This is a genomic window from Paracoccus maritimus, assembly GCF_025195095.1.
Classification (GTDB): domain Bacteria; phylum Pseudomonadota; class Alphaproteobacteria; order Rhodobacterales; family Rhodobacteraceae; genus Paracoccus; species Paracoccus maritimus.
In genome coordinates this window covers 1-54,063 of record NZ_JANAVZ010000007.1, presented here as the reverse complement: position 1 = coordinate 54,063, position 54,063 = coordinate 1, and the positions used below count along the sequence as shown (strand labels likewise).

Annotated in this window: 65 protein-coding genes, 1 tRNA gene and 2 pseudogenes (1 of these 68 only partly in view); 49 read left to right on the top strand and 19 right to left on the bottom strand. The window is 63.7% G+C overall.

Translation table 11 applies throughout. The features are described from left to right. The 9 genes from MU516_RS13055 to MU516_RS13015 form a co-directional block, all read left to right on the top strand. On the top strand, positions 1–114 hold the 3' portion of the coding sequence (locus MU516_RS13055) for a hypothetical protein (protein ID WP_260277662.1). The gene continues 81 nt to the left of window position 1, outside the view; only the last 114 of its 195 coding nucleotides appear in the window; its start codon lies off the left edge, out of view; it ends in the stop codon at positions 112–114. Further along, a complete protein-coding gene (locus MU516_RS13050; protein WP_260277661.1) occupies positions 111–1,478 on the top strand; it encodes an AAA family ATPase in 1,368 nt (455 codons plus the stop codon). The genes MU516_RS13055 and MU516_RS13050 overlap by 4 nt, the downstream gene beginning before the upstream one ends. A 53-nt stretch (positions 1,479–1,531) precedes the next feature. After that, positions 1,532–2,083 carry a head-tail connector protein gene (locus MU516_RS13045; protein ID WP_260277660.1) on the top strand — a complete coding sequence of 184 codons (552 nt, stop codon included), beginning with the start codon at positions 1,532–1,534 and terminating at the stop codon, positions 2,081–2,083. Between the two features lie 122 nt (positions 2,084–2,205). Beyond that, on the top strand, positions 2,206–3,717 hold the full coding sequence (locus MU516_RS13040; protein ID WP_260277659.1) for a terminase large subunit domain-containing protein: 1,512 nt from the start codon (positions 2,206–2,208) through the stop codon (positions 3,715–3,717). Further along, positions 3,708–4,043: an HNH endonuclease gene (locus tag MU516_RS13035; RefSeq protein ID WP_260277658.1), complete on the top strand. Its 336-nt coding sequence runs from the start codon at positions 3,708–3,710 to the stop codon at positions 4,041–4,043. Before MU516_RS13040 ends, MU516_RS13035 begins: the two co-directional genes overlap by 10 nt. A gap of 8 nt (positions 4,044–4,051) precedes the next feature. Further along, positions 4,052–5,281: a phage major capsid protein gene (locus tag MU516_RS13030; protein WP_260277657.1), complete on the top strand. Its 1,230-nt coding sequence runs from the start codon at positions 4,052–4,054 to the stop codon at positions 5,279–5,281. Continuing rightward, positions 5,281–5,835 (top strand): HK97 family phage prohead protease, encoded by a 555-nt coding sequence (locus MU516_RS13025; protein ID WP_260277655.1) that lies wholly within the window; start codon positions 5,281–5,283, stop codon positions 5,833–5,835. The genes MU516_RS13030 and MU516_RS13025 overlap by 1 nt, the downstream gene beginning before the upstream one ends. Next, positions 5,835–6,920 (top strand): phage portal protein, encoded by a 1,086-nt coding sequence (locus MU516_RS13020; RefSeq protein WP_260277654.1) that lies wholly within the window; start codon positions 5,835–5,837, stop codon positions 6,918–6,920. Before MU516_RS13025 ends, MU516_RS13020 begins: the two co-directional genes overlap by 1 nt. A gap of 23 nt (positions 6,921–6,943) precedes the next feature. Beyond that, positions 6,944–7,249: a phage head closure protein gene (locus MU516_RS13015; protein ID WP_260277653.1), complete on the top strand. Its 306-nt coding sequence runs from the start codon at positions 6,944–6,946 to the stop codon at positions 7,247–7,249. A 242-nt stretch (positions 7,250–7,491) separates the two neighbouring features. Here MU516_RS13015 and MU516_RS13010 read toward each other — a convergent pair whose 3' ends face one another. After that, positions 7,492–7,815 (bottom strand): Arc family DNA-binding protein, encoded by a 324-nt coding sequence (locus tag MU516_RS13010; RefSeq protein WP_260277652.1) that lies wholly within the window; start codon positions 7,813–7,815, stop codon positions 7,492–7,494. Positions 7,816–7,900: 85 nt separating this feature from the next. Here MU516_RS13010 and MU516_RS13005 point away from each other — a divergent pair, with 85 nt between their 5' ends. The 6 genes from MU516_RS13005 to MU516_RS12980 all read left to right on the top strand — a co-directional run bounded on the left by MU516_RS13005 (position 7,901) and on the right by MU516_RS12980 (position 10,574). Further along, a complete protein-coding gene (locus MU516_RS13005; protein WP_260277651.1) occupies positions 7,901–8,056 on the top strand; it encodes an Arc family DNA-binding protein in 156 nt (51 codons plus the stop codon). Between the two features lie 15 nt (positions 8,057–8,071). Beyond that, entirely contained in the window at positions 8,072–8,320 is a 249-nt protein-coding gene (locus MU516_RS13000; protein WP_260277650.1) for a hypothetical protein, read from the top strand. Further along, complete coding sequence (locus MU516_RS12995; protein WP_260277649.1) at positions 8,317–8,535, top strand: hypothetical protein; 219 nt, start codon at positions 8,317–8,319, stop codon at positions 8,533–8,535. Before MU516_RS13000 ends, MU516_RS12995 begins: the two co-directional genes overlap by 4 nt. Positions 8,536–8,646: 111 nt before the next feature. Next, positions 8,647–9,291 carry a hypothetical protein gene (locus MU516_RS12990; RefSeq protein WP_260277648.1) on the top strand — a complete coding sequence of 215 codons (645 nt, stop codon included), beginning with the start codon at positions 8,647–8,649 and terminating at the stop codon, positions 9,289–9,291. A gap of 3 nt (positions 9,292–9,294) precedes the next feature. Further along, on the top strand, positions 9,295–9,483 hold the full coding sequence (locus tag MU516_RS12985; protein ID WP_260277647.1) for a hypothetical protein: 189 nt from the start codon (positions 9,295–9,297) through the stop codon (positions 9,481–9,483). Continuing rightward, positions 9,480–10,574 (top strand): tyrosine-type recombinase/integrase, encoded by a 1,095-nt coding sequence (locus MU516_RS12980; RefSeq protein ID WP_260277646.1) that lies wholly within the window; start codon positions 9,480–9,482, stop codon positions 10,572–10,574. The genes MU516_RS12985 and MU516_RS12980 overlap by 4 nt, the downstream gene beginning before the upstream one ends. A 5-nt stretch (positions 10,575–10,579) precedes the next feature. Here MU516_RS12980 and MU516_RS12975 read toward each other — a convergent pair. Further along, positions 10,580–10,656 (bottom strand) — tRNA-Arg (locus MU516_RS12975). A 102-nt stretch (positions 10,657–10,758) separates the two neighbouring features. Here MU516_RS12975 and MU516_RS12970 point away from each other — a divergent pair. The 9 genes from MU516_RS12970 to MU516_RS12930 all read left to right on the top strand — a co-directional run bounded on the left by MU516_RS12970 (position 10,759) and on the right by MU516_RS12930 (position 18,693). Beyond that, positions 10,759–11,784, top strand: a complete 1,026-nt coding sequence (locus MU516_RS12970) for a LacI family DNA-binding transcriptional regulator (protein WP_209056261.1) — start codon at positions 10,759–10,761, stop codon at positions 11,782–11,784. Positions 11,785–11,842: 58 nt separating this feature from the next. After that, positions 11,843–12,652 carry a S49 family peptidase gene (locus MU516_RS12965; protein WP_260277645.1) on the top strand — a complete coding sequence of 270 codons (810 nt, stop codon included), beginning with the start codon at positions 11,843–11,845 and terminating at the stop codon, positions 12,650–12,652. Positions 12,653–12,757: 105 nt separating this feature from the next. After that, on the top strand, positions 12,758–13,690 hold the full coding sequence (locus tag MU516_RS12960; protein ID WP_260277644.1) for a calcium/sodium antiporter: 933 nt from the start codon (positions 12,758–12,760) through the stop codon (positions 13,688–13,690). Positions 13,691–14,026: 336 nt separating this feature from the next. Then, positions 14,027–15,877: an excinuclease ABC subunit UvrC gene (uvrC, locus tag MU516_RS12955; protein WP_260277643.1), complete on the top strand. Its 1,851-nt coding sequence runs from the start codon at positions 14,027–14,029 to the stop codon at positions 15,875–15,877. A 126-nt stretch (positions 15,878–16,003) separates the two neighbouring features. Beyond that, entirely contained in the window at positions 16,004–16,381 is a 378-nt protein-coding gene (locus MU516_RS12950; protein ID WP_260277642.1) for a hypothetical protein, read from the top strand. Between the two features lie 180 nt (positions 16,382–16,561). Beyond that, positions 16,562–17,194 (top strand): CDP-diacylglycerol--glycerol-3-phosphate 3-phosphatidyltransferase, encoded by a 633-nt coding sequence (pgsA, locus tag MU516_RS12945; protein WP_260277641.1) that lies wholly within the window; start codon positions 16,562–16,564, stop codon positions 17,192–17,194. Beyond that, positions 17,184–17,435, top strand: coding sequence for a molybdopterin converting factor subunit 1 (moaD, locus tag MU516_RS12940; protein ID WP_260277640.1), 252 nt, complete (start codon positions 17,184–17,186; stop codon positions 17,433–17,435). The genes pgsA and moaD overlap by 11 nt, the downstream gene beginning before the upstream one ends. A gap of 1 nt (position 17,436) precedes the next feature. Beyond that, positions 17,437–17,886: a molybdenum cofactor biosynthesis protein MoaE gene (locus MU516_RS12935; protein ID WP_260277639.1), complete on the top strand. Its 450-nt coding sequence runs from the start codon at positions 17,437–17,439 to the stop codon at positions 17,884–17,886. A 75-nt stretch (positions 17,887–17,961) separates the two neighbouring features. After that, positions 17,962–18,693, top strand: a complete 732-nt coding sequence (locus MU516_RS12930) for a MauE/DoxX family redox-associated membrane protein (protein ID WP_260277638.1) — start codon at positions 17,962–17,964, stop codon at positions 18,691–18,693. A gap of 9 nt (positions 18,694–18,702) precedes the next feature. Here MU516_RS12930 and ilvD read toward each other — a convergent pair whose 3' ends face one another. The 5 genes from ilvD to MU516_RS12905 form a co-directional block, all read right to left on the bottom strand. Next, complete coding sequence (ilvD, locus tag MU516_RS12925; RefSeq protein ID WP_260277637.1) at positions 18,703–20,541, bottom strand: dihydroxy-acid dehydratase; 1,839 nt, start codon at positions 20,539–20,541, stop codon at positions 18,703–18,705. A gap of 102 nt (positions 20,542–20,643) precedes the next feature. Further along, positions 20,644–20,958 (bottom strand): DMT family transporter, encoded by a 315-nt coding sequence (locus tag MU516_RS12920; RefSeq protein WP_260277636.1) that lies wholly within the window; start codon positions 20,956–20,958, stop codon positions 20,644–20,646. Between the two features lie 226 nt (positions 20,959–21,184). Continuing rightward, complete coding sequence (locus MU516_RS12915) at positions 21,185–22,381, bottom strand: UbiH/UbiF family hydroxylase (RefSeq protein ID WP_260277635.1); 1,197 nt, start codon at positions 22,379–22,381, stop codon at positions 21,185–21,187. A gap of 72 nt (positions 22,382–22,453) precedes the next feature. Then, positions 22,454–22,639: a hypothetical protein gene (locus MU516_RS12910; RefSeq protein WP_260277634.1), complete on the bottom strand. Its 186-nt coding sequence runs from the start codon at positions 22,637–22,639 to the stop codon at positions 22,454–22,456. 50 nt (positions 22,640–22,689) lie between these two features. Beyond that, positions 22,690–23,352, bottom strand: coding sequence for a pyrimidine 5'-nucleotidase (locus MU516_RS12905; RefSeq protein WP_260277633.1), 663 nt, complete (start codon positions 23,350–23,352; stop codon positions 22,690–22,692). A 66-nt stretch (positions 23,353–23,418) separates the two neighbouring features. Between MU516_RS12905 and MU516_RS12900 the strand changes: the two genes are divergently transcribed. From MU516_RS12900 to MU516_RS12890, 3 genes are read left to right on the top strand one after another with little or no spacing between them, the layout of a single operon-like run. Next, positions 23,419–24,048 (top strand): GntR family transcriptional regulator, encoded by a 630-nt coding sequence (locus MU516_RS12900; protein ID WP_209056075.1) that lies wholly within the window; start codon positions 23,419–23,421, stop codon positions 24,046–24,048. A gap of 41 nt (positions 24,049–24,089) precedes the next feature. After that, positions 24,090–24,713 (top strand): DNA-3-methyladenine glycosylase family protein, encoded by a 624-nt coding sequence (locus tag MU516_RS12895; protein ID WP_260277632.1) that lies wholly within the window; start codon positions 24,090–24,092, stop codon positions 24,711–24,713. Next, positions 24,710–25,363 carry an alpha/beta hydrolase gene (locus tag MU516_RS12890; protein WP_260277631.1) on the top strand — a complete coding sequence of 218 codons (654 nt, stop codon included), beginning with the start codon at positions 24,710–24,712 and terminating at the stop codon, positions 25,361–25,363. The genes MU516_RS12895 and MU516_RS12890 overlap by 4 nt, the downstream gene beginning before the upstream one ends. 98 nt (positions 25,364–25,461) lie before the next feature. On the opposite strand, the gene MU516_RS12885 is transcribed toward MU516_RS12890, so the two are convergent. Further along, complete coding sequence (locus tag MU516_RS12885; protein ID WP_260277630.1) at positions 25,462–25,896, bottom strand: VOC family protein; 435 nt, start codon at positions 25,894–25,896, stop codon at positions 25,462–25,464. 187 nt (positions 25,897–26,083) lie between these two features. Between MU516_RS12885 and MU516_RS12880 the strand changes: the two genes are divergently transcribed. Beyond that, on the top strand, positions 26,084–26,683 hold the full coding sequence (locus MU516_RS12880; RefSeq protein ID WP_260277629.1) for an HNH endonuclease: 600 nt from the start codon (positions 26,084–26,086) through the stop codon (positions 26,681–26,683). A 44-nt stretch (positions 26,684–26,727) separates the two neighbouring features. On the opposite strand, the gene MU516_RS12875 is transcribed toward MU516_RS12880, so the two are convergent. The 3 genes from MU516_RS12875 to MU516_RS12865 form a co-directional block, all read right to left on the bottom strand. Beyond that, on the bottom strand, positions 26,728–26,901 hold the full coding sequence (locus tag MU516_RS12875; RefSeq protein ID WP_260277627.1) for a hypothetical protein: 174 nt from the start codon (positions 26,899–26,901) through the stop codon (positions 26,728–26,730). A 188-nt stretch (positions 26,902–27,089) separates the two neighbouring features. After that, positions 27,090–27,725, bottom strand: coding sequence for a DUF1109 domain-containing protein (locus tag MU516_RS12870; RefSeq protein WP_260277626.1), 636 nt, complete (start codon positions 27,723–27,725; stop codon positions 27,090–27,092). Continuing rightward, the gene (locus tag MU516_RS12865) at positions 27,725–28,279 is read right to left on the bottom strand and encodes a sigma-70 family RNA polymerase sigma factor (RefSeq protein WP_260277624.1); all 555 of its coding nucleotides are present in this window, start codon (positions 28,277–28,279) and stop codon (positions 27,725–27,727) included. Before MU516_RS12865 ends, MU516_RS12870 begins: the two co-directional genes overlap by 1 nt. 160 nt (positions 28,280–28,439) lie before the next feature. On the opposite strand from MU516_RS12865, the gene MU516_RS12860 reads away from it, so the two are divergent. The 4 genes from MU516_RS12860 to MU516_RS12845 all read left to right on the top strand — a co-directional run bounded on the left by MU516_RS12860 (position 28,440) and on the right by MU516_RS12845 (position 30,829). Then, positions 28,440–28,718 (top strand): BufA1 family periplasmic bufferin-type metallophore, encoded by a 279-nt coding sequence (locus MU516_RS12860; protein ID WP_209056067.1) that lies wholly within the window; start codon positions 28,440–28,442, stop codon positions 28,716–28,718. A gap of 89 nt (positions 28,719–28,807) precedes the next feature. Beyond that, positions 28,808–29,650: an MNIO family bufferin maturase gene (bufB, locus tag MU516_RS12855; RefSeq protein ID WP_260277623.1), complete on the top strand. Its 843-nt coding sequence runs from the start codon at positions 28,808–28,810 to the stop codon at positions 29,648–29,650. Next, positions 29,634–30,368, top strand: a complete 735-nt coding sequence (locus tag MU516_RS12850) for an HvfC/BufC N-terminal domain-containing protein (RefSeq protein ID WP_260277622.1) — start codon at positions 29,634–29,636, stop codon at positions 30,366–30,368. The genes bufB and MU516_RS12850 overlap by 17 nt, the downstream gene beginning before the upstream one ends. Continuing rightward, positions 30,365–30,829 carry a DoxX family protein gene (locus MU516_RS12845; protein WP_260277621.1) on the top strand — a complete coding sequence of 155 codons (465 nt, stop codon included), beginning with the start codon at positions 30,365–30,367 and terminating at the stop codon, positions 30,827–30,829. Before MU516_RS12850 ends, MU516_RS12845 begins: the two co-directional genes overlap by 4 nt. A gap of 25 nt (positions 30,830–30,854) precedes the next feature. Here the strand turns inward: MU516_RS12845 and dapA are convergent, their stop codons facing one another. Then, entirely contained in the window at positions 30,855–31,730 is an 876-nt protein-coding gene (dapA, locus tag MU516_RS12840) for a 4-hydroxy-tetrahydrodipicolinate synthase (RefSeq protein WP_260277619.1), read from the bottom strand. Between the two features lie 109 nt (positions 31,731–31,839). Between dapA and MU516_RS12835 the strand changes: the two genes are divergently transcribed. Beyond that, positions 31,840–33,957: a lytic transglycosylase domain-containing protein gene (locus tag MU516_RS12835; RefSeq protein WP_260277618.1), complete on the top strand. Its 2,118-nt coding sequence runs from the start codon at positions 31,840–31,842 to the stop codon at positions 33,955–33,957. A gap of 30 nt (positions 33,958–33,987) precedes the next feature. Here the strand turns inward: MU516_RS12835 and MU516_RS12830 are convergent, their stop codons facing one another. After that, positions 33,988–34,950, bottom strand: a complete 963-nt coding sequence (locus MU516_RS12830; protein WP_260277617.1) for a DMT family transporter — start codon at positions 34,948–34,950, stop codon at positions 33,988–33,990. 361 nt (positions 34,951–35,311) lie between these two features. On the opposite strand from MU516_RS12830, the pseudogene MU516_RS12825 reads away from it, so the two are divergent. Then, positions 35,312–35,527: pseudogene (locus MU516_RS12825) on the top strand (IS110 family transposase); the annotation flags it as partial. Between the two features lie 124 nt (positions 35,528–35,651). Here MU516_RS12825 and MU516_RS12820 read toward each other — a convergent pair. Together MU516_RS12820 and MU516_RS12815 are read right to left on the bottom strand one after the other, a co-directional pair. After that, a pseudogene (locus MU516_RS12820) lies at positions 35,652–36,758 on the bottom strand (IS3 family transposase). Further along, entirely contained in the window at positions 36,719–37,081 is a 363-nt protein-coding gene (locus MU516_RS12815; protein ID WP_260277848.1) for a hypothetical protein, read from the bottom strand. The pseudogene MU516_RS12820 and the gene MU516_RS12815 overlap by 40 nt, the downstream one beginning before the upstream one ends. Between MU516_RS12815 and MU516_RS12810 the strand changes: the two genes are divergently transcribed. Together MU516_RS12810 and MU516_RS12805 are read left to right on the top strand one after the other, a co-directional pair. Further along, a complete protein-coding gene (locus MU516_RS12810; protein ID WP_260277616.1) occupies positions 37,080–37,343 on the top strand; it encodes a PepSY domain-containing protein in 264 nt (87 codons plus the stop codon). The genes MU516_RS12815 and MU516_RS12810 overlap by 2 nt on opposite strands. 128 nt (positions 37,344–37,471) lie before the next feature. Continuing rightward, on the top strand, positions 37,472–37,846 hold the full coding sequence (locus tag MU516_RS12805; protein ID WP_260277615.1) for a cytochrome b/b6 domain-containing protein: 375 nt from the start codon (positions 37,472–37,474) through the stop codon (positions 37,844–37,846). Positions 37,847–37,923: 77 nt separating this feature from the next. On the opposite strand, the gene MU516_RS12800 is transcribed toward MU516_RS12805, so the two are convergent. Both MU516_RS12800 and MU516_RS12795 read right to left on the bottom strand, forming a co-directional pair. Continuing rightward, on the bottom strand, positions 37,924–39,156 hold the full coding sequence (locus tag MU516_RS12800; protein WP_260277614.1) for a histidine kinase dimerization/phospho-acceptor domain-containing protein: 1,233 nt from the start codon (positions 39,154–39,156) through the stop codon (positions 37,924–37,926). Beyond that, the gene (locus MU516_RS12795; protein WP_260277613.1) at positions 39,153–39,806 is read right to left on the bottom strand and encodes a response regulator transcription factor; all 654 of its coding nucleotides are present in this window, start codon (positions 39,804–39,806) and stop codon (positions 39,153–39,155) included. Before MU516_RS12795 ends, MU516_RS12800 begins: the two co-directional genes overlap by 4 nt. Before the next feature lie 199 nt (positions 39,807–40,005). Here MU516_RS12795 and MU516_RS12790 point away from each other — a divergent pair, with 199 nt between their 5' ends. Genes MU516_RS12790 through MU516_RS12770 form a run of 5 tightly spaced genes read left to right on the top strand, consistent with a single transcriptional unit; the run spans position 40,006 to position 44,229 of the window. Next, complete coding sequence (locus MU516_RS12790; protein WP_260277612.1) at positions 40,006–40,590, top strand: thermostable hemolysin; 585 nt, start codon at positions 40,006–40,008, stop codon at positions 40,588–40,590. Continuing rightward, a complete protein-coding gene (locus MU516_RS12785) occupies positions 40,587–41,957 on the top strand; it encodes an AMP-binding protein (RefSeq protein WP_260277611.1) in 1,371 nt (456 codons plus the stop codon). The genes MU516_RS12790 and MU516_RS12785 overlap by 4 nt, the downstream gene beginning before the upstream one ends. Continuing rightward, positions 41,954–42,742 (top strand): SDR family NAD(P)-dependent oxidoreductase, encoded by a 789-nt coding sequence (locus MU516_RS12780; protein WP_260277610.1) that lies wholly within the window; start codon positions 41,954–41,956, stop codon positions 42,740–42,742. The genes MU516_RS12785 and MU516_RS12780 overlap by 4 nt, the downstream gene beginning before the upstream one ends. A 7-nt stretch (positions 42,743–42,749) precedes the next feature. Next, on the top strand, positions 42,750–43,613 hold the full coding sequence (locus MU516_RS12775; RefSeq protein WP_260277608.1) for a TauD/TfdA family dioxygenase: 864 nt from the start codon (positions 42,750–42,752) through the stop codon (positions 43,611–43,613). A gap of 13 nt (positions 43,614–43,626) precedes the next feature. Next, entirely contained in the window at positions 43,627–44,229 is a 603-nt protein-coding gene (locus tag MU516_RS12770) for a DUF6134 family protein (protein ID WP_260277607.1), read from the top strand. Positions 44,230–44,494: 265 nt separating this feature from the next. On the opposite strand, the gene MU516_RS12765 is transcribed toward MU516_RS12770, so the two are convergent. Further along, positions 44,495–44,854: a hypothetical protein gene (locus MU516_RS12765; protein ID WP_260277606.1), complete on the bottom strand. Its 360-nt coding sequence runs from the start codon at positions 44,852–44,854 to the stop codon at positions 44,495–44,497. A 226-nt stretch (positions 44,855–45,080) separates the two neighbouring features. On the opposite strand from MU516_RS12765, the gene MU516_RS12760 reads away from it, so the two are divergent. From MU516_RS12760 to MU516_RS12735, 6 genes are all read left to right on the top strand, one after another. Next, positions 45,081–46,520, top strand: a complete 1,440-nt coding sequence (locus MU516_RS12760) for a sensor histidine kinase (RefSeq protein WP_260277605.1) — start codon at positions 45,081–45,083, stop codon at positions 46,518–46,520. Further along, positions 46,517–47,161 carry a response regulator gene (locus MU516_RS12755; RefSeq protein WP_260277604.1) on the top strand — a complete coding sequence of 215 codons (645 nt, stop codon included), beginning with the start codon at positions 46,517–46,519 and terminating at the stop codon, positions 47,159–47,161. Before MU516_RS12760 ends, MU516_RS12755 begins: the two co-directional genes overlap by 4 nt. A gap of 322 nt (positions 47,162–47,483) precedes the next feature. Further along, positions 47,484–48,407, top strand: a complete 924-nt coding sequence (locus MU516_RS12750) for a hypothetical protein (protein WP_260277603.1) — start codon at positions 47,484–47,486, stop codon at positions 48,405–48,407. 612 nt (positions 48,408–49,019) lie between these two features. Next, positions 49,020–49,223, top strand: coding sequence for a hypothetical protein (locus MU516_RS12745; protein ID WP_260277602.1), 204 nt, complete (start codon positions 49,020–49,022; stop codon positions 49,221–49,223). Between the two features lie 15 nt (positions 49,224–49,238). Next, a complete protein-coding gene (locus MU516_RS12740) occupies positions 49,239–49,853 on the top strand; it encodes a hypothetical protein (RefSeq protein WP_260277601.1) in 615 nt (204 codons plus the stop codon). 19 nt (positions 49,854–49,872) lie between these two features. Then, positions 49,873–50,484 (top strand): hypothetical protein, encoded by a 612-nt coding sequence (locus MU516_RS12735; RefSeq protein WP_260277600.1) that lies wholly within the window; start codon positions 49,873–49,875, stop codon positions 50,482–50,484. Here MU516_RS12735 and MU516_RS12730 read toward each other — a convergent pair. After that, positions 50,481–51,422 carry a hypothetical protein gene (locus tag MU516_RS12730; RefSeq protein ID WP_260277599.1) on the bottom strand — a complete coding sequence of 314 codons (942 nt, stop codon included), beginning with the start codon at positions 51,420–51,422 and terminating at the stop codon, positions 50,481–50,483. The genes MU516_RS12735 and MU516_RS12730 overlap by 4 nt on opposite strands. Before the next feature lie 161 nt (positions 51,423–51,583). Between MU516_RS12730 and MU516_RS12725 the strand changes: the two genes are divergently transcribed. Next, the gene (locus MU516_RS12725) at positions 51,584–52,279 is read left to right on the top strand and encodes a hypothetical protein (RefSeq protein ID WP_260277598.1); all 696 of its coding nucleotides are present in this window, start codon (positions 51,584–51,586) and stop codon (positions 52,277–52,279) included. After that, positions 52,266–53,207: a hypothetical protein gene (locus MU516_RS12720; protein WP_260277597.1), complete on the top strand. Its 942-nt coding sequence runs from the start codon at positions 52,266–52,268 to the stop codon at positions 53,205–53,207. The genes MU516_RS12725 and MU516_RS12720 overlap by 14 nt, the downstream gene beginning before the upstream one ends. Positions 53,208–54,063 lie beyond the last annotated feature (856 nt).

Sequence of the window (54,063 nt, the reverse complement as noted above, 5' to 3'; positions counted from 1 at the left end):
CCGGAAGGCAACTTCGAGGATGCCAATGGTGCGTTCGCGAAGGCGCTTTCATTGACCGTCCGTGACCCGATGAACCCGATCAACGTCATTCGCAAGGTTGAGGTGCAGCCGTGAACGATTTTTCGCACCTAGGCGAACTAGACGCGCGCCACCGCGCCAGCATGGGCTATTCCAGCGCGACGAAGATCGTCGGACGCGTTGCCGACCTTTCGGCTGCCATTCGCCCTCTCAGCCGCATCAAGCCCGCCCTGCGTTCCCGCTATCTGGTGAAGGGATGGCTGGATCGCGGGGCGTCCAGCGTGGTCTATGGCGAATCCAATGTCGGCAAAACCTTCCTGGCGTTGGACTTGGCCTTGCATGTCGCGGCAGGGGAGGACTGGCGGGGCCATCGCGTCCCCGATGGCGAGAAATGGGCTGGGCCGGTCCTGTATGTCGCATCCGAGGGCGGCGCGGGGATCAATAACCGCATTGAAGCGATGCGCCGCGAGGCCCCGGACCTGATGGCGAAGATCGAGGCCAAGGACAACGGGGCTTTCGGCCTGCTGTCGGAACCGCTGGATCTCTGCACGTCGAACGATGCCGACTATTTGCTGCAAGCCATTCGCGACGGTTGGGACAACGTCGCCTTGATCGTCGTGGACACGCTGGCCCGCACGATGGGCGGCGGCGACGAAAATACTGCGAAGGATATGGGCGTCTTCATTCGCAACATCGACCTGCTGCGGAAGGAAACGGGCGCGCACGTCATGGTTATTCACCACAGCGGCAAGGACGCCAGCAAGGGCGCGCGCGGATCTGGCAGCTTGCGTGCTGCCGTGGACACGGAAATAGAACTGACCCGCAATGACGGCGTGGTGATGGCAGAGGCGCGCAAGCAGCGGGATATGCCCTGCGATGGCGTGTTCGCCTACCGCCTGAAATCCGTGTTCCTGGGCTTCGACGAAGACGGCGATAAGGTGACGTCCGCCGTGGTCGAGGCGACCGAACCTGTCAAGCGCAAGGTCAGGCTGACCGGCACCGACAAGATCGCATTGCAGGCGCTGGACGACTGCATCCGCGACCACGGCCAGAAGATGGCGAGCGACAATTACCCCCAAAACCGACAATGCGTGTCGTTGGAGCGCTGGCGAGAATACTGCGACCGCCACAGCCTATCGAGCGGGGAGAGCGATAGCGCCAAGCGCAAAGCGTTCTTCACCGTCAAGAACAGGCTGCAAGAGAAAGAGGTTGTCCGCATCGTTGACGGCTACCTGTGGCGCGTCGGACACGACGAGCAGGCGTTACCGACGTTACCGACCGTTACCAGTAACGGGGTTGGCGAAGGTCATGCCACCGTTACCGCCGTTACCGCGCTCTATAAGAGCGGTAACGCTGGTAACGCAGACCCGGCCCCTGCCGATCTTCATCAGCAAGACCTTTCCCAAGCACCCCAAGCCATGCCCGACGCAGACGAGGCAGACCCGGACATGTGGCGGTAGTTGCGAATGATTCGCAAGTAATATACGTTATACAGTAACAAACAGAGCAGACCATGACACACACCCGGACCCCAATCAGCACCGCCGCAGCGTGGCACCTGTCTGACGTAAAAGAGCGTGGCCGCATCGACGGCGACGACGAAGACGCGGGCATTGCGATGATGGCCGACACGGCGGCTGCCGAGATCGAGCGGCATTGCGAACTGGCGCTGCTGGCCCAGACGATTACCGTCACCGTTGACGAATGGTGCAATCGTATCCCGCTGCCCGTTGGCCCGTTCTGGGCTGCTGGCGCATCTGAGCATCCCGTGGAAGTCGAGGCCGTGGCCGAAGATGGCAGCACGTCCAACGTCACAGGTTTCTACGTCCTGCCCGGTCGGTATCCGATCCTCAAGCTGACCGAGACAGTCGCAGCGCACGGCCTGCGCATCACCTATCCTGCGGGCTATGGCGAGGAAGTGGGCAGCATCCCGGCTGACCTGCAACTGGCGATCAGCGACCACGCGGCGCGGCTGTATGACATGCGAGGCGCTGACGATGCACCGCAAGGGTTGAGCATCGCCGCTGCGCGCATCGCGGCTCGGCATCGGCGGGTTGCGATATGACGGCGGCTGCGACCAGGGCGAAGGGGCGCAAGGGCCGGGCTGGATCTGGTCCCAATGCCCCGAAATCGTCTCAGGCAGGGGACCGGGCGCAGAGTGTTCCGCTCTCTTTCCCGGCACCTGAAATGGCCGATCAAGCGATTGCGTTTCTGGAAACCCTGAAAATTCCGGAAGGAAAAAAGGCAGGCGAACCGCTGCGGCTGGCCGAGTTTCAGCGCGAGTTCGTTCGCGGCGCACTGGGCGATGGCGTCATGGTGGCCTGTCTCAGCATCGGACGCGGCAACGCGAAAACCGCCTTGTCTGCCGGGATGGCTCTGGGCGCGCTCAAGGGCGTGTGGGACGATCAACCGAAGCGGGAAATCCTCTTTGCCGCCCGGAACCGCGATCAGGCCAAAACCGCCTTTCAATTTCTGGTGGGCTTCATCGAGGGGCTGCCCGAGGATGAGCAGGAGCAATTCCTGATCCGGCGCGGTTCCAAGCTGGAAGTCGAATATTCCGGCAACGGCGGCGGGCTGGCCCGCTGTATCGCGGCTGATGGCAAGTCGATCCTTGGCGGCGCTCCGACGCTGGCCCTGATGGACGAACGTGCCGCTTGGGAACGGGAGAAAGGCGACAATCTCGAAAACGCCATCCTGTCGGGCCTAGGCAAGCGTGACGGACGTGCGCTTATCATCAGCACAAGCGCACCTGACGACGCGAACACCTTTTCCCGCTGGCTGGATGAACCGCCGCCCGGAACTTTCGTGCAGGAACATCGGCCCGCTTTTGGCCTGCCTGCGGACGATCTGGAAAGTCTTCTGCAAGCCAACCCAGGCGCAGTCGAGGGCATCGGATCAAGCCCCGAATGGCTGGTCGCCCAGGCCAAGCGTGCGATTGCACGGGGCGGCTCTGCACTTTCCAGCTTCCGCAACCTGAATAGAAATGAAAGAGTATCGACGGAAGATCGCTCGGTGCTTGTTACCGTCGATGAATGGCTGAGTGCCGAGTGTGCCCCGGACGATCTTCCACCGCGTGAAGGGCCGTGCATTCTGGGCGTGGATCTGGGCGGCAGCCGGTCTATGTCCGCAGCGGCGTTCTACTGGCCCGACACTGGCCGTCTAGAGGCTCTGGGCACCTTCCCTAGCAACCCCGGCCTTTCGGATCGTGGCGCGGCTGATGGCGTCTCAGGGCGCTACGTCGAGATGCAGGAACGCGGCGAACTGATCACGATGGGCGATGCGACGGTTCCGCCCGGCCCGTGGCTGGCCGAGATCGTGCGCAAGCTGGACGGTTGCGAGATCGCCTGCGTCGTAGGCGACCGCTTCCGTCATGCCGAGTTTGTCGAGGCGATGGAAAAAGCCGGTCTGGCCCGTGTTCCCTTCATCTGGCGGGGCTTCGGCTGGAAGGACGGTTCCGAGGACGTGGAACGCTTCCGTCGAGCGCTATTCGACGGCGAAGTGAAAGTGGCCCCTTCACTGCTGCTGCGCTCTGCCTTTTCAGACGCCATCGTTCTGCATGATCCGGCGAACAACGCCAAGCTGGCCAAGGCCCGTTCTCTCGGACGCATCGACGCGGCTGCGGCGTCCCTGCTGGCCGTGGCCCAAGGGCAGCGCATGAAGGCAGCGCCGACGCGAAAGGCGAGGCTGCAATGGGCATGATCCGCGAACATCGTCGTTTTTCCCGGCCCGTCCTGAAAACGAAACGCTGGCAGGTGCTGCGGCATGTCGTGCTGGAACGGGACGGATGGGCTTGCGTGGACTGCGGCCAGACGCGCGGCAGGTTGGAAATCGACCATATAAAGCCGGTTCGGACCAACCCGGAACTGGCGTTCGACCCGTCCAACTGCGCGACCCGCTGCCCGTCCTGCCACACGAAAAAGACCCGGATCGAGTGCGGTCATCCCGCGCCGATCATCACCCCTGAGCGTCAAGCCTGGGGGCAAGCCGTTGCCGATCTGGCGACAAACCCCAACCCGGCAACATGAGGTATCAAATGCTGGACTCTGTGAAAATCGCCCGTCGCCAGTCGGAAATCCGGCAGGCCCTGGCGGAACTGGTGGGCAAGGAAAAGCCGACCGAAGACGAAACCCGCTCCATGGAAAGCATGGATCAGGAATACCGCACCAATGAAACCCGCTATCGCGCGGCACTGACCGCCGAAGATCAGGAACGGCGGGAGGCCGGGGCGGATCTGGAAACCCGCAGCGACACCGAATGGGCCGAGATGATGGGCCGGTTCGAGTTGCGGCAGGTGGCGCTGGCGCTGGACGAAGGCAAGGGCCTGACGGGCGCAACCGCCGAGATCGTGGAGGAAATGCGGGCTGCTGGCGGCTACCGTGGCGTTCCGATCCCCTACGCGGCCTTGGAAACCCGCAACACCGTTGCCGCCGATCAGGTGAACCCGAAGACAATTCGCCCGATCATCGACCGGATTTTTCCCGGCAGCGTGGCCGAGCGTCTGGGCGTTCAGCGCATTAACATCACGAACGGCGAACTGGCGTTCCCGGTCGCGACCGCTGGCGCAGTTTTCGGATGGCAGACGACCGAATTGGGCGACGTTGGTGCCGCATCGCCCTATGAGACTGCCGAACGCAGCCTGAACCCCGACCATACCGGCGGGGCGCAGATGATCATCAGCCGCAAGGCGCTGAAACAGGCGGGCGAGGGTCTGGAAGCCGCGATCCGGCGCGATCTGAACGCGGTGATCGGCACCGAACTGGACCGCGTTGTCGTCAACGGTTCGGGCGCTGCCGGGCAGCCTCTGGGCATCATCCCTGGCGCGGCGACCTATGGGATCACTTCGACCGCCGTTGGCGCGACTGCGACCTGGGCGGCGTTCCGGGCCGAGGTTGTCGCATTTATGCAGGCCAACGCGATCACGTCGGCGGGGCAGGTCAATCTGGGCTTCGATCCGGCGATCTGGTCCGATCTTGACGAAGCGTTGATCACCGGCACCGCCGTTTCGGAATGGGACCGTCTGACGAAGCATGTCGGGCAACCCGCGATCAGCAACGTGATCCCCGCCGAAACCGCGATCATGACGGCAAACGTCCAGGGCATCGCGCCGGGCTATCTGGGCCTTTATGGCGGCGTCGATCTGATCCGCGATCCTTACACGAAGGCAGGCAGCGGCGCGCTGGTCCTGACGGGGCTTGTGACGGCCGATTTCACCGTCCCGCGCGGGCTGCAAACGCGCATCCTGACCGGCATCGGCGAACCCTGATGCTGTGGGGCGGTAATCTCGGCGCGCTTGAGATCCGGGCCGAGGGCGGTTCAACCCGCCTTCGTGCGCGGTTTCCCTATGGTGCAGAAACCGAACTGGCACCTGGGCGGCGCGAGGTTATCGCCGCACGGGCCTTCGCTGATCGGATCGAGGCGGGCGAAGACATTCATCTGCTGTCCGGTCACGACTACAACAAGCCCCTCGCCTCGCGGGCGGCGGGCAACCTGACGCTGACGGACGGCGACGACGCGCTGACCATCGAGGCGACGATTGCAGACGGCACGACCTGGGCGCGCGATTTTCTGGCGGCACATGCGGGCGGATTGATCCGTGGGCTGTCGCCTGGGTTCCGCGTCACCCCCGAGGGTGAACGGATCGAACGGCGTGGCGCGGGCGTCCTGCGCACCATCACCCGCGCGGCGCTCTTTGAATTATCGGCCGTCACCCGGCCTGCCTATCCTTCGGCGCAGATCGAGGCGCGGGCATGGGAAACCCACTGGGACCGGCTGCCCTATCGCGGCCCGGCCTATCACCTGAACCGTTGGAGGGTCTGATGGGCTTCATGGATCTGTTCAGATCGTCCCGGCGCAGGGACACTGAAAACGTTATCAGTGAAACCCGTGCCATCCAGCCGGGCTATACCGCAAGCCTGATGGCCGCGCGTGAAGCATGGATTAGCGGGGCGTCGGGCTTGGCCGAACTGACGGCGGCGGTGCAGACCTGCGTCAGCCTCTGGGAAAGTGGCCTGGCGCTTGCGGACGTGACCGGCACCGACATGATGGACCGGCGCACGATGGCGATGACGGCGCGCGCCTTGGCCTTGCGTGGTGAGGCGGTCTTTCTGATCCGTGACCGGCTGATCCCCGCGACCGACTGGGACGTGACCACCCGCAACGGCATCCCCCGCGCATATCGTCTCGGCATCCCTGAAATCGGCGGCGGACGGCGGGAAACGGCGCTGGCGCAGGAGGTGCTGCATTTCCGGATCGGCTGTGACGGATCGACCCCGTGGGCCGGATCTGCACCGCTGCGGCGGGCGCAACTCTCGGCGCAATTACTGCACGAACTTGAAACCGCGTTACGCGATGTGTTCCGTGATGCGCCGCTAGGGTCGCAGATTGTGCCGGTTCCGGAAGGCAGCGCCGACGACATGGACGCACTGCGGCAGGGCTTTCGCGGCAGGCGTGGCGCATCTCTAGTGATCGAGGGTGCCGCGCAGGCAACGGCGGCGGGAATGAATCCGAACATCGGAAAATCACCGGATCAGCTTTCGCCTCAACTAGACAAGACCTTGGCCGACAAGCTGCTGACCGACGCCAAGGGCGCGATATACGGCGTGTTCGGCGTCCTGCCCGGCCTGCTGAATGAGGCGACAACCGGCCCGCTTGTGCGCGAGGCGCAGCGGCACCTGGCGCAGCTGGTCCTGCAACCGATCGCTGCACAAATGGCCGAGGAACTGGCGGAAAAGCTGGGCGGGCGCGTGACGATTGATTGCGTGCGACCCATGCAGGCGATGGATCACGGCGGCAAGGCGCGGGCCTTCGCGACGATGCTGCAAGCGATGGCGCAAGCGAAAGAGGCCGGGCTGGACGGGGCGACCGTGCAGGACGCGCTCAAATTCATTGATTGGGCGGAATGATGGACAGGGTGACGGCATCCGACATGAACCGCATCGCTGCGTTCTATGAGCCTGTCGAGGACGTGGACGCTGACGGGCAGGTTGTTCAGTCATGGCTGTTGCGCTTCACCGTCGCGGCGCATGTCCAATATCTGCGCGGCTCCGAGGCCGTCATGCAGGCGCGGCTGCAATCGAAAAGCCCCGCCATCATCACCGTGCGACATTCGGCGCAGGCGCAGGGCATTACGTCCGAATGGCGGGCGAAGGTGGACGGGCGGACCTTTGAAATTCGCGAAGATCCGCGACCGGATCAAAAGCGGCGGCTGCTGGAAATGCTGGCCGAAGCATAGGGCCTGGATGCGCCCTGCGGTTATTTGTTCCCGCGAAGCATCCGGGATTAGACGGCGAGTGCCCGGCTTGGGAAAGCCAAACCCCGTCATGGCGCGGCCCGACCCTCCGTTCGGGCGCGGCGCAGGCTGTCACGGCGGAAAACCGGGGGCAGCCCGACCGGCTAGGCCGGGGATGGCCCGCGTCTGGGCTAGGGGCCGGGCTGGCACGGGGGAACCGTGTGCCCGGCTCTGTCTTTAATGAATCAAGTGCCCAGAAGATCGTCGTCGTCGTCAAATGTCAGATCGTGGCCCGATTTCGCCATAGCTTCGACAAGGTGCTGAAAATAGAGCCGAGCTTTAGGGTCTGTGGTTCGCTCATACGCATCCAAAACCTTCCGAATGTTATCCAAGTGTATGTGCATCACGTCCGTCGGGGCAGGATACTCCCTTTCAAGCAACTGGACGATTTCAGCATTCATACTGCGACCGTTGTCATCGGCTTTTGCTTTGATACGCTCACGCAGCCCGTCTGGCAGGCGAAGCATGAACTTATCTTGCTGGTCACTCGGATACGGATTTTTGGCCATAGTAGCGACTAGACACTAAACTGCGCTTGACGCAATGATGTCGAGTCGCTATCTATATAGTGTCAACTCGACACATGAGGCGCAAATGACCGACCGGAAACCCTTGCAGCTTCGGCTGCCCACTGACTTGAAAGCGTGGATTGCGGCACAGGCCGACAAGAACGCTTCCAGCCAAAACAGTGAGATCGTCCGCGCCGTCCGTGAGCGGATGGAACGGACCGAAGAGGCCGTGACGGCCTGAACAATGGAGGATGATATGGAACTGACGAAACGCCCCAGGGCGCACGATGGCGGCTTGCCCGAAGGATGCGCCGACCGCCTGGCGCAATTCGCAATCGAACGGCAGGTGCGGGCCTTCCCGCCTGAGCAAGTGCTGGAGGATCAGGGCGATGGCTTGACGTTTAGCACTCCGTTCCTGCGCTGGTGCCAGGAAACGGACATGTCGTTGGACTGGTTCTACTTCGGCACGGGTCAGCCCGTTGCTATGCGGGAGTATCGGGCATGAGTCAGACACCCGCGACAGAAAGCTTAGAGGATCGGTTTATCAAAGCGTTCAACGTGCTGGACGAAATCGAGCGCCTGATCTTCTTCTGCGCCATGAAGGCAATGGCCGATAAGCGCATCACAGCGGAGGAATTTGCAGCGCGTGTGGACGACCAGATCGGGCGGCATCGGGCAGGCAAGTCGATCAGGCTGAATGAACTTGAAATCGGCGTATGATCAGCACCGCCCGCGATCATCCCGGTTGCGGGCGAGGACATTGCGCGTATTGCACATAATACTTGACGAGCCGACCATTGCGCGCAATACTCCTAATCAAAGGAGATCAACATGGCCACGCTTCCGCGGATTATTCATACACTTCAGCCATATGACGGGCGCGACGAATCCTCGCTTTCGCAGCATGGACGGTTGCTGCGCGAAGCAGGGTTCATTCCCGGCGGAAAGCGCGGCGTCGGTGCCCCGCACATGACCCATAGACACGCGGCGCTGCTGCTCTTGGGTATCTTTGCCAGTCCGACCCCGAAAGATTCTGTTGCCACCATTGGTGCCCTTGGCAGCCTTCGCCACCATTTCACTGATGGGCCTTTGACTGAACACTTCAACTGGTTGGACGGTCCTGATTTTATCGAGGCCCTCAGCCTACTGATTGAGCGCGCACCGGAAATAACCGGCCTTCTGGGTGATCTGATTGTGGCTGACCGCGAACGGACGATTGAGCAAATCGAAGTGATCCGAGAACAAGCCGCAAATGGAGCCGGTCTGATCGACTTCAAGATTGAGATTAGCGCGGCCAGTGCGACTATCTTAGCCTCCTGGGGGCCGCATGAACTGCTCAAGGTGATCTACATGATGGATTCGGATCGTTTCATGGCGGGCGAGTATAACAGCCGCTTGAACTCTGACCGGAAGGTAACGACCACCTTTTCATTGCGCACCATCGTTGCGCTCCACAACGCGATCAACGGCGACTAATACATGGCCAACCGTCCCTCCGCCATCACACCTAACGAACTGGCTGGCTACGCGAAAGTTATGCGCGAAGCTGGCCAGAGCGATTGGTCCGTCTCGGTTGAAAAGCCGGATGGGACAAAGATCGTGATCGCGGTGGGTCAGACTGGGTCTAATGGCGGCAGCGACATGGATAAATTGTTGGGGCTGTCATGACCAAGAGAAACGCGTTTCCGGGCGCTACTATCGTCGAGGACGCGCGGGGCGGCAAACGCATCCGTTTGCGCAAGACTATTAAGGGGCGCAAGATCGACACCTACCTTCCGGGACCGTGGGGTTCCCAGGCCATGGTCGAAGCCTACAAGGCGGCTATCACCGGCCAGCCCGATCTGCCGAAGGCGACCGGCCCACGCGGAACATTCGATTACACGATCACGCATTATCTTTCGTCGCGGCGCTTCCTCGATCTGGCCGAACAAACCCGATACGCGAAGCGACTTCGGTTGGACTGGATACGCCAGAAAATCGGCGCTGGCCGATTGGTTGACCTCGAACCTCGCCATGTCGAGCACCTGATGGATCTGAAAGGCGGCAAAGAGGCGGCAAACCGTCTGCACAAAGAACTAGGCCAGCTTTACGGCCACGCAAAGCGCTACCTCGACTTCAACGCCACGCCTCCGACCGAGCGCGTCGAGCGCCGAAAGATCAGGAGCAACGGGTTTCACACCTGGTCGGATCAGGAAGTTCAGAAATATCGCGAATTTCACCCCTCCGGCACCCTGCCCCGTCTCGCGTTGGAACTGATCATCGGAACCGGGGCGGCGCGGCAGGATGCTTGTCGGATGGGACGGCAAAACATCAAGGGCACCGACATCTGGTATATGCGCGGTAAGACCGGGCAGGACGTCACCTTGCCTCTGTCAAAACTGCCAGAGTTGCAGACAGAACTCCGGCAGGTTCCTACCTCACAGGCCCTATTCTTCACTCACAGCGGCGGCAAGCCCTACACCGTCGAAAGCTTCGGCAATTGGTTTGCGGATCAGGCCAAAGAGGCGGGACTGCCTCATTGTCGTGCCCACGGACTACGGAAATTCGGGGCCACGCGACTCGCAGAACGCGGCGCAACCGAATTTCAGATCATGGCCTTTCTGGCTCACAAGGATCCTCGCGAGGCTAGGCGTTACGTTCAAGCCGCCAGCCGCGTGAAGCTCGCTTCGGATGCTTTGTCGCATCTGGAAAATGTCCAACACCCTGAATCGTTGGACAAAACCAACCCTCAAGTTGTTGAAATGAAAGGCAAAAAATGAGCAGTTGGCGACCCCGGCAGGATTCGAACCTGCAACCTGCCCCTTAGGAGGGGGCTGCTCTATCCAGTTGAGCCACGGGGCCTTTATGCCTGCCGTTTAGACCGTTCGCGACGCGTTTGGCAAGGTTGTCGCCGTCGTTGGCGTCCGCTAACATTCGCCATCGCATTCTCATTCCCGGATGGCCATGACAGTCCCACGTCCCCGACGCCCCCTGACCCTGCGTGATGTGTCCGAGGCGTCGGGCGTGTCCGAAATGACCGTCAGCCGCGTGCTGCGAAATCGCGGTGACGTGTCCGCGGCAACCCGCGAAAAGGTGCTGACCGCCGCCAAGTCGCTGGGTTACGTGCCCAACAAGATCGCGGGCGGACTGGCCAGCCAGCGCGTCAACCTGGTCGCCGTCGTCATTCCATCGCTGTCGAACCTGGTCTTTCCGGACGTGCTGGGCGGTATTTCGGCGGAACTTGACGATACCGGACTGCAGCCCGTGATCGGCGTCACCAACTATTCCCCTGCGCGCGAAGAGATGGTGCTGTATGACATGCTGTCCTGGCGCCCCTCGGGGGTGATCCTGGCCGGCCTCGAACATAGCAACGCCTCGCGCGCGATGCTTGCGAATGCGGGCATACCGGTGGTCGAGATCATGGACACCGATGGCGACGGCATCGATACGCTGGTCGGCATCTCGCATATTCGCGCGGGGCGCGAGATGGCCGCACGGATCGTGGCCGCAGGCTATCGCCGGATCGGCTTCGTCGGCACCCACATGCCCGAAGATCATCGCGCCCGCAAACGGCTGGTGGGGTTCGAGCAGGGTCTGGCCGAAGCCGGGGTTCAGCTTGAGGCGCGCGAATATTATCAGGGCGGATCGTCGCTGCTGAAGGGACGCGAACTGACCGAACGCATCCTGGCCCGCGCGCCGGATCTAGATTTTCTATATTATTCCAATGACATGATCGGGGCCGGAGGATTGCTGCACTGTCTGGATATCGGCAAGGACATACCGGGGCAGCTTGGTCTGGCGGGCTTCAACGGCGTCGATTTGCTGGACGGGTTGCCGGTGCGGCTGACCACCACCGATGCGCGTCGCGTCGAAATCGGGCGGCGGGCCGCGCGGCTTGTGGCGGGCAAGGATGCGCCACCGCCCGATCGGCTGATCGCGCTGACGCCGACCTTCATACCCGGCGACACGATCCGTGCCCCGAAGACCTGAGCCGGAACATGATCAGGCGGCCTTGCCGGGCGCAGGCCGCGGCACTATCTGAGGTGCCATGCAGATCCCTTTCCTGAATCGCCTTCTCAAACGCGGCCCACGCGTCTCGGTCATCCGCCTGCACGGGGCGATCGGCATGGCGGGGCGAAGCGGTGCCCTGTCTGACGCCGCACTGGCATCGGTGATCGAACGGGCCTTCCGCAAGGGCAAGCCCGCGGCCGTCGCGCTGTCCATCAACTCGCCCGGCGGATCGCCGGTGCAATCATCGCTGATCGCGGCGCGCATCAGGCGGCTGGCAATTGAGACGGATGTCCCGGTCCATGCCTTCGTCGAGGATGTCGCGGCGTCCGGCGGTTACTGGCTGGCCTGCGCCGGCGACCAGATCTGGGCCGATGACAGTTCGATCTTGGGATCCATCGGGGTCATCTCGGCCGGGTTCGGCTTTCAGGATCTGATCGGCCGCTGGGGGATTGAACGGCGTGTTCATACCGCCGGTCGGTCGAAATCGACTCTGGATCCGTTCCGCCCGGAAAACCCCGAGGATGTCGCCCGCCTTCACAATGTGCTGGAGCCGATCCACACCGCCTTCAAGGATCATGTCACCACCCGGCGCGGCGACAGGCTGAGCCGGGATCGCGACCTGTTTACCGGTGAATTCTGGGCCGGACGCGAGGCCGTCGCGCTGGGTCTGGCCGACGGGATCGGCCATCTGGTCCCGAAGATGAAACAGATCCATGGCGACAAGACCCGCTTTACCGTCCACAGCCCGCGCCAGTCGCTGTTCCGCCGACTGGGCCTGTCAGCCGGAACACTGATCGACAGTGCCGCCGAACGCGCCGCATTCCAGCGCTTCGGGGCCGGAGGATGAGCGTTCGTGTCGTCGTCCTGTTTCTTCTGGTGATCGTCGCGCTGGCCTTGTTCAGCGGTCCGGGCTTTCGCAAGTTCCTTCTCAAACTTCTGGGGATCAATCGCCGTGATCGTTGACGTTCTTCTGGTGGCGGCGGGACTGGGCCTCTTGGTCTTCGGTGGCGATCTGCTGGTCAAGGGCGCCGTCAACCTTTCCCTGCGCCTGGGCATCACGCCACTGGTCGTCGGCCTGACGGTGGTCGCATTCGGCACCTCGGCGCCCGAATTGCTGGTATCCATGTCAGCCGCGCTGAAGGGATCGACAGACATCGCCATGGGCAATGTCGTCGGATCCAACATCGCCAATGTCCTGATGATTCTGGGCGCGACCGCCTTGGTTTCGGGGATCGTGACGCGCGGCCATGATCTGCGGGAAAGCTGGGCGATGATGATCGCCGCGACGGTGCTGCTGATCGCACTGGCGTTTCTGGGTCCGCTTGGTGTGCCGCAGGGTGCCATCCTGCTGGTCGCGCTTGGATTGGTGCTGTGGCGGCAATTGTCCACCGCGCGGACCGAGAACCAGGATGCCTCGGAACTGGAAGGTGCTGCGCTTGGCGCGCGCTGGCGGCAGATTTCGCTGTGGCTGATCGGCGGTCTGGTCGCCCTGCCCGTCGGTGCCAACATGCTGGTCAGCGGCGCAAGCGAGATCGCGCTGGCGTTCGGCATCAGCGAGGCCGTGATCGGCCTGACGCTGGTTGCCGTCGGCACGTCCCTGCCTGAAATGGCCGCCTCGGTCGCGTCTGCGCTGCGCGGGCGCGCGGACATGGCCTTGGGCAACGTCGTCGGATCGAACATCTTCAACCTGTTATCGATCCTTGGCCTGACGGCGCTGGTGGCCCCGCTGCCCATCCCGCCCGAGATGCTGCGCCTCGACCTTTGGGTGATGCTGGCCAGTTCGCTTCTGCTGGCGCCCTTCCTGTTCCGTGGCATACCGATCAACCGACCGGTCGGTGCCGCCTTCGTGCTGGCTTATTGTGCCTATGTCTGGGTCCTTCTCTAGCCGTCGCTGGCGCACGGCGGATGCCGGCCAAGGGATGTCGGCGATCCCGCTTCGGCCAAGTTTGTCCACCAACATGCGGAATCCGCGCAAACCTGCGGGATTCCTTGAATTTTTTGGTCCGGACGAGACGATGAAGAAAAATATCCTTTGTTTTCAATCACATTCGCAGCTGCCCATTTTACAGGCAGGTTCACGAAACTGTAACGATTGCTGGGCGGAAGCGCTGCCCCTCACAGCCCGCCCACAGAGTTATCCACAAGAGTCGTGGACAGCTTCACCCTTGCAATCAGTGATCGGAACTTGCAGCGAGTGCAGAGAATCACTTCATAACCACCCATGACGCAAAAGACCGGCCATGCGCTGATCCACGACTATCTGCGAACCCTTGACGGCAGCCCCGGCGTCTATCGGATGCTGGATGCCCAGGGCGCGGTTCTGTATGTCGGCAAGGCCCGCGATCTGAAGGCGCGGGTGTCAAACTATGCCCGCCCCTCGGGTCATTCGGCGCGGATCGCACGAATGATCCGCGACACCCACTCGATGATGTTCCTGACCACGCGCACCGAGACCGAAGCGCTGTTGCTGGAACAGAACCTCATCAAGCAGTTGAAGCCGCGCTACAACGTGCTGCTGCGCGATGACAAATCCTTTCCCAATATCCTGGTGGCGAAAAGCCATGACTTCGCGCAGATCAAGAAACATCGTGGCGCGAAGTCGGAAAAGGGCGACTATTACGGCCCATTCGCCAGCGCCGGCGCGGTCAACCGGACTCTGACCCAGTTGCAGCGCGTGTTCCTGCTGCGCAACTGCACGGATTCGACCTTTGAATCCCGCACCCGTCCCTGCCTTCTGTACCAGATCAAGCGGTGCAGCGCGCCCTGCGTCGGGCGGATCAGCCAGGAAGACTATGGCGCGCTGGTGGCCGATGCCGAACGCTTCCTGCAAGGCAAGACGACCGATATCCAGGCCGGACTGGCGCGCGAGATGGCCAAGGCCGCCGAGGCGATGGAATATGAGCGCGCCGCCGCGCTGCGCGACCGGATCAAGGCGCTGACCGCCGTGCAATCCGTGCAGGCGGTCAATCCGAGGGGCGTCGCCGAGGCTGACATCGTCGCGCTGCACATGGAAAGCGGCCAGGCTTGCGTGCAAGTCTTCTTCATCCGTGGCAATCAAAGCTGGGGCAATCGGGATTTCTATCCACGGCTCGGCGGCGCGGAAAGCCCGGACGAGGTGATGCAGGCCTTTCTGCTGCAGTTCTACGACGACAAGCCTCCACCGCGGCAGATCCTGCTGTCGCACGGCCCGGAAGATCCGGAGCTGACCGGCGAGGTGCTGTCGGAACGTGCCGGCCGCAAGGTCGAGGTGCTGATCCCCCAGCGGGGCGAGAAATTCGATCTGGTGACCAACGCCTTGCGCAATGCGCGTGAAAGCCTTGGCCGACGGATGTCGGAAAGCGCCGCACAGGCAAGGCTGCTGGAAGGCCTGGGCGAAGCGTTCGCCCTGCCCGCCACGCCGCGCCGGATCGAGATATATGACAACAGCCACATCATGGGCACGAATGCCGTCGGCGGGATGGTCGTCGCGGGCCCGGAAGGTTTCATAAAAAGCCAGTACCGCAAGTTCAACATCAAAGGCACCGAGATCGCGCCGGGCGACGACTTCGGGATGATGAAAGAGGTTCTGACGCGCCGCTTCTCGCGCCTGCTGAAAGAAGATCCGGACCGCCAGACCGCGGCATGGCCCGACCTGCTGTTGATCGACGGCGGCGCCGGGCAGGTTTCGGCCGTGGACGGCATTCTAGCCGATCTGGGGGTCGAGGATATCCCGATCGTGGGTGTTGCGAAGGGCGTGGACCGTGACCACGGGAAAGAGGAATTCCACCGCCCCGGCCAGCGGCCATTTGCGCTGCGGATGAATGATCCGGTGCTGTATTTCGTTCAGCGCCTGCGCGACGAGGCGCATCGTTGGGCGATCGGAACCCATCGTGCCAAGCGCGCGAAATCGGTGATGGCCAATCCGCTGGACGAGATCGCCGGCATCGGCGCGGCGCGCAAGCGGGCGCTGCTGGCCCATTTCGGCAGCGCCAAGGCGGTCAGCCGCGCCGGGCTTCCCGATCTGCAGGCGGTGGACGGGATCTCGGCGGCGATGGCGCAGAAAGTCTACGATCACTTTCACCCCAAGGCCTGACCGCGACGGGCCACCGGCGCAATCAGGCCGATCCTCAAAATACGGTAGCGTTCTACCGCATCGATTCCCGGTCTTCACGTTATGGTTGCGATCTGCTCACCCGCACCATTGATGAAGGAGGCTGCCATGCCCCACTTCCCGCTTTTCGGCCCCGCCGTGGTCCGCAAGCCCGTGCTTGCCCCGGACGACGCGCTGGTTCAGGACAGATGGACGGATTTCGACGATGAAATGATCCGTCTGGATGCCATTGTCATCGACAACAATATTGGCGGCAGCGATCCGACGCTGCAGGTTCGCGCCTGTGACGGCATGAACTGGACCATCGAACTTGCCACCCGTAGCCGCAACCTGAAGGCCGGGCTGACTGAATCGCAGGCCCTGCCGGGCGACCCCGTTTCGGTCGTCGGCCGCCGAACGGCGCATTTCGGCGAAAACCGGATCAAGGCCACTCATGTCACCATCGGCGAGAAGACATTCGATCTTTCGCCCGATCGCGCGGCCTGACACTTGCACCATCCGGCGGGGCGTCACGGTTCGTTCCCAAGGGCGCCAACCGTCTGCCCCGCCGCACGATCGTTCAGCGCATTGCCATCCCGCGCCTCGGCGCAGTCTGGCGGTCGATCTGCCGCCGAAGTGACCCCGCGGCCTCTTCCCAATCCGCCCGGCAGACACTAGCTTGCGCTCATGCGCTGGACCGTTCCCAATATCCTGACCCTGCTTCGGCTGATCGCGGCACCCGCCGTGCCGCTGATGTTCCTGTATTTCCAACGCCCCTGGGCGGATTGGGCGGCGCTGACGATCTTTCTGATCGCTGCGATCACCGACTGGCTTGACGGCTATCTGGCACGCGCCTGGCAGCAGGAAAGCCGGTTCGGCGCCGCCATGGACCCGATCGCCGACAAGGCGATGGTGGTCATCGCGATCGTCGTCATCACCGGATATTCGGGCATGAATCCGTGGCTGATCCTGCCCGCCACCGTGATCCTGTTCCGCGAGGTGTTTGTGTCCGGGCTTCGGGAATTCCTTGGCCCCAACGCCAAGCTGCTGAAGGTCACGAAACTGGCCAAGTGGAAGACGACCTTCCAGATGGTGGCGATCTCAGTCCTGTTTCTTGGCACCGGGCTTGCCTATGTCGAACATGGCCACCCGCCGCTTGTCGGCGAAGGACGGCTGCCCTGGTCGGATAGCTGGTCGGACCTAGCCAACCAGATCGGACTTTTGCTGATCTGGCTTGCCGCGATCCTGACCGGCTGGACGGGATGGGATTACTTCGTCAAGGCGATGCCCTATCTGAAAGAGCCCGCCCATGACGGTTGATGTGCTGTATTTCGCGTGGTTGCGCGAACGTGTCGGCATACCGCGCGAGCGGGTCGAGACGCAGGCGGCCACGGTGCGCGATCTGGTCACGGAACTTGCTGCGCGTGACGACTGGCACGCCGCCGCATTTGCCGACATGACGGCGGTCCGCTGCGCCGTGGATCAGGAACTGGTGGGTCTTGACGCGCCGCTTGGCAAAGCGCGCGAGGTGGCGTTCTTTCCGCCGATGACCGGAGGCTGAGTTGCGCGCAAGGGTTCAGACCCAGCCGTTCGATCCGGCGGCCGAGCTGGAAGGCTTTGGCGCGGGTGCGGGCGCGATCGTCACCTTCACTGGCGTGGTGCGCGACGACACCGGCAGCATGGCAGCGCTGGAGCTGGAACATTATCCCGGCATGACCGAACGCGCGATGGAGGGCCACGGCGATACTGCGGCCCGGCGCTTTGACCTGATCGACTGGCGGATCGTGCACCGCCACGGACGGCTGCGGGTCGGAGAGCCGATCATGATGGTCGCCACGGCCGCGCGTCATCGGCAGGCAGCGTTTCAGGCCGCCGATTTTCTGATGGACTGGCTGAAATCCCGCGCGCCGTTCTGGAAACGCGAGATCGGACAGGACGGCTCCGCGCGCTGGGTCGCGGCGAAGGACAGCGACGAAGCGGCACTGGATCGCTGGCAGGCGATGCCACGCTGACCGGAACCACGGCGGGTGACGCCCGTTGGTCCTGCACGCACGCATTTGCATGCGCCCGACACAGGCAGGTTCCTGATGACCAGATCCGCAACGCTCTACCGGATGGTGATGCCCGATCACCTCTGTCCCTTTGGCCGCAAGTCAAAATGGCTGCTGCGGCGAAAAGGATATGGGGTCGAAGATCACAGGCTGCGCACCCGCAAGGAAACCGATGCCTTCATGGAAAGGCACAAGGTCGGCACCACACCGCAGACATGGATCGACGGCAAGCGGATAGGTGGTTATGACGACCTGCGCGCCCATTTCGGTCGTCCCCTGCCGAAACCGGGCGACACCAGCTATACCCCCGTGATCGCGATCTTTGCTGTCTCGGCGCTGCTTGCGCTGGCGGTTTTCCGGATGTCAGATGGCCCGCCCTGGATGGTGCTGCCGTATTTCGCGGCCATGGCCATGGTGCTGCTGGGCTTGCAGAAGCTGCAGGATGTAGAAAATTTTTCCACGATGTTCCTGAACTATGATCTGCTAGCCCAGACATGGGTTCCCTACGCCTATGCCTACCCGTTTTTGGAAACCGGCGCGGGGTTCTTGATGCTGGCCGGTTTGCTGCCTTGGCTATCCGGCCCGGTCGCGCTGGCGATCGGCGCGATCGGTGCATGGTCGGTCTTTCGCGCCGTCTTCATCCGCAAGCGACAGTTGAAATGCGCCTGTGTCGGTGGCAACAGCAATGTGCCGCTGGGATTCGTCTCGCTGACCGAGAATCTGGTGATGATGGCGATGGGCCTGTTCACACTGGCCCACGCGATCTGACACCCGCGATCAGTCGGGGATCACCCGCACCGCGCCCTTGGCCGCGCTGGTTGTCATCGCGGCATAGGCCCGCAGCGCTGTCGTGACCTTGCGTTGCCGCGGCTTCGCCGGTTTCCAGCCTTCGGCCTCGCGTGCCCTGCGCCGCGCGGCCAGCGTGGCATCGTCAACCTCAAGCGAGATCACGCGATGGGGAATGTCGATGCGGATCATGTCGCCCTGCTCGACCAGCCCGATCGTGCCGCCCTCTGCAGCCTCGGGCGACACATGGCCGATCGAAAGCCCCGACGACCCGCCCGAGAAGCGCCCATCCGTCACCAGCGCGCAGGCCTTGCCCAGGCCCTTCGATTTCAGATAGCTGGTCGGATACAGCATTTCCTGCATGCCCGGTCCGCCGCGCGGCCCTTCGTAGCGGATCAGCACCACCTCGCCTTCCTTCACCTTGCCGGTCAGGATGCCGCTGACCGCATCATCCTGGCTTTCGAAGATATGCGCCGGGCCGGTGAAGGTCAGGATCGACTCGTCCACCCCCGCAGTCTTCACGATGCAGCCGTCCTCGGCAAGGTTGCCATACAGCACCGCCAGACCGCCATCCTTGCTGAACGCGTGTTCGGCATCCCGGATCACCCCGCCCTTCCGGTCCAGATCGACGCTGTCATAGCGGCGGTCCTGCGAGAACGCCGTCTGCGTCGGCACCCCGCCGGGGGCCGCGCGATAGAAATCATGGACGCTGATTGCATCGGTCCGCGCCACGTCCCAGCGGTCCAGCGCCTGCGCCAGCGTGCCCGAATGAACACTGCCGACCGATGTATCCAGCAACCCGGCGCGGTCCAGTTCGCCCAGGATCGCCATGATGCCGCCTGCGCGGTGGACATCCTCCATATGCACGTCCGATTTGGCGGGCGCGACCTTGCACAGGACCGGCACCTGACGCGACAGCCTGTCGATATCGGCCATGGTGAAATCCACCTCGCCTTCATGGGCGGCGGCCAGCAGGTGCAGCACCGTGTTCGTGGACCCGCCCATCGCGATATCCAGCGTCATCGCGTTCTTGAAGGCGTTGAAGCTGGCGATGTTGCGCGGCAGGACCGACGCATCGTCGCCCTCGTAATGGCGCCGTGCCAGATCGACGATCAGATGGCCCGCCTCGACGAACAGCCGCTTGCGGTCGGCATGGGTGGCCAGGGTCGAGCCATTGCCAGGCAGCGACAGACCCAGCGCCTCGGTCAGGCAGTTCATCGAGTTCGCCGTGAACATGCCCGAACACGACCCGCAGGTCGGGCAGGCCGACCGTTCGATCGCCTGCACATCGGCATCCGACACGCTGTCATCGGCGGCGGCGACCATCGCATCGACCAGATCCAGCGCCTTGACGCGACCGTCTTCCAGCACGACCTTGCCGGCCTCCATCGGGCCACCCGACACGAAGACGGTGGGGATGTTCAGCCGCAGCGAGGCCATCAGCATGCCCGGGGTGATCTTGTCGCAGTTGCTGATGCAGACCATCGCATCGGCGCAATGGGCGTTGACCATATACTCGACGCTGTCGGCGATGATCTCGCGCGAGGGCAGCGAATACAGCATGCCGTCATGGCCCATCGCGATGCCGTCATCGACGGCGATGGTGTTGAATTCCTTTGCGATCCCGCCTGCCGCCTCGACCTCGCGTGCGACCAGCTGGCCCAGGTCCTTCAGGTGGACATGACCCGGCACGAACTGGGTGAAGCTGTTGACGATGGCGATGATCGGCTTGCCGAAATCGCTGTCCTTGACACCGGTCGCGCGCCACAATCCGCGCGCGCCCGCCATGTTGCGGCCATGTGTGGTGGTGCGGGAACGATAGGCGGGCATGGCTGATCTCCTTTGGCTGGCGATGTCCTTAGCACCGCCCGCGACGGAAGGAAATTGCCGAAAACCGCCCCGATCCTTGGCGTTCTGACCCGGAAGACCGGGTCAGGATGCCAGTTTCATCACCAGGATGCCGGCCACGATCAGGCCAGCGGCGAACAAGCGCGTCACCGTCACCGCCTCGCCGAACAGGGCGATCCCAAGCACGAAGCTGCCCACCGCACCAATTCCGGTCCAGACCATGTATGCGGTGCCAAGGGGCAACTGCCGCATCGCGACCGCCAGCAGCCAGAACGACCCGAACATGCCGACCAGCATGATTGCCGTGGGCACAAGACGCGTGAATCCATGGGACTGCTTCATGGCAGTGGCCCAGACGATTTCCAGAAGACCGGCGACCAAAAGGGTGATCCAAGGCATGAAAGACCTCCAGAATGAACCGGGTCGTCCCGGCGAGACTGCCCGATTCGGGGAGGTCGTCCTCACACCAGAAAATAGGCATCTGGATCGTGACCTGCAAGCCTGTCACCATGGACAGCAGATTTGTGCGGATCCTGCGCCGCCGGGGGTCCGGGGGGCGTCCCCCGGCCATCGCGGGACGCAAGACCACCGGTCGCCGTTCAGCCCGCCGGCGAGGGGGGCAGCGTCAGCGCATCCCCAGCCCGGCGCGCATCATCAGGCGTCGCACGGGCGCAATTCCGTACAGCCCGCCCAACGCTGCGGCACGCAGATCGCGCAGCGGCCGGGCGCCGGCCTGGCTGGCCCGGTTCAGCGCGTCTATTCCCAACAGCCGCGCATAGGCCTCGGGCCGTCGGGCGCGATCATAGGCCCGCAACGCGGCGGCATTGCCCGGATCCGCGCGCGACAGGTCGATCAGCGTCGACAGGTCGGCAAGGCTCATGTTCAGCCCCTGCGCCCCAATCGGCGGCACGACATGCGCCGCCTCGGCGATCAGCGCCGTGCGCGGACCGGTGAACCGGTCCGCGATCTGGCTGATGATCGACCATTGTGTCAGCCGGGTCGCCTGGGTCAGATGGCCCAGCACGCCCGCGGAACGAAGGTTCAGCGCGACCTCGAATTCCGCGCGGGACAGCGCCGCAAGGCGCGCGATCTCGCGCCCGTTTTCCATCCAGACGACGGCGGAACTGGGCACGCCGTCGCGATCGGGCAGCGGGACCAGCGTGAACGGCCCGCCCGCACGGTGGATCTCGGTCGAGATATTGTCGTGCGGCGGCTGATGCGTGACCGCGAAGGCCAGCGCCTTCTGGCCGTATCGAAACCTGCGTACATCGATCCCCAGCGCCTGACGAACCGGCGAATCCCGCCCATCCGCGCCGATCAGCAGACGCGCGCGCAGACGCTGTCCGTCCGACAGCGTGACCAATGCGCCCTCGTCCCGTGCCACCACCTCGGCCGTGGCGGTGCCGGGGCGAAAGCGCACCGTCTGCAGCTGTTGAAGGCGCGCCGCGATCTCGCGGCGCAGCAGCCAGTTGGGCAGGTTCCAGCCAAAGGGCTGATCGCCGATCTCGGATGCGTCGAAATCGCGCGTCAGGCGCGGTTCGGGCTGCGCGCCGCCCGCATCCACGATGCGCATGACCTGCAACGGCGTCGCAAAGGGCGACAGCCGGTCCCACACCCCGATCCGGTCCAGCAGGGCAACCGATGGGGCCAGAAAGGCGGTTGATCGCAGATCGGCGCCGGTTGCGGTCTCGTCGGTGACTGGCGGGGCCGGATCAACGCATAGGACCGAAAACCCTTCGGCCCCGAACGCCGCGGCGGCGATCAACCCGGCGATTCCGCCGCCCGACACCAGAATGTCGATGTCCTCGATCTCGCCTGCCATCCTTACCCTCGCGTTGACGCCCCGATCCTGCACCCGCGACCGGGCCGGGACAAGAAGACGCCCTGTCGCAGCCTAGTTCCCTGCCGTGAAGGCCAGCATGATCACGAACACGGCCAGGGTCAGCACGATGCCGATGATGCCCAGCATCGGCAGGCCGAAGGCCAGCACCAGCAACACGGCAAGGACCAGAACGACGGCGACGGCAAGATAGATGCGAACGGCAAGACGAGTGCTTGCGGGATCGTCAGCATGGGACATGAAAGGTCTCCTTCAGGGATCGGCGCGTTCCCGGCCCCATCTAGCCCGGATCACGGCCGCGCGGCAATCGCTTGAAGGAACCCGGTCAGGTCGTCGGTCCGGTGCGCGACATGTTCGCTCCGGCCCGGCGCGGCATCCGGACCGCGCCGCCCCTTCCCGACAAGGACCGTCCGCATGCCCAGTTCGTGCGGCACCTCAAGGTTGCGCGGATCATCCTCGAAGAACGCCGCCCGCGCGGGGTCAAATCCCGCCTGCGCGATCAACGCCTCGAACGAGGCGCGCTGCGGCTTGGGATGAAAGCCGGTTTCCTCGACACCGTAGATCGCCTCGAACAGATCCAGTCCGCGCGCCGCCAGAACCTTGGCCGCATAGCGCGAATCGGCATTCGTGTGGACGATCTTGCGACCCGGCAGTGCGGTGATCGCAGCCGCAAGATCGGGCGCGACGGCAAGTCCGGCGAAGTCGATGTCGTGAACCTCGGCCAGATAGGCCAGCGGATCGATCGAATGTTCGGCCATCAACCCTGCCAGCGTCGTGCCGTGCCGGCGCCAATAGTCGCGGCGCAACCGGTCGGCATGGCCATGTTCGACGCGAAGCAGCCGCATGACATAAGCGGTCATGCGTTGCTCGATCTGCGGGAACAGCGCCATCTCGGGCGGGTAAAGCGTATTGTCCAGATCGAAGATCCAGACATCAACATGCGCGAAATCCATTCCTGCCGGATAGCCCGGCAACGCCGCGCTTGCAATTGGACCCGACGGGCCCCAATCCTGTCTGCCATGAAAGACGATGCCTATTCCCTGATCCTGGCCGCCATCGAGGCGGGCTCCTATCGCCCCGGCGACCGGCTGGTGGAATCCGAACTGGCCGACCGTTTCGGGGTCTCGCGCACGCCGGTCCGCGAGGCGCTGCAACGGCTGGAAACCCAGGCGATGCTGGTGCGCGATGGCCGCAGCCTGATCGTCGCCTCGCTGGATCACAACCAGCTGGCCGAACTGTATGTCGTGCGCGCCGAGCTGGAGGCGCTGGCCGCCCGACTGGCCGCGCGCCACGCCACCCCCGAAGAGGTGCGGGTGCTGGCGCAGATGCTGGCCGAGGATCAGAAGGCCGTGGACGACCCCGAAACGCTGGCCCGCGCGAACAAGCGGTTTCACCACCAGATCCATCTGGCCTCGCATAACCGCTATCTGGTCCAGCAACTGGATCTGGTCCATCGCAGCATGGCACTGATGGCGAGAACCTCGCTTGCGGCCGAAGGCCGCAGTGAAACGGCGCTGTCCGAACACAAGCGCATCGTGGATGCCATCGCGGCAGGCGACGGCGATGCCGCGGACAAGGCGCTGCGGCAGCATATCTCGATGGCGTGGGAAACCCGTCTAAAGCTCGAGGCGCAAGGCGAACATGTCTAAGACCCGGCGCATGTCATGTCCGTGCCCACGCGGGTGATCCGGTGCGGCCGATTGGGACCGAGGCAGACCTGGCCGAAGGCGCGGCGCACCTGGCGCGGGTCTGTCCGGTCTGGGCGCGCGTGCTGCCCCAGATCGGCCCCCTGCCCCTGCGGCGCCGCGAGGATGGATTCGAGGCGATCGCAGGCGCGATCGTCGCCCAGCAGATCTCCGTGGCGGCGGCCGCGTCGATCTGGGACCGGATGGTGGCGGCGGACCTGATCACCGCATCGGCGATCGCCGCGGCCAGCGATGACGATCTGCGCTCCGCGGGCCTGTCGCGCCCGAAAGCCCGATATCTGAAAGCCATCGCCGCGGCGGGGCTGGATTGGGACGGGCTGCGCGAGCTGCCGGACGATCAGGCCATCGCCACGCTGGTCGCGCTGCCCGGCATCGGTGTGTGGACGGCCGAGATCTATCTGAAATTCGCGCTGGGTCGCCCCGATGTCTTCGCCGCCGGCGACCTGGCGCTGCAGGAATCCGCGCGGATCATGTATGGGCTGGACACGCGGCCCGGCCCTGCCGCGCTGCGCGATCTGGCCGAGCCATGGCGACCTTGGCGTGCGGTTGCGGCGCGGGGGCTGTGGGCCTATTACCGGCTGGCCAAAGGACGCGAGGGAATTCGATGACGGAACTGAAATCGGCCCGCAAGGGACCGCAGGACGCCGACGCGGTGGTGGTCTTTCTGCATGGCTATGGCGCGGATGGCGCCGACCTTCTGGGACTGGCCGATCCGCTGGCACCCCATTTGCCCGGCACCGCCTTCCATGCGCCCGATGCGCCCGAACGCAGCATCAACAATCCGATGGGTTATCAGTGGTTTCCGATCCCGTGGCTGGACGGATCGTCCGAGGCGGACGCCAAGGCCGCCATGCATCGCTCGGTCACCGCGCTGAACGGATTTCTGGACAAGGTGCTTGCCGATGAGGGTCTTGATGCCAGCCGAATGGTGGTCATCGGCTTCTCGCAGGGCACGATGATGGCGCTGCATGTGCTGCCGCGCCGGACGGACGCGGTCGCCGGCATCGTCGGCTTTTCCGGCCGCCTGCTGGATGCCGAAACGCTGGAGAGCGAGGCGAAGGTCAAACCGCCGGTTCTGCTGATCCACGGCGATCAGGATCCCGTGGTTCCGTTTCAGGACATGGGCCTGGCGGGTGATGCGCTGCTGGCGGCGGATTTCGACGTGTTCGCCCATGTGATGAAGGGCACCGGCCACGGCATCGCCCCGGACGGGCTGTCGGTCGCGCTGAGCTTCATCAAGGATCGCTTGGGCAAATAGCCTGCCGGCCTGACAACTGGCGGATAGCCGGGGGTGTTGTCATCCCCCCGGACGCCCAGCCCGTGATTGCGGTCGGACCAGCCGCGTGCGGCGGTGCCTCAGATCCAGAGGGCGGGATCGGCAAGTTCGATCGAATTGCCTGCAGGATCGCGGAAATAGATCGACCGCGCCCCGTTCGGCCAGCGGAAATCGGCTTCGATCGCGACGCCGCGACCAGTCAGGTGGTTGCGCCACCGGTCCAGCGCGTCTGGCGGCACTGCAAGACAGAAATGGCCGGGACCACGCGCCCCATGCGGCGGCACGGGCAACCGGGCATCGGGTTCGGGCGCTCGCTGCGTGGCATCGGGGCGAAAGACCAGCAGAAGCTGGGGCCGCGGCTGCTTGGTGATGCGGAAAAAAACGTGACGCCCTGGCACAGACTGAAACGCCTCCAGCCCCATCACATCCTGCCAGAATGCCGTCGCCGCATCCAGATCATCGGCGTAAAGCGCCGTTTCCAGCGTCCCCAGAAGTTCCGGCATGCGATCTGTCATGGTCGCGATCCTGCCACTGAAACAGGCACGGGGCAATCTGTCACGGCGATGTCACCCAGTCAGGGTATTTCATCCCCAGATCGAATACATCCGGGGGCTTGCCAGAACCGGGACGCGATATATAGTCGGCCTGACGGATCTGACGGGCGCCCCCGGCACTCCTTGCGGGGGCAGGCGGGAAGGCAACATGCTGGACGAACGACATCAGACGGATTTCAGGACGCATTTCGTGCGTGAACCCGCAGGGCTTCGGCACCACCCGGCGCTGGTCCTGAACGCCGATTATCGACCGCTGAGTTACTATCCGCTGTCGCTTTGGCCTTGGCAGGAAGCGATCAAGGCGGTGTTCCTGGACCGGGTCAGCATCATCGCCGAATACGACGAGGTGGTGCGAAGTCAAAGACAGGCCTTCCGAATCCCGTCTGTTGTGGTTCTCAAGGATTATGTGAAACCCCAGAAGCGCGTGGCATTCACGCGCTTCAATCTTTTTCTGAGGGATGAATTCTGCTGTCAGTATTGCGGCGCCAAGGGGGACCTGACCTTCGATCATGTCGTGCCGCGTTCACGTGGCGGTGTCACAAGCTGGGAAAACGTCGTCGCCGCCTGTTCTCCGTGTAATCTGCGCAAGGCCAATCGCAGCCTGCGCCATTCCGGTCTCAGCCTGCGTCGCAAGCCGTGCCAGCCCACGCCCGAGGAAATGCATGCCGTGGGTCGGCGTTTTCCGCCGAACCATCTGCACGACAGTTGGATGGATTTCCTGTACTGGGACGCCGAACTGGAAAGCTGATCCAAGGGGCGCGGTTCTGCGCCTTCGGTCGCGATGCCCGTCGGTCAGCCGCGGTGATCGTGCCGGTTCCGGTGCCCCAGATGAACCAGTGCCGCCGCGCTAAGCGCCATCAGCGCCAAGGCGACCTCGGGTACACCCGCGACGACCGAAACCCACAGCGTCAGGGCAGCAGCCAGAAGAACGGCGATCATCAGCAGCAGGAAATGCGGCAATGGCATGGTGGGCCTCCTTGACTTCAATATGAGGTCCAAGGGCCACAAAGGAAACCCTGCCGTGAAAATCCCAGCGAATTTTAGCCGTCGCGACGTTGGTTTCGAGTCATCAAATCCGCGCGACCGGCATATTCACCGCTGCGATCCGCGCGATCGGCGATGAACCGGTCCGGTTGCGGTCCGATGATTCGGTGCTACCAGCGCAAGAAATGGCGGCCAAGCAGTGCCCCGCCCGCGGTCAGCCCCAGAATGCCCAGCCCATACCAGGTCAGAAAGAACAGCGGTGCATCCTGATTGCAGTGCAGCGCATAGAACGCCGCCGCCAGCCCGCCGGACGCCAGGCCCAGCATCGCCCCGCTGACCGTCGGGGACACGCAGGCCCCTTCGCGCAGGATTCGCAGTCCGACCAGCAACGGCGCCAGCCCGATGAATGTCACCGAGATCAGGCAGATCAGCGCCGTCCTGCCCCGCACCTGCGGCCACAACAGGTCCGGCGCCGTCGATGCCGCCGCCAGCGCCAGCCAGACCAGCGCCAGCACACCGATCAGCGCAGGTATGAATTGCGCCGGCGTGTGCCGGATCTGTGGCCGGGTCAGGCGCAGCGCCGCGTACAAGGCAGGGATCGCCACTGCCAGCGGCAGCAGCCATTTCATCAGCGTCGTTGGATTGGCCAGCGCGGCGCCCAGATCGGAACGGATACCCAGAATCGACAAGGCCAGAACCGCCGCGGCGATCAAGGCCGGCCCCGCCTGCATCATCAGCCGTGGTCCGATCGGGCGGGGCGCCGTGTCATCCGCCGCAAGGACATCGATCAAACGTTCGGTCCGCATCACGTTTCCTCCTGCCGCAACCGCGCCAGCCGTTGCAAGGCCCGGTGCAGCGCCACGCGCAGTGCCCCTGGCGCCAAGCCAAGCCGCGCACCGCATTCGTCGCTGCCGCGCTCCTCCAGCGCCAGACAACGCAGCAGCGCGGCATCGCGTTCTGGCAGGCGGCCGATCAGCGTCCCGGCATCGCGCCGTTCCAGCATGTCGGGCTCGGGCGGGGCCTGCAGCATGTCTGCGAAATCCTCGACCGGCAGATGGATCCGCCGGCCACGACGGCGGAACGCATCGACCAGCTTGTGGCGCGCGATCGCATAGACCCACGGGCGCAACGGCTGGCCGCTGTCCCAGGTCGCGCGTTTCACATGTATCGCCAACAGCGTCTCTTGCACCACATCCTCGCACCAGCTTGCGTCCATTCCGGCCGCGCGTGCCCGTACCAGACCGCGCAGCACCGGCGTCATCGCCGTCAGCAGCCGGCGATAGGCCCGCTGATCGCCCGCGATCGCGTCGCGCATCAGCTGTGACCAGTCGCCCTCGGCCTGTCCGGCGTCTTTCGTCATCGGGTGTCCTTACGCAATCCGGCGTTTCAGCGTTACAGCATTCCCGGCGGCAGGTCTGCACATCACGTATCCGTGATGCGCGTAACGATCGGGACGCCCCCTCCGAATGGCACTCCGGGACGGCGATGCCGCCCATGAAAACCACAAGGAGAGTTAGAAGATGAGCCCGAAATTCGCTGCAGCCCTTGCCACCGCCATCAGCCTCGCCGGCGTCACCGCACATGCGGACGACATGAAGAAGGATGCCGAGATGGAAAAATGCTATGGCGTCGCGCTGGCCGGTCAGAACGACTGCGCCGCTGGTCCCGGCACAACCTGCGCCGGCACCTCGACCAAGGACTATCAGGGCAATGCCTGGAAACTGGTCCCGGCAGGCACCTGCGCCGAGATGGAGACCCCGGCAGGTCACAACGGTTCGCTGGAACCGATCGAGATGTGATCCAAGGTTCGCGGGCGGGCCGTTTCCGGCCCGCCCGCCCCCGAATTCCCACAATCGAAACGCCCGCAGCCAGAACGAAGGACCGTCCGATGCCCCTGCCTGCCACGACCGGACTTGGTTTCAAGCCGCAACATTTCCAGGACATTCGCGCCACACGCCCCGATCTGGGCTTTTTCGAGGTGCATGCCGAAAACTATCTGGGCGCCGGCGGTGCGCCACATGCCATGCTGACCGCCCTGCGGCAGGATTACGCGATCTCGATCCACGGGGTCGGCCTGTCGATCGGCGGGCCGCAGATTGATCTGGCGCATCTGTCGCGGATCAAGGCATTGTGCGACCGCTATGATCCCGACAGTTTTTCGGAACATCTGGCATGGTCCAGCCACGGAACGGAATATCTGAACGACCTGCTGCCGCTGCCCTACACGCCCGAAACGCTGGACCGGGTCTGCGACCATGTGGATCGGGTGCAAGAGGTGCTGGGCCGGCGGCTGCTGCTTGAGAACCCGTCAACCTATGTGATCTTTGCCCAAAGCGAGATCCCGGAAACCGATTTCCTGGCCCAGATCGCCCGCCGCACCGGCTGCGGCCTGCTGCTGGACGTGAACAATGTCTTCGTCAGCTGTGTGAACCATCGCAGCGATCCACTGGCGTGGCTGGACGCGTTCCCGCTGGATCTGGTCGGCGAAATCCACCTGGGCGGTCACGATCAGGAAGACCTGCCCTCGGGGCCACTGCTGATCGACGCCCACGGCGCAGAGGTGGCCGAGCCGGTCTGGGCGCTTTACGCCGAAGTGCTGGACCGAGCCGGTGCCCTGCCGACGCTGGTCGAATGGGACAACGACGTGCCCGAATGGCATGTGCTGCTGGCCGAAGCGCAGCGCGCCGCGACCCTGCTGGCGGATGCGAGGCAGCATGCAGCAGCACAGTGACAGCCCCGCCGATTTCACCCCCGCCTTCCGTGCGGCGCTGGCCGGCGGCGACCTGCCCGATTTCGTGACCGCACGCGTTCCGGACGAGGCCGCGATCCGGTTTGCCGTCTATCGCAACAATGTGGCCCACAGCCTGCGCGAGGCGCTGGCCCGGCGATATCCGGTGATAAGGCGGTTGGTCGGTGCGGAATTCTTTGCCGCGATGGCGGGCGAATTCGTCGCGGCGCATCCCCCGGCCACACCCGTCCTTCAGGAATGGGGCGACGCTTTTGCCGGGTTCCTTGCGGGGTTTCCGCCCGTCGCCACCCTGCCCTATCTGGGCGATGTGGCGCGGATCGAATGGGCGCGCGGGCTTTCCTATCACGCCGCCGACGCCATGCCGATGCCCCCCCGCCGGCTGACCGAAACCGCCCCGCTGCGCCTGCATCCATCCCTGCAACTGCTGCGGCTGACCCATCCCGCATTTGATATCTGGCAGGCCAACCAGCCCGGCCGCGATGGCAAGCTGCGCGGCACGGGGCCGCGGAACGTCCTGATCTGGCGTCGCCCGGATTTCGAGGTCGAGGCGATGGCAATAGCCGACCCCGACGCCGATTTCCTCCAGGGGCTGATGCAAGGCCAGCCGATCGCACAGGCGGCCGGCTCGACAAATCCTGTGCCGATTTTGACGCTGCTTCTGCGCCACGGACTGATCTGCGACAAGGAGACACGATCATGACCACGACAATTGCCACCAATCGCCCCGCGGCGCTGCTGCGCCGGGTGAACGGGCTGGCCGATCACATGCCCTATGCCGTCGTGGCGCTGGCCGCGCGACTGTTTCCGGCGGCAGTGTTCTGGGCCAGCGGCCAGACCAAGCTGGACGGGCTCAGCCTCAGCCCCTCGGCGATCTATCTGTTCCAGAACGAATATGCGCTGCCCTTGATCCCGCCGGAACTTGCCGCGCGGCTGGCCACCACCGCCGAGCATGTGTTCCCGGTGCTGCTGATCCTTGGGCTGATGACGCGGCTTTCGGCGCTGGCGCTGCTGGGGATGACGGCGGTCATCCAGATCTTCGTCTATCCGTCGGCATGGCAGACCCATGGGTTGTGGGCCACCTGTTTCCTGATCTTGATCGCACGCGGCCCCGGCGCATGGTCGCTGGACGCGGTGCTTGGTCTTGACCGCGACGGTCGCTGAGCCACGCTACGGCCCGCCGGACGGATCAGATCAGCCCGGCATGTTCAAGCGCCGCGTCGATCAGCCGGCGCGTCGGATCGGTCAGCGGCACCAGCGGCAGCCGCACCCGATCGTCGCACAGACCCAGACGCGACATGGCATATTTGGCGCCCACCAGACCCGGTTCGACGAAGATCGCGTGATGCAGCGGCATCAGCCGATCCTGATATTCCAGCGCGGCGGCATAGTCGCCGCGCAGCGTCGCCTCTTGGAACTCGGCACATAGTTTGGGCGCGACATTCGCGGTGACGCTGATGCAGCCCACCCCGCCATGCGCGTTGAAGCCAAGCGCGGTGGCGTCCTCGCCCGAAAGCTGCACGAAGTCGGCGCCGCAGGTAATCCGCTGCTGGCTGACCCGTTCCAGCCGGCCCGTCGCGTCTTTCACACCGATGATCTGCGGCAGATGCGACAGAACGCCCATGGTTTCGGGCAGCATGTCGATCACCGACCGGCCGGGAATGTTGTAGATGATGATGGGCAGATCCACGGCCTCGGCCAGCGCGGTATAATGGGCGATCAACCCGGCCTGGGTCGGCTTGTTGTAATAAGGCGTCACCACCAGGGCGGCATCGGCGCCGACTTCCTGCGCATGACGGATCAGGCCGATCCCCTCGCGGGTCGAGTTCGACCCCGCCCCGGCGATCACCGGCACCCGTCCCGCCGACAGCCGGACGACCTCTTCGACGACGATGCGATGTTCCTCGTGCGTCAGGGTCGGACTTTCGCCGGTTGTACCCACCGGAACCAGCCCGTGGCTGCCCTGATCGATATGCCATTCGACCAGCTTCTTCAGCGTGTCCATATCCAGTTCGCCGTCCGCAGTGAACGGCGTGACCAGTGCGGGCAAAGACCCCTTGAACATGACACGCTCCTTGATGATGTTTTTTCGTCGCGCCTAACTACGCCCGGGCGCGGAACTTGCCAAGGTTGTGAATTGCGTCCCGGCGATCTGGCGGCGACACAGGTGAATGATGCGACTTCTGCGCGACATGTTGGGGGCCGGCCTGCTGGCGATCCTGACTCTTTCCAGCCCCGCCCTGGCCGAGGACCGTGGCGCGATGGCGCTTGCGCTGGCCGCAGCCGACACGCGGGACTGGGTCACCGCCCGCGACGCCGCGCAGCGTTCAGGCCCGGTGGCCGAGGCGCTGGTCGGCTGGCAGGCGCTGCGCGCGGGCTTCGGCGACTTCGAGGATTACCTGCGGTTCATCCGCAACCACCCCGACTGGCCCGGCCTTGCACAGCTGCGTGAACGCGGCGATGCGCGGCTGCGCCCCGACCTGCCGGCCGACCAGATTCGCGAATGGTTCGGCGACCGGCTGCCCGCCACGCTGCGCGCCGAAACCGCCTATCTGACGACGCTGGATGCCGATGCCGCACGGGCCGAACGGGTCCGCTTCTGGACCTCGACGCCTCTTGAGGAGGCCGAGGAAACCGCCTTCCTGACCACCTATGAACGCGAACTGACGCCGCTTCTGACGGCGCGCGCCACGGCGATGCTGGATCAGGGCGAATGGCGGCAGGCCGAACGGCTGATTGATCGGCTGCCCCAGGCGGACCGGGCGCTGCTGGCCGCGCGAATCGCCCTGCAGGCACGGCGCACCGGCGTGGACGATCTGATCCTTGCCCTGCCCGATGCGGAACGCGACGATCCGGGCCTGACGATGGATCGGTTCCGCTGGCGCGTGCAGGCCAGGTTTCGCGATGGCGCGCGCGATCTGATGCTGGCCGCCTCGACCAGCGAACAGGCGCTGCGGGTGCCCGAGGCATGGGCGCAGATGCGCGTCGATTACACCCGGCTGGCGATGCGTGGGGGCGACTGGGCGCTGGCCGAACGGTTGGCGGCGGCGCATTTCCTGCCAGCCGACAATCGGCATTATTCAGACCTGGAATGGCTGGCGGGCTTCGCCGCGCTGAAACAGGATGCGCCGGATCGGGCGCTGGCGCATTTCGAACATCTGGAAACCGTCGTCGGCAGCGCCATCAGCACGGCCCGCGCGCTGTATTGGCAGGGCCGCGCGCACGAGGATCTGGGCGACGACCATGCGGCGCAGGCAGCCTTTGCCCGCGCGGCGCAGAAGCCCGGTGTCTATTACGGGCAACTGGCCGCCGAAAAGGTCCGGGCGACCCTGCCGCCCTCTTATGCCGTTCCGGGAAAGGCGATCGAGACGCTGCCCGACTGGCGCGGTGCGATGCGCGACAACAGCGTGTTTCAGGCCGGGCTGTGGTTGCTGGCCACTGGCCGCATAAACGAGGCGCAGCGTTTCTTCCTGCATCTGGCCGAGACAGCCCCGCCCGACGACATCGCCCGCATGGCCCGGCTGATGATCGAGGCGCGGGCGCCCTGGCACGGGCTGCGGCTGTCCAAGCGCGCCGCCGATCGCGGCGTGATCTATCCGGCCGCGCATTTTCCCCTGACCGGTCTGGAACAGGCGGAACTGGACCTGCCGCCCGAACTGGTCCTGTCGATCGCGCGGCAGGAATCCGAATTCAACCATACCGTCAGCAGCCATGTCGGTGCGCGCGGCCTGATGCAGCTGATGCCCGGCACCGCCGAACAGATGGCCCGCCAGCTTGGCGAGCCCTACCAGATCGCCCGCCTGACCCGCGATCCGGCCTATAACGCGCGGCTGGGTGCGGCCTATCTGCAAGGGCTGCGCGATCGCTTCGGCACTTCGACGGCGCTGACGGCCTCGGGCTACAACGCCGGCCCCGGCAGGCCCGCGCGATGGTTGCGCGATTTCGGCGATCTGCGGCGGGACATGGACCCGGTCGAATGGGTCGAGCTGATTCCCTTCGACGAAACCCGCAACTATGTCATGCGGGTGACCGAGGCGATGCCGGTCTATCGATCCCGCATCCATGGCAAGCCGGCCCCGATCGTGCCGACATGGGATTTGACCGGCGGCGGACTGATGCCGCCACCCGTGGCACGCCTGACCTTGGCACTGTCAAGCCGGCCGCCGCTAAAACCCTTTATCGGTCCTGTCTTGCCGCCGGATTGGGTCGCACCGACATCTGTTTCTGCGCCGGACGACCGGGACCCGGCGGCGGATTCCGAAACCGCATCGACCGGCGAGACTGGCGGCTAGACGGGTTATCTGGATAAAGACAAGGCCGGCTCAGCCGGTGGACTTGACCCGCGCGCGCCACAGCGTGAACAGCCCCGCCATGACCACGATGACCGCGCCCACAACTACGTTCGGGCGCAACACCTCGCCGAAGATCGTCACGCCGATAATGCTGACCCAGACAAGCTGCGTATAGGCAAAGGGCTGCAGGGCCGATGCCTCGGCCATCTCGTAGGCGCGGATCATCAGGTAGTGCGAGGTCATCCCGCAGACGCACAGACCGGCCATCCAGATCCAGTCGATCGGCGCCAGCCACTGCCAATCCCAGATACCCACCAGCGTGATCGCCACCGCCCCCGCGACGCCAGTCCAGAAGAAGCTGACCATCGGCGGGTCGTCGCGCGACACATGCCGTGTCAGCAGGCCGTAGAGCGCAAACATCAATGCGGCGGCAAAGGGCAGCAGCGCCTCGATCCGCATGACACCGCTGCCGGGTTGAAGGATCACCAGGATGCCGACAAACCCGATCCCGATCGCCGTCCACCGTCGCCAGCCGACCTTTTCGCCCAGCACCGGCCCCGACAGCGCCGCGACCAGCAACGGATAGGCGGTGAACACGGCATGGGTCTCGACCAGTCCAAGGCGCACGAACGCCTCGACCATGATCAGCACCTCAAGGACCAGGATCACCCCGCGCAGGATCTGCGTGACCGGCCGTTTCGTGCGGACGGCGCGTTTCAGCCCGCCCGGCTGGCGAGCGACGAGCGCGATCACGAAGGCCGCAAAGAACCAATAGCGGAACATCACAACCAGCACCGGCGGATAGGCCTGCCCCAGCACGCGTGAAAAACCGTCCTGCAGGGCAAAGATGAACGCGGTCGCGCACATCAGCCCGATCGCCATCCCGGTCCGGTCGGTGACCGGCGGCGGCAATCTGGGTGGCACCGGCGGCGGCGCCGACGCACCCGCGGCCGAGGATGAGGAATACGGTCCCCTGACGTGCTGATCTGGCATGGCTGCGTTCCCTTCGACCCCGCCATGCGCCGGGCGCGTCGCCGCGTCAAGGCAAGCCCGCCTTGCGCCCGCCGCAACCCGGCCCGGCCTTTGGTGATCACGCAAGCCGACAGCCTCAGGCATCCGCTATCATCACGATTGATCAATCAGATCCGACACCGTCAGAAACATCGATAGCCGATGCAAAGATTGGCCAGAATGGGTGTCGGCTGTGATGGTGTGGTTGGCAGACGCAGCAAGCGGAGTTCTGCGCCGCGGTGCAGCCGTCCCCGAACCCGATGGGGTGGATGGCTCCTGCTCCAACCGGCGTCGCAATGCGCCATAATGCAGTTGTCGCGACTGCTGCGAGGAAAGCCACCCAATGCAGGTTACAACAGTTGGCGCAAATCTGGCCAAGAACGTTTTCCAGGTCCATGGGATTACCAAGACCGGAGAGGTCCTCTCTAACCGGACGCTCAGGCGCGCGCAGCTTCTGGCTTTCTTCGAGAACCTGCCTGCGTGTCTTGTCGGCATGGAGGCAGATGGGTCCGGCCAATACAGGGTGCGGCAACTTTCTGCCCTTGGCCACGATGTTCGCTAGATCCCGGCGAGCTACGTTAAGCCGTATGTCAAACGCGGCAGACCGCCCGGCCGTCCCTGACCAATCCGACCCGAGGTTTAGATGGTTTGACCTGCCGCTCTCGTGTTGTCCGGTTTGAGAGTTATTGCAGGATTGGCCCTTGGTCCATCGGGATGGTGGTCCCGGGCATCGGTGGCCGATAGCCCAGGGCGCCATGCGGCCGCACAGTTAGTGGCGGCGCCATCGTTCGATCAGGATCCGCGCCTCTCTCGGCGAATGGAAGATTTCGCCGTTGAGCAGTTCGTCCCGAGGCCTGGCGTTGACGCTCTCGACATGGCCGTTTTTCCAGGGGGATCCCGGTTCGATCTACCCGGTTTTGGCACCGACGGCCTCGATCCGCTCGCGGAGCTTGATGGCCATGAACTCGGGCCCGTTATCCGACCTGATATATGCCGGAGGGCCGCGCAGGAGGAAGAGATCGGTCAACGCATCGACCACGTCAACGAAGTTGATCTTGCGCTTTACTCGGATCATGAGAACCTCTCGGCTGTGTTCGTCGATGATGTTGAGCATGCGGCGGGCGCGCCCATCAGCCGTCCGATCCTGAACGAAGCCATAGGACCAGACGTGGTGGGTCGCTCAGGTCGGAGCCGCATACAGCAACCGTCGGCCAGCCAGAGCCGGCCGCGTTTCTTCTGTTTCGGCGTGACCTTGAGGCCTTCACGCCGCCATATGCGACATACGTTTGTGGTTCACACACCAACCGGCCTGAACCGGCATCCCGGTCACCTGCCGGTAGCCGTATCGGCCGTAGAGCCGTGCCAGCTCGATGATGTCCGCGGTCAGGCGTTCTTCATCGTGACGGCCCGCAGGAACCCTGCGCTGCGTGGAACGATGCTGACCCAAAGCCCCGGCAGGCGCGACGCTCGGAAACGCTGACTTCCTGCCGGACATGGTCAATACAGCGACGGCGACGCGAAGGGCTCAGTAGTCTTCCCGGGCTGCCTCCGACAAAATGCGCTTGTCCAGCGTCAGGCCCGACACTGCGCGCCGAAGCCGGGCATTCTCCTGCCCAACCTCCTTCAACCGCTTGAGCTGGTCGCGGTTCATGCCGCCGGCGGTCGCAGCTCTGCTGAGTCATGCCAATTTTCCGAACCGCATCCGCGATCTTTGCGCCTTGGCCCTGCAGCACTTCAGCCTGTCGAAGCATCAGTAGGATGTCTTCGGGCTTCTCTCGCTTGCCTGCCATCGTCCTCGTCCTCCGTGATGCCGGATAAACGATCCAAAGGGCTGGACCACCTCAGTGGTGCAAGACGGATTCGCAAAAGCACCTTTTTTCGACACGACGCGAACAGTCAAAAGGCAAAAGAAACTTGGCTCGCTGAATTTCCAATCGGGGATTTGCCAAGAGACATGCCAGAAAGGCGCATAACTACCCGAGGAAAGATCCGCGACACCGACGTTAACGAGCCGAACATCGGTGGTGGAATTGCTGCTCTGCGCCTGCAAGCTTTCTGAAAGCTTCAACATGCATGCACCGTTCATCGAAACGCAGATGATGGAGACACCCATGCGATCTATTCTAATCCCCGCCCTTGTCCTGATGACGACCCTGGCCGTGCCCGCACTTGCAAGTGAACGCTGCAACGTGCCGCAGTCCGACTGGCGCCCGGTCGAAGATCTGAAGGCTGCGCTGGCAGCCAAGGGCTGGACCATCAACAACGTCAAGACCGAGGATGGCTGCTACGAGGTCTATGGCCATGACGAGGCCGGCAAACGCGTCGAGATCTTTTTCGATCCAGCCACCTTTGAGGCCGTCGGTTCAGATGACTGAAAGGATCAAGGTCTGGGATGTATTCGTCCGGTTGTTTCACTGGAGCCTGATCGGTCTGATCGCCGGAACTGGCTGACCTCGGACGGTCCCAAGGCGCTGCATGAACGCATGGGATACGCCATGCAGCCTTGATTGCGGCCCGGCTGGTGTGGCCCCTCCATGCGCGCTTCGTCGATTTCGTGCGCGGTCCGCGTGCCGTCCTGCATTATCTGGGCGACCTGCGACAGCGGCGCGAGCAGCGCTATCTGGGCCACAACCCCGCCGACGGCGCGATGATCGTTGCGCTGCTGCTGAACGTGAAAGGCAGCGCCGTCACCGGATGGCTACAGACCACCGACATGTTCTGGGGTTCAGACGCCATGGAGGAGGCCCATGAGCTTCTGGCAACGTCGATCCTGATCCTCGTGGCCCTGCATGTTTCCGGCGTGATCGTCGAAAGCCTTCGCCACCAAGAGAACCTTGTTCTTTCGATACTGACCGGATTCAAGCGTCCGTGGTCTTGAAAGTGCCGCCACTGAGAGGTCCGAAGCCGTGACCTTGTCGCTTTGGCGGCCGGGGCCAAGCCCTCCGCGCCAGCAGTTCAGTCCCGGCGGCTGCCGGACCGATCCGGAAAGCTGACACGGACCAGTGCCCGGTGCGATTCGATGACGTATTCGATGCCGATACCTTGCGTTTCGGCGACGCGGGCCACGATTGCCAATCCCAGACCGGCCCCGGAGGAGCTGGCGGACTTGTCGAACGTGGCATGCCGAAAGAGGGCGCCCGGACGGACGGCATTCGACACGGTGACAACCGGTCCCATCGACAGCACCATGCGCAGATCACCGACGCCATGGTCTGCGGCGTTCCGCAACAGGTTGCGCAGAATCAACGCCAAGGCATCCGGATCGACGGCAACGATCGCTTCGGAGGTTTCGGCATCGTCGAAGTGAACCGGCAGGTCGCTCTCAGCGATCACCATGCGCGCCACACGCACGAGGTCGCAAGGTCCCGCCCCCATCGAGCCCGCCTCTGCCCGCGACAATTGCAGCAAACGGTCCACCAGATGACCCATCCGACCAAGCGCTGCGGCCAGGCGGCCTGCGGCCGCCGGGTCGGCAAGTCCCGCAGCGATCAACTGCGCCTGCCCGGAGGCCGCCGCGATAGGGGTGCGCAACTCGTGCGCGGCGTTGGTGGCGAACTGACGTTCGGCTTCGATGCGGGTGCGAATGTCGTCCAGATAGCCGTTCAAAGCGTGCGGGATGGGCGCCAGCTCGGCAGGCAGATCAGGCGCATTGACCGGCGACAGGTCGCGCGCAGACCGTCCGCGCAGCATCATCGCCAGCCGTGTGGCTGGACGGAGCGCCGAGGCGACGGCGCCCCGCGCCGCGATCAGGGTCGCGAGCAGAACCGGTAGCATCAGCGCGACAAGCCAGCCAAGACTTTCGGCAAGCTCATCCTGACGCCATTCGCTGCTTTGACCGACCTCGACAACAATATCATCCTCGGGATCCGAAAGCCGGAAAACGCGCCAACCCGGCAGATCCTGACCACCATCCTGTTCCACCGGGGTCCAGGGCGCGTCGGTGACTATCGCACCACCATCGATGATGCGTATCGCGCCATCCCCATGCACCAGCGCACCCACATGCCCGGCGCCCTTGTAGAGCGACAGAGACATTCTTGCCGAGTTGCCCAATGTGTCGTCCATCAGTTCGGACATCTCGTGGGCGACGACCAACGCGGCCAGTCCGACGCCGGCAAGCCATGCAAGGCAGGCGCCCAGCACCACGCGCCGCACCAGCCGCCGACGAAGGGACCATTGCCGCGTCACGGGATCAGGTATCCAAGCCCGCGCCGTGTCTGGATCACGCTTGCGCCCAGCTTCGCACGCAAGCGCGAGACGTAGACCTCGACGGCATTCCCCTCGACCGAATCGTCGAAAGCATAGAGACGTTCCTCCAGCACCTGCTTGGACAACACTCTGCCGCGTGCGGACAGAAGCGCGTCGAACAGCGCCCATTCGCGCGATGTCAGGCGGATCTCGTGATCGTCGCGAAAAAGCCGCGCTCCCGCCCGGTCGATGCGCAGCGGTCCCAACCAGCTTTCGGTGGCAGGGTCGCCCGAGGCGCGGCGACCATGCGCCCGCAACCGGGCCGCGACCTCGCCCAGATCATAGGGCTTCACGACATAATCGTCTCCCCCGGCATCGAGTCCCGCGATCCGTTCAGATATCTGGTCGCGGGCGGTCGCAATGACGACGGGAACACGGTTTCCGCGCCGCCGCTGTTCCCGCAGCAGCGTCAGTCCAGACCCATCGGGCAAAGCAAGGTCCAGAAGAATCGCATCGAATTCAGCGACATCCAACGCGGCCTCGGCGGTGGCAAGATCCGGCGCGTGATCGACTGCATGGCCTTCTGCCCGAAGGAATCGCCCCAGCGCGTCCGCGATGTCAGCCTCGTCCTCTACCATCAGCACCCGCATCACACTCTCCCGTCACGCTGGCCAACTGATGAAGCAGGTCGGACGACGGATCAACGCAAATTGCACCTCACATGAACGTGAGACACAGACCGCCGATTGTAAGCTTGCCGAAAGCTTGGCGGGATTTCTGGCCCAAAGAGCAGATAGCAGGTGATACCCATGACGACTTTTCCATCAGGCAGCGCCACAGGCGGTCATCATGCATGTTGAGATCCTGAACTGGCGCGAACCCGGTTGGCACGCCGCTGCGGCGATGATCGAGACGCATTTCATGGCCGTTCATGGGGCGCAGATCACGCTGCCCGCCCTGCCTCTGGTGGTGGCACACGGCGCTAAGGGAAACATCCTGGGCGCGGTCGGGCTGCGTGACGCGGCGCAGGGCTTTTTCAGCCAGACTTATCTTGATCATTCCGTCGCCGACGAGTTGACCCGCCTCTCGGGCAGCCCCGTCGCGCCGGACGATGTGATCGAGGTCGTGTCCATGGCTTGCCCGACGCCCGCCGCCACCATGCCGCTGATCGAGGCGATCACCGTCGAAGGGCGTCGCCGGGGCGCGAGCTGGGGCCTGTTCACCGCCACCGCTCCGCTGCTGCGCATGCTGCGCCGCACGGGGGTGCCCATACTCGCCCTTGCGCCGGCACGACCCGACAGGTTGGCCGATGCAGCCAGCTGGGGCCGCTATTACGATACCAACCCCTGGGTCTGCGCCTTGCAGGAACACGCGGAACCATTGCGGTTCCTGCCGCGCAGGGCTTCACGCCAGAAAGAGGTTCATCCCGAATGACACCCGTGTTCGATGCACTTGCCCGCAATGCGGCGGAACGCCCGCAGAACATGGCCTTCGCCGATGGCCAGCGCAGCCTGACCTGGTCGGCGCTGGCCCAGGCCGTAGCGCGCGCCGCCGCCGGTTTCGCAGCCGGTCCCCGCACCGTGGGACTGCGCCTGACCGGACTTGACTATGTCATCGGCGACCTGGCGGCGACGCTGGCTGGCTGCCGCGTGGTGCCCGTGCCGGGCTTCTTTTCGACCGGGCAGATCACGCATTTGCTGCAGGATGCCGGTGCGACCCTGATCGACCATCTGCCGCAGGCCGGAAAGCCCCTGTCGCTGTCCTATGCGGGCGGGGCCCAGCGGGTGATCTATACCTCGGGAACGACGGGGCAGCCCAAGGGGGTCTTGCTGGGCGACCGCCAGCTGACAGCATCCGTGACGGGGCTGTCACGCGTGCTGGCGGCGGGGCCCGAGGACCGCTACTTGTCGGCCTTGCCGCAGGCGCAGCTTCTGGAACAGATCTGCGGTATCTTTCTGCCGATCATGGCGGGTGCGCCGACAGTGATTTGCCCGCCCGACGCATCGGCGCTTTTCACTGGCGACGGACGCGCGCTCGCGCAGATCGCGCATCAGGTCCACCCCACCGTCACCCTCTTGGCTCCGCGCCAGCTGACGATGTGGGTCGCGGCGCTGCGTGCAGGCGCGTCCCGGCCCAACAGCCTGCGTTATGTTGCTGTGGGCGGCGCCCCCATCTCGCCCGAGCTGATCGCCGAGGCGAGGTCACTGGGCCTGCCCGTGTCCGAGGGCTATGGCCTGTCAGAAGCATGCTCGGTCGTGGCCCTGACGCCGCTGGATGCGCCCGAAGGATCGGCAATGGTGCCGCTGGAGGGAACTTCCCTGCGCATCGAGGACGAAGAGATCGTCGTCGACGGCCCTACCGTGATGGCAGGCTACCTGCACCGTTCACCGCATTCGGGGCCTTGGCGCACAGGAGATCTGGGTCGGATCGAGGAAGGTCGCCTGACCGTGCTGGGCCGGCGGGACGCGATGATCCTGCGGGCCTCGGGACGCAACATCTCGCCCGAATGGGTAGAGGCCGAGGCTCTGGCCGATCCTTCGCTGCCTGCAGCGGCGCTGGTTCTGATGCCCGAGGATCGGCTGGTCCTGGTCCTGGCCGCGATCAACGCGCCAAACATGAAAGCACTGGTCGCAAGGCTGGCACGGCTGCCCGCCTATGCCCGTCCCGATGCGCTGGTCATCGCGGATCCGCGCGAGCCGGGTCTGATCCGGCCCTCGGGCACCGCCGACCGGCAGGTCGCCCGCCTGATCGCGGCCCGCCCCGACGTGCAGATCCCGCTGACCATGGAGGTGGCGGCATGACGCGCCGCATCGTCCTGATCACCGGCGCAGGAACGGGCATCGGTCGCTCTCTGGCCGTCGAGGCTGACCGTCACGGATATAGGGTCATCTTGGTAGGCCGTCGGCACGAACCCTTGGCCCGGGTCGCAGAGACGCTGCGCGATGCCCTTGTCGTGACCGCCGACGTGACAACGCAGGAAGGTCGCGCCGCCATTGTCGACGCGGCACGCGATACCGGACTGGACATCCTGATCCATAATGCCGGCACCGTTCCTGCAGGCGCGCTGGAGGGGCTTCGCGATGCCGATATCGCAGCGCTGTTGGCACTGAACGTGGCCGCGCCCCTCGCGCTGACGCGCGACTTGCTGGCCCCGCTGACCTCTAGCAAGGGCCAGGTCGTCATGGTCGGTTCGGTCTTCGGCGAGATCGCTTTCCCCTATTTCGTGGCCTATTCGGCATCGAAGTTCGCGCTGCGTGGGATGGCTGATGCGCTGCGGCGCGAGCTGGCCCCACGCGGCATCGCCGTCACGCACCTGGCCCCGCGCGGCACGCGAACCGATGCGGCGCAGGGGTTCCAGTCGCTTGTCGGACCAATGGCCATGGCGCTGGATTCTCCGGACGCTGTCGCCGCGCGCGCCTGGCGCGCCATCGCCGCGCGCCGTCCCCGACAGCTGCCCGCCACGCGCGAACGCCTGTTCATCGCGCTGCAACGCCTGCGCCCGACGCTGATCGACCGCGCGCTGATCAGGATGGCGCGCGACCCGGCGGTCGTCACCGCCGCGCAACCCGAAATTTCCCAAAGATGAGGACGTTATGACCTACAACATCCTGCGCCACCGAGACCATTCGGCTGGTCTGACCGATCCCGGCCTGCTGGCTACCATTCGCGACGACCTGACCCGCGACGGCTGGACACTGCTGCGCGGCTTCGACCCCGACATGGAGGATTTCTCGTCGCTTGTGACGACTCTGTGCCGGCGGGTGACCTTCGATCCGGCCCGCAACCACTCCACCGCGACCACACAGATGGTCGATGCGGGTATGGGGCCAATCGGCCTGCATATCGAGAACGGCAACACGCCGCGCTGTCCCGACATCGTGACATTCTTCGCGCAGACCGCCGCCTTCGAGGGATCGCAGACGACGATCTGCGACGGTCGCGCCGTCTGGGATCGGTTCGATGACAGGCAAAAGGCCCGCTGGTCGCAGGCCATGACGGTCGAGCGCGTTTTGCCCGAGACGTTGTGGAAACGCTATCTCGTGAACGAACATCCCGACCTGTCAGACCCTTCCCAGGTGACGATGGAACACGTGCTGCAGTTCAAGGCCACCGTGCCGGGTCAGGATTTTAGCCTTCATGAAGACGGTTCGCTGACCTACCGGCTGACGGTCGATCCGGTGCGCGGCTCGGCCCTCGGGGGCGAGGCGCTCGGCTTTGCCAACGCGGTCCTCGGCCCGTCGCATAATTATCAGCCGCCGCGCTACGCCATGGCCGACGGCAGCGACGTGACTCCGGCTGAGGTCGAGGGGATCCGCGCCCTGGCCGAGGAAGTCACGCACGAGATCAACTGGCAGGACGGCGACATCGCTATCCTGGACAACACCCGCGTCATGCATGGCCGCCGCGCTATCGCCGACGCCAACCGCAACCTGTTCATCGGCATGGGAATGATCTGAAATGAGGGCTCAAATGACACGCAAACTTCTGGCCGCGCTGGCCTTGACGCTGACCGCCTTCGGCCCCGCCTTGGCCGCCCCCTCTGCCAGCGTTCCGCGATCAGGCAAGCTGGCATTCGACGTGATTCGCAATGGCCGCGACATCGGCGATTATGTTGTCACCTTCCACGGTGCGGGCAACGACCTGACGGTCGATATCGCCACAGACGTTTCGGTGAAACTTCCAGTGATCGGCGTCAGCGCCTATCGTTTCCGCCAGTCCAGCAAGGAAACCTGGCACGGCGGGCAGCTGGCAGCGCTGACCTCTCAGACCGATGACAACGGCTCGCCCCACAAGATCAGCGTCCGCGCGACCTCGCTGATCCCGGCCAGCCTGTGGGACGCAGACATTCTCGGCGCGACCCAGGTGCTGAACACCATCGACGGCAGCACCGACAGGATCAGTGTCAGGAATCTGGGCACCGAAACCGTCACCACCGGCGCAGGCCCGGTGCGGGCCACGCATTACGCGTTGACGGGCGATCTGAACCGCGAACTGTGGTTCGCAGGCAGCACGCTGGTCCATGTGCGGTTCCTGGCCGAGGACGGCTCACAAATCGACTATGTGTTGCGTTAGGCAGGTACACGCTGGTCTGCGGGCAGCGGATGACCAGTCGGACGACACGTCCCAGACCTTGATCCAGTCAGTCATCCGCGCGCACGGCCTCGAAGGTGGCCGGGTCCAAAAGGGACTTAGACCCATGTGCCGACTCCATCATGGCCATGGCATCCGCATGACCTTGCAAGCCTTAAGGCGACTTGTGGACTTGGGCCACCCTCTCCGCCATCAGTGCATAACGGGATAAATCCGTCAGCGCCGTGCTGCTCTGACCTGCTTTACTTCAGGTATGATTGGGTCCGTGGTCACGGCCGCGGCCCTTATGCCCGCCGCGGTCGTCGCCGCGGCCGTCATCCGCGCCACGACCCTTTCCGCCCTTGCGACCGCCTTGATCGCCACCGGGACCGTCATCGGCACCTCGACCCCGCCCACCACGTCGGCCGCCCTTGTCGTCGCCCACATCGTGACCCACGCCGTCGTCGGCGCCGCGGCCGCGGCGAACCTTGATGACTTGAGCATCCCCACCTGCGGATAGGTCGAACCCGCTGTGGGAAACATACGGCGCGGCCTGCGCGGAAGCGTTGGACAGTGCAAGGATGGCTGCAACTGCGGCAGAGATACCGGCGTTCAGTGTCTTGGTCATGCTTTGATCCTCCGTTTGCGAAGGCACAGTCGCCTAAGCTGATCCCATCTGGCACATCGAAATCGTTGCAGGCGACAGGGTCCCGACCCCTGCCGCAACCGCACGGACCCATGGGCACCAACTACCCGACCATCTGCTGCAACCGTTTCAGACCTTGGTCCGATGAGGCTTGATTTCGCACCTGCGCAGTCGCCTGATGGCGCAGAAGCGCCTGAGGACGACGGATGTGACAACAACAGATCAGCATTTCGCACCGGCGCATCCGGAGGGAAGGCTAGCCGCTGCGACCCGCTGGCTGGCGGCACGGCCGCTGCACCATCGTTTCGCCATCGCGGGCAGCCTTGTCACGCTTGTCGGCATGGTCGTGATCGGCAATCTGGTCAGCAGCAGTATCGAAACTGGCGTGGTCCGCAATTCGGCAATTTCAAGCGCCGTTTACATGGAGAGCTTCATCGCGCCGATGTCGCAGGAACTTGCCGGCGCAGAGCGACTTTCAGCCGAGACGGTCACCCGAATGGACACACTGCTGCAGCAGCCGCCGCTTGCGGATCGGGTGATCTCGGTGAAAATCTGGCGGCCCGGCGGACTTCTGGCCTTCAGCAGCGATGCGGACCTGATCGGCCAGACCTTCCCGCCAAGCGATGACCTTATGGCGGCGTGGCAGGGCGGGCTGATCGCGTCGTTTGACGATCTCGAGGATCCCGAGAGCGAGCGCGAGCAGCAGGCCGGTGTCGCGCTGCTGGAGGTCTATAACCCCATTCACTCGATCATCACCGGCGAAATCATCGCCGTTGCCGAGTTCTACCTGGATGCGACCGAACTAGAGGCAGACCTGCGCGCGGCGCATCTCCGTGCGTGGGCGGTGGTGGCGCTGGTCACAGGGATGACCTTCCTGGCACTTTTCGGCATCGTTCGCGCCGGAAGCCGCACCATAGAGGATCAGACCCGCCGGCTTACCTTGCAACTTGCGGAACTCGCCCGCATCTCAGCCCAGAACGAGGCACTGCGGACCCGGGTGCAGGTCGCCTCGCAGGGTGTCAGCGAAACGAACGAGCGGTATATGCGCCGGGTCAGCGCCGAACTGCACGACGGTCCGGCACAGGCACTGGCACTTGCCTCTCTTCGCCTGGATGCCCTGATGCGCCGCGCCGGTGTGGCGTCCGACGATCCCGAAGCGCAGATGTTGCGCGGCTGCCTTGACGAGGCGCTGCGCGACGTGCGCGATCTTTGCAGTGGGCTCGCTTTGCCAGAATTGAACGGCTGCTCGGTGGCGGACGCGCTTGACGTTGCCATCCGCGCTCACGAACGACGTTCCGGCGCAAAGGTGGAACGCCGGTTCAGCGGAATGGATCTGCTGGCAAGGCCCGTGCCGCATCCCTTCCTGATCTGCATCTACCGCTTTGTGCAGGAAGGGCTCATGAATGCCTTTCGGCATGCGCCGGGCGCGAGGGTCCGTGTCGGTGCCGGACAGGGCACCAGCGGAATTGTCATCGCCGTAGAGGACGACGGTCCTGGGTTCGATCCGGCCGCGCGGACCGTTTCCGGTCTTGGGCTTCCGGGCCTGCGCGAACGGATTGAAAGCATCGGCGGCAGCTTTGAGGTTGAAAGCCGCCCCCGAGCCGGAACCCGGCTCAGCATGACCCTGCCGGTGGAGTCCTGGCGATGACCTCGAAGGTCAATATTGTCGTCGCCGATGATCATCCGCTGTTTCGCGGGGGTGTCGTCCTGACGCTGCAGGAGCACGGCAACTTTGCCGTCGTGGCGCAGGCCACCACCGCCGATGAGGCAATCGCGCAAGTCGAGGCGCATATGCCTGATGTCGTCCTACTGGATATTTCCATGCCTGGGTCCGGAATAGCTGCGGCAGGCGAGATCACGCGCCGTTTCCCGGCGGTCGCCATCGTCATGCTGACAGCATCGGAATCGGATGAGGACCTGCTTGCGGCCTTGAAAGCGGGCGCGCGCGGCTATGCATTGAAAGGTGTCGGCGCAGATGAATTGACCGGAATTCTGCAATCAGTGGCCGAAGGTGCCTCCTATGTCCCGCCCGCCTTGGCCGGGCGGGTGCTGGCCGCGCTGCAGGCGAGGAATCGCGACCCGATGCCGCCGGAGGCAGAGGACCTGACCGAACGCGAAGCGGCAATTCTGCGGCATGTGGCAATGGGTCAGAGCAACAAGGAAATCGCCCGTGCGCTTGATCTTCAGGAGAAGACCATCAAGCACTACATGACCAACATTCTGCAGAAGCTTCAGGTCAGGAACCGCGTCGAGGCCGCGCTGAAAGCCCGCGATCTGGGCCTGTCATGATGGCCGGCACCAGGTGTGGCATCGGCGGGGACTCTCTCGTGCCAGTGCCGGACAGAACCTCCTTGCCTCTCCCAGCTCACAAAAAGGCCCGAGCAAGGGCAACAGCCTAGCCGATGGGGAATAGCAGCCTGCCCTCACCCCATGGACCAAACATCCCCGAGATAACGTCTCGAACATCTACATGATGAGGTCGCAAGGCAGGCGGCGATCGGGCGCGCTTGCAAGTTCGAAGGTCCTGTGCCTTCTCCATATGGGATGTCGCGGAGATAGAAACCTCCGGCAGGGGGCAGACCGTTCCGGCACCATCCAAGGAGAATTCGGAATGGCCCCACCTATCGGTCCGAAGCGATATTGGACCCGTAGAGGCCTGGCAGCATGGTTGGTCGAGACGCTGGACGGATCGGTACCAACTCTTGTGGGACTCGATCACGGCTTCTCATTCCCGATGCGCTATTTCGAACGCTATCATCTGGCGCCGGACTGGTCAGCCTTTCTCGAGGATTTCTGCGCACATTGGCCGACCTATGCACCAAACACCTATGTCGATTTTGTGCGCGACGGGCTGGCGGGCGACGGTGCCGCGCGAACCGGAGAGCGCCATTGGCGCCGCCTGACCGAAGAGGCGGCAGGTGCGGCCAAATCGGTCTTTCATTTCGACGTCCAGGGATCCGTGGCAAAATCAACCCATGCCGGCATTCCCTGGCTGCGCCATCTTCGGAACGAACGGTCGCATCTGCATTTCTGGCCCTTCAACGGTTGGAACCCGAAACCCGGCACCACGGTGATCGCCGAGGTCTATCCACGACTGTGGTCGGGCCTCTACGACGTAGGCACCCGGTCCCCCGATCAGCACGATGCCTTTGCAGTCGCGACATGGATGCGCGATGCGTCCCGCAGCGGGATGATTGATCAGTCCTTTGAGGCGCCCTCACCCGAACCAATCGCAGCAACAGCACGGGTCGAGGGCTGGATTCTTGGAACATCCTGGCCGCCGACAGCACGACAGCACAGCACCGCCCGGACAAGACGTCGCCCCTCAGCCGGCACAACCCAAATTGGCTTCGTCAATCGCAATGGACAGAAAGTCATCGCACGCACCGACCTGCCCGGCACCGATCACAACCAAGTCGTCTATGTCCTATCCTGCCTATCCTGCGGCAACCGCTATGGCGCGAACGGATCCGACATTTTCCATCGCCGCTGCCCGCACTGCGGAGCTGGCCGGCCAGGCCTTCCCCTCGAGTGATGACTACATAGGCCCGACACCGACATCAGACGCTGTCATCCGTTGCACAAGCTTTGATGAACTTAAGCAGATTGTCCGCCGTCCAACATATAGTTCTTCACGGGCGCCTTCAGGAACTCCCCAGGGATGCTGATATGGAGATAGCCAGGTTCCTTGACCAGTAACACTGGACGCGAGTTTTGGCATATTTCAGAGCGTTCTGTTATCTGGCACATTCATTTTGAACCGAAACCAGCGTCTTGTCTTTTGGGAGGAACAACGCCGCCGGCACTCCCAGCGGCCTCGAACAGCCGCAGCGAACCCACATAGTCGGCTTGGCCTGACACGCTGGCACCAGCCTGCTATTGATGCGGCCGAACGGGCTTGGTGGGATCGGACCTAACAGGGCGTCTGCTGGTTCGCCCTCGAAGCTCAGTCCCCTCCCTGCCCGGATCATCTGATACAATCTCGTCCATTTCGCCTCAGAGGCCTGGAAAGACAGCAGTTGTGCCGTGGCAAATTGCCATATTTTCCTCGACACAGCCCGATCCACGCGCAAGATTGAGACCTTGATCAAGCCCATTTGTGTTCGCGAGTGGATGGTTCTTTTATGTGCTTTCAGGGGAGGCGCCGTTGAAATCCCTGTCGAACGCAGCCTCGGAAGTGCGCGACGGGACGAACATAAACGTTCTGCCCAACCAGGCGCGTGACGGTATTGCGACGTTGTCAGCGATAACGATCAATACGGTCAGACGAATTTCGTATTTGGGTGAGGAAGACTGGCGGCCCGACGAAAGCGATGCAATGGACCCAAGGCAAACCCGGCAGCAACTCTGAAAGGATCGATTTCCGATGAGACTATTCTTCGCTCCGCTCGCTATCTTGCTCGCCACCACCAGCCCCGTTGCGGCGCAGGTAACGCTGGAGGAGGCAGACGAGGTAATGAACAGCCGCAACACTGAGTTGCAGGCCTTTCAGGACCGGCTGAACGATCCTGATCCCGAGAAGGCACTGTCAGTTCTCAAGCTGCTGATCGTCAAGGGCGATGCGGATCAGCGCCGCATGGCGATCCGGCACGGACTGCAAAGCACTGACAGTGCGCTTCGGGCAACGACCGTTCGTGCCATTCTGGATTCGGGGCCGACCCTCGTGTTGAAGTTCGACCCAGTGGCGGATGAACCTGACGGCTACTACGCAAGGGCGATTTCACAGGCCAACGGCATCCTGGCGGAAGACGACTCGTCGGAAGTGGTGCGGAACATTTCAGGCTATGACGAAGAGCAAGAATGCTGGTTCTACAAGAGCGGAGCCTACACACCCTGCCTTGCCATGATGCGTGGCGAGGTCGTCAGTATTTCATTCGGCGACAGCTGGGGAAACTATACGCTGAACGAAAAGGGCGAGTTGGAGGGCCAGCAATCCATCAACGGCAACCTCGCCAAGGCGGCGATTGAACTTTATGAGTGATGACGAAGGACGATCAGAAGTGAATAATCCTATCTATGCGCTTGCTCTGGCCGCACTCCTGATGGCCACCACGGCGACAGCGCAGGTCAGCCTCGATGAACTCGACCAGGCGATGGAGGGCAAAGAGGATCTGCAAGAGGAAGTTCGGCTGCGGCTGAATGACGAGAACCCCGACCGCGCCATGGCCGCCATGCGGCTGCTGATCGAAAAGGGTGATGACCGGCAGCGCAAACTTGCCGTATCGCATGGGCTTTCAAGCACCAATCACGACGTGCAGCTTGCGGCCGTCGAGGCGATCTTCAACTCTGATCCCATCCTGGTCACGCGGTGGTATTCCGAGGATGGGCCTAAATCGAACAACTGGAGAAACGCCGTTGGCAATTTGGGCGGTGCAATCGAGGTCGACGGCACCGCCCGGCTGCCCATCCGGATCGCGCGCTATTCGGATGAGGATCGCTGCTGGGTCGAGAGCAAGAACAACCGATGCGCTTTCCGGATCAATTCCGGCGAGATTACCTTCAACACGGATGGCGGATGGACATCCCTAACGCTTGACGCCGAGGGAAAGCTTGTCGGTGAACGCTTCATCGCCCGCGTTCCGACCCGGGTGGTCGTTGATCTGGGCGCCTAGTCGATAACGATCCGGTCGATGCGGATCGGCGATCCGCCGCCCCATGATGACGTGATGCGGATCTCGACGTGCCGGGCAAAACGCTCGCCCACCCTGTTCTCATAGCTGCCGTCCGGCGACATATCACGGCGCGGCATCGGGTTGGGGCGCCCCCTCCCATCGTCCGAAGTGTCGGTGACGATTTCGATGTTCTGGGGCACGGCGGTGCCGTCAGCCGGTTCAGACAGGATGCTGATCTGCCTCAGCCGGTCGGTTTCGGTAAGGGCAAGCCGGATCACGACAGGCTCTTGTGCCGACAGGGGGGCGATATAGGGGCCCCCTCCGTGAGCAAGGGCCGTGGGATCGGCTGCGCCATCGACCGGATGGGTGGACCAGCCGGTCACCTCATAGGGATCGCCCACCGCTGGCGCCGCTGGTGCTTGGCAGGACGCCGACGAAACGTCCGCTGCGCAGCCAGGTTTCAAAGAGGCTACCTCGCCCATGAAGCGTGCAAGCAAGTTGACAATCTCATCCATGCGCAAGGCCCAGGCTGCGTCGGCACTTTCGGCCTCAAGCACCATGCCGACAGGTATCCCCGCCATGAACACCGTCGCTCCGCTGGTCCCTCCGAAAAGATCGGCCTGCTCGCCCTCGGCGGGGACCAGCCGGATGCGCGTAAAATCCTTGCTGTGCAGTTGCACCCGGCGGCCCTCGACCGACTGCTGCCGCGCCCTTTCGATGATCCCGATCTGGCCGACCTCCAGTTCGCCAGTCAGGCTCCGGGGCAATGTCGACCATTCGGGCCCGCAATCCTCGGTCACGGCACCACGCACCAGCCCCAGCGAGATGTCCGCTTGGCCGGGCACACGATAGACGATATCGGCCGATCCGATGGTCCCGGACTGATAGCTATCAACGGGGATGTCATCACTGAACCTGCCATGGACATGGCTTGGCATGATGACAAAGCAATTGCCGCGATGGCTGTAAAGGAAACCAGAGCCTGCGCCGTTCTCTACGCCGACGACTCTTGCCTCAGACGAAGCTGCGCACGCTAGCCAAATCACGCCTGCGACAGTAATGTTCTTGAAGTTCATCGTTAAGCCCCGGAACCTTTCAAATGCGAATCTCCGCCGTTCTGTGTCTGACGCTGCTGCCAACCACGCTCTTCGCGCAAGAGATCAAGCTGGCCGAGACGGAATTCCGTGAATTCGTGACCGAGAACGCGCGCGTGTCGGGCGACATCGTGATGGGCGTGATGTTGTCCGACGACTCATCCTCGCCGGCGCTTCCGTATCTGTCCACAGCCAATCACTGGATCACCAGCGATGCCGAAACGCAGGTGTGCGTCAGGATCGTGACCAAGGACGGCCGCTACGAGGCCGAGAACACCTATGTGGTGCCTCAGCGGTATCAGCAATCGAGCGCAGAGTTTCCTTACGATGGAACTCGGTCAGATATCCTGACCCGCGAGCCGGCGGCGGCGCTGGTCAAGATCGGCTCGTGTGGCAGCCGTGACGCAGTCGCGGTTCCCGTGCTGCCGCAAACCGAAACCGCGCCAGAGTTGGATTTGCTGCATGTATTCATCAACGCTGCCGGCAACGCCGTCGATGTCGCTTGGGGGCGCGGACGTGATCAGACCGTCGATTGCGTCGACGTGACCGAACTTGACGGGCTGAAATACACGTCGCGCTGCGATGTGCCGCTGAGCGCCCTGCAAGGCGCCGGGCCGACCAGCCTCACCTTCTTTGTCGCCCGAGGCAACACGGAGGAAAACTTCCGGCTGTCGGTCCTGCCCCCCTATGCCGGGAAATAAGCAAAAACGATCAGGGGCCACTTGGCATGGCAAGGCTATCGCGCTTGCAGCGATTGTTCTCGCCGCAATCCTGTCGGATCTGCTGTATGACCGCCTGGGCCAGCGGAGCGCGGTCGTCGAGGCCAGCGCCGGATCTTTGCGGCTGGATCTGACGCGGGAACTGAACGGAAAGTTCTTCGAGAACGCCATTGTCTGCCGCCGGCAAGAAGATGACGCACCGATCCAGCACGATGCGCTATACGGATGCAGCGGACGGACCCACATGCTGACACCACCCCGCAACACGGACGAACAGGTGGGCCGAGAGAATGTGAACCTTACCCTGCCGGCAGGGACAAGCATCCTGCTGTCCGCGCGACCGGGCCTGGTCAGGCTGTCGGTCATCAGTGTTCCGGATGCTTATGCGGACTCGGATGCCGCGCGGCTGGTTGGCGGTGCGATCATCCTGGATGAAAGTGCCATTCCCGCATTTGGCACGCTGACGATGACAGGCCGCGCCGTCATCGGCGCCGGCCAAAGCCAGACTGATCTTCTGGCCGTGACCCAGGGCGGCTATCAGTTCTCGGGCTGGACCCCGACCGCGCTTCTGGATGGGCAGTGGCGCATGCTGCGCAACGGTGCGCTTTTATCGGGTTCCACGGTCTATTTTCCTGGCCGGGACAGTGACGCTGAAGGGCCGTTCGGCCAGCCTGTCGCCCAGACCCGACTGACAGTTTCCGTCCCCGATCCGGCGACCTCGCTGCTTCAGGTCACGGCGATCTCAGCCGAAGGTCCAATGGCGCTGAAGATCTTCTATTTCTCGACAGAACCGCTGACCGTGCGGCCATCGATTACCGATGTCCTGCTGGCCGATCCCATCCTGACTTTCCTTGCCACACTGATCCTGGGATTGATCGCGATCTACGAATTCCTGCGATCGCGCGACTAAGGTAAGCGCGGAGCGGTCCAGACGGGTTTCCGCGAGGTATTGCCATCTTTACGTCGATCACGAGGTTGGATGTCCACCGGTCCCTCCGTAGACTGATCGATCAAGCCAACCCTTTTCATCATAGGGTAAATCAGCATCAATTTCGCGCCACCAATAACAGTGCGTCGCGTCCCAGCGATATCCCCGGCTTTTGAGTAGATCTTTGGCATTGAAGAGAGCCCGACTGCCGCAACGCAAAGGTTCGGACTATCGGCACCTTCGAGAAGATGGGACATCATCGGGCGTCCGTCTTCAGCCGTGCTGCCTAGAAGGGTTACCAGCGCGTGTTCAGTGGCTCCTGACGCTTACTTGTGTTCCCGGTCACAGACGATTCTGAACAGGCCAGGCCCAGTAACTAAGATTGCTACTGCAGGGGTTCTATGCGGCAGATCTGCCGACTCAGGCTTTGAACGATCGCATCCTGTGTGTCCTCGATATCCGCGATGACAGGACACTCCGATGGCGACGGGGGCTCAGCACCAAACATGTTCTACTCGAGGACCGAAGGCACGGCCCAGTCACTTGGCAACCCAAACAAAGGTTCGATTTCTATTCCATCTGCCGAACGCCACTTATGTCGAAGTGTTCAGCGTCAAGTAGAGGAAAGCACAATTTTTACAGTGGCTTGTTGCCCTGATCACCAACACGGCGCAGTCATCAGGTCTGGAGAATATCAGCCCTGAGAGACTACTTCCGGGTTAGCATCCGGCGTAGGCCGCGGTCATACGACTTGGCGGTGCTCCGCAGCTTTCCAGTTCCATGGCAGTAGAGCGTGCACCTGGGAAGCGGTCGTTTCAGGTAGTCGTGCGAGGACGTC

Coding starts and splice junctions, on each gene's coding strand:
- MU516_RS13045 (WP_260277660.1), top strand. CDS start 1,532: ATGACACACACCCGGACCCCAATCAGCACCGCCGCAGCGTGGCACCTG.
- MU516_RS13040 (WP_260277659.1), top strand. CDS start 2,206: ATGGCCGATCAAGCGATTGCGTTTCTGGAAACCCTGAAAATTCCGGAA.
- MU516_RS13035 (WP_260277658.1), top strand. CDS start 3,708: ATGGGCATGATCCGCGAACATCGTCGTTTTTCCCGGCCCGTCCTGAAA.
- MU516_RS13030 (WP_260277657.1), top strand. CDS start 4,052: ATGCTGGACTCTGTGAAAATCGCCCGTCGCCAGTCGGAAATCCGGCAG.
- MU516_RS13025 (WP_260277655.1), top strand. CDS start 5,281: ATGCTGTGGGGCGGTAATCTCGGCGCGCTTGAGATCCGGGCCGAGGGC.
- MU516_RS13020 (WP_260277654.1), top strand. CDS start 5,835: ATGGGCTTCATGGATCTGTTCAGATCGTCCCGGCGCAGGGACACTGAA.
- MU516_RS13015 (WP_260277653.1), top strand. CDS start 6,944: ATGAACCGCATCGCTGCGTTCTATGAGCCTGTCGAGGACGTGGACGCT.
- MU516_RS13010 (WP_260277652.1), bottom strand. CDS start 7,815: ATGGCCAAAAATCCGTATCCGAGTGACCAGCAAGATAAGTTCATGCTT.
- MU516_RS13005 (WP_260277651.1), top strand. CDS start 7,901: ATGACCGACCGGAAACCCTTGCAGCTTCGGCTGCCCACTGACTTGAAA.
- MU516_RS13000 (WP_260277650.1), top strand. CDS start 8,072: ATGGAACTGACGAAACGCCCCAGGGCGCACGATGGCGGCTTGCCCGAA.
- MU516_RS12995 (WP_260277649.1), top strand. CDS start 8,317: ATGAGTCAGACACCCGCGACAGAAAGCTTAGAGGATCGGTTTATCAAA.
- MU516_RS12990 (WP_260277648.1), top strand. CDS start 8,647: ATGGCCACGCTTCCGCGGATTATTCATACACTTCAGCCATATGACGGG.
- MU516_RS12985 (WP_260277647.1), top strand. CDS start 9,295: ATGGCCAACCGTCCCTCCGCCATCACACCTAACGAACTGGCTGGCTAC.
- MU516_RS12980 (WP_260277646.1), top strand. CDS start 9,480: ATGACCAAGAGAAACGCGTTTCCGGGCGCTACTATCGTCGAGGACGCG.
- MU516_RS12970 (WP_209056261.1), top strand. CDS start 10,759: ATGACAGTCCCACGTCCCCGACGCCCCCTGACCCTGCGTGATGTGTCC.
- MU516_RS12965 (WP_260277645.1), top strand. CDS start 11,843: ATGCAGATCCCTTTCCTGAATCGCCTTCTCAAACGCGGCCCACGCGTC.
- uvrC (WP_260277643.1), top strand. CDS start 14,027: ATGACGCAAAAGACCGGCCATGCGCTGATCCACGACTATCTGCGAACC.
- MU516_RS12950 (WP_260277642.1), top strand. CDS start 16,004: ATGCCCCACTTCCCGCTTTTCGGCCCCGCCGTGGTCCGCAAGCCCGTG.
- pgsA (WP_260277641.1), top strand. CDS start 16,562: ATGCGCTGGACCGTTCCCAATATCCTGACCCTGCTTCGGCTGATCGCG.
- moaD (WP_260277640.1), top strand. CDS start 17,184: ATGACGGTTGATGTGCTGTATTTCGCGTGGTTGCGCGAACGTGTCGGC.
- MU516_RS12930 (WP_260277638.1), top strand. CDS start 17,962: ATGACCAGATCCGCAACGCTCTACCGGATGGTGATGCCCGATCACCTC.
- ilvD (WP_260277637.1), bottom strand. CDS start 20,541: ATGCCCGCCTATCGTTCCCGCACCACCACACATGGCCGCAACATGGCG.
- MU516_RS12920 (WP_260277636.1), bottom strand. CDS start 20,958: ATGCCTTGGATCACCCTTTTGGTCGCCGGTCTTCTGGAAATCGTCTGG.
- MU516_RS12915 (WP_260277635.1), bottom strand. CDS start 22,381: ATGGCAGGCGAGATCGAGGACATCGACATTCTGGTGTCGGGCGGCGGA.
- MU516_RS12910 (WP_260277634.1), bottom strand. CDS start 22,639: ATGTCCCATGCTGACGATCCCGCAAGCACTCGTCTTGCCGTTCGCATC.
- MU516_RS12905 (WP_260277633.1), bottom strand. CDS start 23,352: ATGGATTTCGCGCATGTTGATGTCTGGATCTTCGATCTGGACAATACG.
- MU516_RS12900 (WP_209056075.1), top strand. CDS start 23,419: ATGAAAGACGATGCCTATTCCCTGATCCTGGCCGCCATCGAGGCGGGC.
- MU516_RS12890 (WP_260277631.1), top strand. CDS start 24,710: ATGACGGAACTGAAATCGGCCCGCAAGGGACCGCAGGACGCCGACGCG.
- MU516_RS12885 (WP_260277630.1), bottom strand. CDS start 25,896: ATGACAGATCGCATGCCGGAACTTCTGGGGACGCTGGAAACGGCGCTT.
- MU516_RS12880 (WP_260277629.1), top strand. CDS start 26,084: ATGCTGGACGAACGACATCAGACGGATTTCAGGACGCATTTCGTGCGT.
- MU516_RS12875 (WP_260277627.1), bottom strand. CDS start 26,901: ATGCCATTGCCGCATTTCCTGCTGCTGATGATCGCCGTTCTTCTGGCT.
- MU516_RS12870 (WP_260277626.1), bottom strand. CDS start 27,725: ATGCGGACCGAACGTTTGATCGATGTCCTTGCGGCGGATGACACGGCG.
- MU516_RS12865 (WP_260277624.1), bottom strand. CDS start 28,279: ATGACGAAAGACGCCGGACAGGCCGAGGGCGACTGGTCACAGCTGATG.
- MU516_RS12860 (WP_209056067.1), top strand. CDS start 28,440: ATGAGCCCGAAATTCGCTGCAGCCCTTGCCACCGCCATCAGCCTCGCC.
- bufB (WP_260277623.1), top strand. CDS start 28,808: ATGCCCCTGCCTGCCACGACCGGACTTGGTTTCAAGCCGCAACATTTC.
- MU516_RS12850 (WP_260277622.1), top strand. CDS start 29,634: ATGCAGCAGCACAGTGACAGCCCCGCCGATTTCACCCCCGCCTTCCGT.
- MU516_RS12845 (WP_260277621.1), top strand. CDS start 30,365: ATGACCACGACAATTGCCACCAATCGCCCCGCGGCGCTGCTGCGCCGG.
- dapA (WP_260277619.1), bottom strand. CDS start 31,730: ATGTTCAAGGGGTCTTTGCCCGCACTGGTCACGCCGTTCACTGCGGAC.
- MU516_RS12835 (WP_260277618.1), top strand. CDS start 31,840: ATGCGACTTCTGCGCGACATGTTGGGGGCCGGCCTGCTGGCGATCCTG.
- MU516_RS12830 (WP_260277617.1), bottom strand. CDS start 34,950: ATGCCAGATCAGCACGTCAGGGGACCGTATTCCTCATCCTCGGCCGCG.
- MU516_RS12810 (WP_260277616.1), top strand. CDS start 37,080: ATGCGATCTATTCTAATCCCCGCCCTTGTCCTGATGACGACCCTGGCC.
- MU516_RS12815 (WP_260277848.1), bottom strand. CDS start 37,081: ATGGGTGTCTCCATCATCTGCGTTTCGATGAACGGTGCATGCATGTTG.
- MU516_RS12795 (WP_260277613.1), bottom strand. CDS start 39,806: ATGCGGGTGCTGATGGTAGAGGACGAGGCTGACATCGCGGACGCGCTG.
- MU516_RS12790 (WP_260277612.1), top strand. CDS start 40,006: ATGCATGTTGAGATCCTGAACTGGCGCGAACCCGGTTGGCACGCCGCT.
- MU516_RS12785 (WP_260277611.1), top strand. CDS start 40,587: ATGACACCCGTGTTCGATGCACTTGCCCGCAATGCGGCGGAACGCCCG.
- MU516_RS12780 (WP_260277610.1), top strand. CDS start 41,954: ATGACGCGCCGCATCGTCCTGATCACCGGCGCAGGAACGGGCATCGGT.
- MU516_RS12775 (WP_260277608.1), top strand. CDS start 42,750: ATGACCTACAACATCCTGCGCCACCGAGACCATTCGGCTGGTCTGACC.
- MU516_RS12770 (WP_260277607.1), top strand. CDS start 43,627: ATGACACGCAAACTTCTGGCCGCGCTGGCCTTGACGCTGACCGCCTTC.
- MU516_RS12765 (WP_260277606.1), bottom strand. CDS start 44,854: ATGACCAAGACACTGAACGCCGGTATCTCTGCCGCAGTTGCAGCCATC.
- MU516_RS12755 (WP_260277604.1), top strand. CDS start 46,517: ATGACCTCGAAGGTCAATATTGTCGTCGCCGATGATCATCCGCTGTTT.
- MU516_RS12750 (WP_260277603.1), top strand. CDS start 47,484: ATGGCCCCACCTATCGGTCCGAAGCGATATTGGACCCGTAGAGGCCTG.
- MU516_RS12740 (WP_260277601.1), top strand. CDS start 49,239: ATGAGACTATTCTTCGCTCCGCTCGCTATCTTGCTCGCCACCACCAGC.
- MU516_RS12730 (WP_260277599.1), bottom strand. CDS start 51,422: ATGCCAAGCCATGTCCATGGCAGGTTCAGTGATGACATCCCCGTTGAT.
- MU516_RS12725 (WP_260277598.1), top strand. CDS start 51,584: ATGCGAATCTCCGCCGTTCTGTGTCTGACGCTGCTGCCAACCACGCTC.
- MU516_RS12720 (WP_260277597.1), top strand. CDS start 52,266: ATGCCGGGAAATAAGCAAAAACGATCAGGGGCCACTTGGCATGGCAAG.